Raw genomic sequence first — 57,671 nt, 5'->3', positions numbered from 1 at the left:
GTGTTTCTCTCGTTACCACATTCTAATGCGATAATTTGTGATTCACTGCGAATAGTAAATCCAATGCGTTTTAAACCAACGGCTAAAGACTTGGCTCTTTCAAACAGAATATCTCGCTTATCATCTGATTTTCTAATGACGTCCAGTGTTTTCTCTAGCCGAATGATCTCTTGCGGTAATACGGTAGAACTAAATATTGCAGGGTACGCCACAAATGGAAGCGTCTTCGCCAGTTTTTCTGGGCCTAAAATCGCGCCAGCACGATAAGCAAATGTCTTGGCAAGACTAACGGTAATAAAATCTACCTTATGAGTTAAGCCAAGACCCTGCAGTATCCCCGCACCTTGTGGACCGTGTGTACCTAAAGAGTGTGATTCATCTACAACCAGGCCGCAGTCAAACTCCTGTGCTATTTCGTAGATATCACGTAGAGGAGCGATGGTCCCGATAGTGCTGTAAACCGAATCCACAACAATGATCCCTGAACCGTGACGTGAAATCTGTTTTCTTAGGTGACTGGTGTTGTTATGCATGAACGGATGAATTTGTGCTCCGGCAATACGTGCGCCTTCCCACAAAGACATATGTGCAAAGAAATCAATGTACACAGGTATGTTCGGTGCACAAATAGTCTGCAATAAACCGACATTCGCAGCCCAACCAGATTGAGAAAGTAGACAACTAGGCATACCAACGAAACTGGCTAGTTGCGTTTCAAATACAGGTTTCGATTCATCGTCTTGTAAGAAAATCGCGGACATCACGACGTTGTCATCGTGCTGGGAAATCGCATCACGATGCGCGTTTTGAATCTCCTTATTATGAGACAGTGCAAGGTAATCATTGCTTTGCAGGACAACGGCATTACACGGTGGGCGTTTACCAAGAACAAGGTGTTTTTTGTTCTCATTCGGTTCGATTAGATCTTGAATATAAAAATCTAGGCGTTCCTCGATAAAGGAGGGAAGTGGTTTGCTTTGTATAGTTTCACTCATAATAAATCTCTTCTTCATATGGAAAAACGCCAGCGCTGACACTTATTCATATTGCGGATTTTGGGGAGAGTGTCACTAACCAGGTTGCATAAGTTTGCAGACCCTTGCAAACTCGACATTTGAGGGTTGGATGGTGGCTGTAACTCTATAGGGGCCCGGGGTCTAAACTAGTTTGTGCTTAAAGTTTATACGGCGATTTTGCGGTGTTTTTTCGTGCTTCATATCTGGATTTTGGATGAGGAATATAAAGTTTGAAAAGTGAAAAAAATGGGCGCATTAGATAACAAAAAAGGCGCGAAAATCGCGCCTTGAAACATGAGTAGATAAAAGACAAGCTTATCGCTTATTACGTAAATAGCGCTTACGACGCTCTTCTTTACGCTTCGCTTTTTCTTCTTCTTTACGGGCGGTCTCAATCTCGACTTCAATCAGCTCTTGAGTGATCATTTCTGGGCGTTCTAATGTAATTTGGCCCAAAGTGCCTTGACGAAGTTCGTGCAATAAGATCTCTGATACTTTGTGTAAGTCAACACGTCCACCTGCACGTAGTGCACCGCGGCGACGACCAATTTCTTCCATGATCTCGATATCTGATTCTGGAAGCTCTTCAATTTGATAACGCTCTTTAAGTTTGTCTGCATAATGAGCTGCTAGGTATTCAATGGTATAGAATGCGACTTCGTCATATTCCATCGCTGTATCTTTTACCGCGCCAGTAGCCGCAAGGCGGAAGCCACTGTGTGGATTTTCCACTTTTGGCCATAAAATCCCTGGAGTATCAGATAATACGATGCCATTTTGCAGGTTGATACGTTGTTGACGACGTGTAACCGCGGGTTGGTTACCTGTTACAGCGATTGTTCGGCCTGCGAGGGTGTTAATGATCGTCGACTTTCCAACGTTTGGGATACCCATGATCATGGTGCGAATGTTTTTACCAATTTCTTCTCGGTGTGGGGCAAGTTTGCGGCAAAGCTCCATGATTCGATGCACTTCTTGTGGTTCAGAAGTCGTGATCGCCATTGCTTTTACATGTTGCTCTTGCTCCAAGTGCTCAATCCACAGTTGAGTTAACTCTGGATCGGCCAAATCACGTTTGTTCAAAACTTTAACGACAGGTTTGTCACCACGGATTTGAGAAATCAAAGGGTTTTCACTACTGAAAGGAATACGAGCATCCAGTACTTCGATGATCACATCCACTTGAGGGATTGCTTCTTCGATCTCTTTACGTGCTTTGTGCATGTGGCCAGGAAACCACTGGATTGAGTTATTAACCATTTGAATTTAATACCTTAATTTTTCTAATGCTCCAGCGGTTGTAAAAGTAGCAATGTGAGTCTTGAGTAATACAATACTAGAACGCATTTTCTAAAACTGTGTTTACTTCAAGCTGCTCGAAACCGCGGAGTTGAGCTTTCTTTCATGTTAATACGCCAGTTTATCATGGAATGATGATGAATCATTCAAGATGAAAGTAAAAAGCTATGGCGTGCAAACCTAAAAGCACACATCCCTTATGTATACCGACTCGCAGTGAATATCCGTCTGGGTGAGAGACCGAACGCAAACGCTGTGTAGTCAAAGGTGGATTGTGTTGTCAGATTGTTCTGACGAATTTTGGTTTTTTACTTTTATATCAGAGTGTTATTTTTATTTCACTATTGAGCTAAGTTTGACTTTTATCTGACAAAAACTAGTCTGAGCTTCCATTCAGAGGAAGCAGTCATGCTCAGTATTCTTAGAAGTATTACGGTATCGTCCGTCGCCTTAATTTTTTTAGCGAGTTCTTTTTGCTCAACTGCCAAACAGAGTCCTAAACCGAAGGTCATCGTTGGTGTTATTGCGCAAGACGAAGCTAAAGACTCGTTTGACGGTAGCGTTGGTCCTTCGTACGGAATTAGTCTTGAGTATTTGTCTAACATTACTAAAGCTTTGGATTATGAGTTAGAACTTCGGACTTACAAGCATATTCCGTCTTTACTTGCGGATGTCGAAAGCAAGAAGATTGATGGTGCGGTTGGATTTAGTAAAACAGCAGCAAGAGAAAAGCGTTTCTTGTTTTCGATGCCTTTCTTTTCGAGCACTATCGCTGTTTGGTATCGGAATGCCACTTACCGAGATAGTGATGCGCGTGATCTTAAATGGGTGTGTGTTGAGGGCAGTGTGTATTGTGACAACCTCACTGAACGTGGTATCGATAAGATACATTATGTTAAAACACGTTTAGAGGCGTTTAATGAAGTTAAGCGAGGTAAAGCGAACGCGCTGATTTACACTTATGTTGGTATTACCCAATATTTGGATTTGAATGACATTGTAAAAGGGGTTGTCGATATTCCCAGTTGGTTGAAAAACGAAGAGGTGAGTTTTATCGCTTCGTTGGACAAACAGAGTCTGATCGATGACATCAACAAAATCCTTCAGTGGGAGCAAAATGGAAAAAACATTCGCTCCGTCGCCTCGAAAAATCCTTACCATATCAGTGATAAGTTATTGGTAGATTACCGACGTAATCATCAAAACAAACTAGTGATAACTTACAGCAGCAGTGACGAAGCTTATCCGTTTCTCTACCGAGATTCGCAAACGGGCGAGTTAGATGGCTTCTTTCCAGATTTTGTCGACTTATTGCAGTCTCGTACTGGCTTGAGCTTTAAGTATGTGAAGCCGACGTCGAGCCTTTCAAATGGATTAACGGCATTTGATGCCGATATAGTCCCCATCTCTTATGTGGGTGAGCTACCTAAGTCAGATTGGTTGTTCACTAAACCATTCATGCACAGTAATTACGTGGCTATCCAAGCGGAGCAGAGCAAGCGCGATAAACCTGCACTGAAAGAAGCGGGTATTCTGCTCACTTTGAAAAAGCAAGGGTTAGTTCATTTGGGCACTTGGCAGCAAGGCCAAGTTGATCATTATGATGATTTGAAAAAGCTGCTTACCGATTTGAAATCGGGCGTTTTGGATGTGGCTTACATTCCTGACGATATCGTTCACAACATGATTGCACAAGATCAAGTCGATGGCTTGGTGATCAATGCGGAGGACGTTTTGACGTTCTCTAATGCATTTGCGGTTGCAAACCACAATACACAACTTCAACACATGTTGAACAGCATCATCGAAACCATTGATTCTAACGAGATCGAAAAACTGCTGCGTTCTCACCGAAGCTTCAAACTGACTTATGGCTATGACGCGGAGCAGATCGCTACATTTGTTGTTGCTGGTTCATTCATATTCTGTCTCATGTTAATTGCGGCGTATTTCATCTTATCTCACATGCGACTTAAAGTGAGGTTAGCCGAATTTAATGCTGACAATGAGGAAGCGGAAAAGCAATGGCTGATGGACATCATCAAAGAGATCAATAGCTTGGTTTTTATCCATAGTGAAAATAACCATATGGAGATGAGCAATTGTGCCAACTACAACAGTAAACAGTGCCAACAATGTAAGTTGAAAAGTGATTCTGCGCACGCTCCTCTGGTGAATAATTTTGATGAACTGACCACTGTTATCGCTGGAAAGCGTATTTCAGAAGAGGTTGCCTCGTCGGGCTGTGAACTTGATATTAAACATGTATATCGAGAACGCAAAGTCATCGCTTCTCCTAGCGGTAAGAACAAGTTTGTACTGACTGTTATTCAAGATATTACCCAGCAAAAAGAACGTGAGCAGGCGTTAATCGATGCGCAAAAAGAAGCGCAAACCGCGGTACGTGCGCGCGAAAACTTTTTGGCAACCATGAGTCACGAATTAAGAACGCCATTGTCGGCAGCACACGGCATCCTCGATTTGCTAAATCGCCAAGTGACGGCAGATTCAAATCGCGAGTTAATTGCCCAAGCCATACGCTCGCTCAATCATTTGAATACGCTAGTAGACGAAGTACTGGATTATTCAAAATTAGAGGCAGGGCACTTAACCGTCGCCCCAGTTAAGACCGACTTGCTTAAAACCTTGTGCGATGTGTTTCGAAGCTTTGAACCACGAGCGCTTGCGAAAGGTTTGGATTACAAAGTGACAATCAAACCATTTTCGAATGCTTTCATTGAAATCGACGCGCTGCGATTGGTGCAAATTACCACCAATCTACTCTCCAATGCGATGAAGTTCACTGCCGAAGGAGAAGTTGGAATCAGTGTCATTCTTCATGAAAAGCAGCTTATTTTGAAAGTGGCGGATTCAGGTATCGGCATGACGGATGACCAACTCGAAGGCATTCTCAATCCTTTTGTTCAAGCGGATGACACTATTACGCGTAAATATGGCGGTACTGGATTGGGGCTAAGCATTGTTGACCGATTGATCGACTGCATGGGCGGCGTGCTCTGCATCGATTCACAATTTGGCTTGGGCACGACGATTACTGTCAGACTGCCAATTGAGCATTGCGACTCTGAGCCAGACGTTTGTTTGAACTGGACGTATAGCGAGAGCTTACCACTTAATATTCGCCAGTGGTGTGACGCGTGGAAAATGCGTCCAGCGACGTTAAAAACAATGGTGGCGAACCTTCACCCTATACACGACAGCGATGCCAGTTTTAATGGCCTAATGCTGCGTGATGAACAAAGGGTACTTGGCAGTCTTACGCTAAGAGAGATTCAATATCCAGATACATTGTTCAATTTGCTCAGCCAAACGCAGCAAGAAACCAAGCTTAGTGACGTAAATCAAGAAGTGGTTTCTTGGGTTCTCGGCACGGTACTGGTCGCAGAAGATAATCCCATTAACCAAAGTGTGATAGCAATGCAGCTTCATGAACTTGGAATCGAACCTGTCATTGTGAATAACGGCCGCGAAGCATGGGAATACATCAACCAAGATGAAAACGTTGTGTTGCTGCTGACCGATTTTCATATGCCAGAAATGGATGGCTATGAGCTTGTTAGGCACGTGAAAAACTCCGAATTTAAAGCAATTCCAATCATCGGTGTGACAGCAGAAGATGCTCGTCTTGCCATTGAACGTACACAGGATATCGGCATTGATGATGTGCTCTACAAGCCCTATGACCTTAATCAATTAAAAACCGTTTTGATTCCATTTATTGGCGAAAAAGAGAGGGGTAGGCTGCCCGGCTGGATTAAACGGTTCAAAGCTCAGGACGCAAAAGAGATTGCGCGCGTGTTTAGTCAATCAATGTCTACAGATATAAAAAACTTAAACGCCGCATCGACTGAGCGAGACAAAAAACGGGTCATTCATGGCATCAAAGGAGCGGTTGGGACGATAGGGGTAAGCATGCTGGCTGAGCTTTGTATTGAGGCAGAACGAGTTACTGCTGCGGAGTTTGACAGGCGAACAGCGGAGCTAATTTTACGAATCGAGCAGGAGATCGAAAACATAAACTATTGGGTAGAGACAAATGAATACACAATTTAATGTGATGGTGATTGATGACCATCCGCTACAAACCACAATACTTACGCAAATATTGGAACGCTATTGCGCGCAAGTCATCCCTTTTAACTGTGTGGATGCCGCTATTCAGAGTGTGCAGGAACAATATTTTGACGTGATTTTTTGTGATATCCAAATGCCCGGAAAAGACGGCATCGATATGATGGAAATGCTCGATAAAGTCCAGTACCAGGGGCAAGTTGTACTGGTCAGTGCAATGGAATTGACCATTATTTCTGCGGTAAGAGCCATGTGCGAGGGATTTAGTTTTGAAGTATTAGGGAAGCTGCCTAAGCCATACGATGAAAATGAAGTCGTTGATTTGTTGGGTAAAATAAAAGATGAAAAAGCGAAACAAGTCAGCTTTGCGCAACCTATTGAAGTGGAAGATCAAGAATTCCTGTTTGCTCTGGCTGAAGGGCGCGTGAAAAATTATTACCAGCCTTTAGTCGATGTGCAAAGTGGGGAAGTGCTTGGGTATGAAGCGCTCGCGCGTTGGAATCATCCTATTTATGGTGTGTTACCCCCTCATTATTTTTTGCCAATTGTAGAGCGTTGCCGCCTTTCTGGAGAGTTGTTTCAAGCTGTATTGAGTAATGTTATCTATGACATGAAACACCGCGGATTGACGCAAAACGTATCCATCAATGTAGACCATGAAAATTTAGAAGATACGGCGTTCTCTCATTACTTTTTACAGCAATGTTTAGAGAGCGAGATTGACCCATCACAAATCACCATTGAAATTACAGAGCGAGATACATTTCAGACTAGCGCGTCCCTGTACAAGAATTTACTCAAGTTGAGGATGAACGGTGTCACTGTCTCAATAGATGATTTTGGCACGGGGTCATCGACGTTTGAAAAACTGGCTCAACTGCCATTCAACGAGTTAAAAATCGATCGTTCGTTTGTACAAGGTGTCGAATGCGATATCAAAAAACGCAACATCGTTGTTGCTATTTGCGCGTTAGCGAAAAGTTTGAATATACGACTGGTCGCGGAAGGTATTGAAGACGAAGTCACACTGCAAGCGATACGTGAGTATGGCATTGATCTTTGCCAAGGCTTCTACATTGATAAACCCATGCCACTAGAAGCCATAACCATACTAAATGAAAGATATGAATAAATTGAATTACTTGATCTTTGACGATCATCCTCTCGTTTGTGTTGCAATCAAGTCGTTGCTGGAAGAGTTAGGTAAAACAAATGGGGTATTTACTGCAACATCAGCGAAGATGGCATTACAAATATTGAAAAAGGAAGAAATTCAACTGTTGATCTTAGATGTGAACTTGGCAGATTGCGATGGGTTTGATTTCTACAAACGTATCAAATCCCATGGTTATGAAGGCAAAGTCATTTTCTTCTCCGCTGAAACTAGCCAAATGTACAGCCAAATGGCTTTTCGTTCTGGCGCTGATGGCTATGTGTGTAAATCGGAAAATCACGACATTCTTAAAGACGCGATAGAAGCGGTAGAGAAGGGGTATACCTTCTTCAAATTTAAGCAAGTTGTTAACAGCGTTCGAGAAATGCCACAACTTTCAAGCAGAGAAAGTGCAGTAATGAAGTATTTACTACAAGGAAAGTCCAATAGAGAAATCGCTTCAGTGCTATCAATAAGTGACAAAACAGTCAGCACATACAAACGCCGTCTATTGGATAAATTTAACGTAAAGAACATTGTTGAGCTAACAAGAGTGGCGGGGGCGTAAGACCGCATCATGACACTTAAAAGTATCGCGTTGTCTCTTTTCATCGCAACATTACTATTCGTCACTTCTGTCACAATGATTGGTGCGGTGTTAATTTCTTATGAAGTAAAGCAGTTCAACACTTACGCGAATAATTTAGCCAAAATAAAACAAAAAGTAATTCTCATGGGGCTATTGACGGAAGCGCAGCTCGAGCAATACAAAGGCATGAGCGTGAGTGAAGTAGAAGCGCAAACAGAGCTGAGCTTTCAAGATGCGATTTACTCCCTGTCACCTTATGAAAAACTCAATTACGTTGAAGCTGTTGCACGGAAATCGCTTCATCAGGCTGAAGCGTATTTATCAAATGCGTTCAATCGACAAAATGCCGTTATGTATTTTCGTTCTTATACTGGAAACAAACTCATCTTAGAGAGACCGATTGAAGCGCTAGAGGGAGTGAAAGCCACATTTGATGTTGATTGGTGTAAAAGTAACTATTCTTGTGTGTTAGCCGCGTGGAAAGAGCAACTAACGGACCGGGTATTGTTTTCCCTACCATTTAAAACGACATACTCCGATGACATGGCGATAAGCATCATGAGTCCGGTTTACTTTCAAGGTGAGTTAGTGGGAGAGTTCTCGGAACAATTATACCTCTCGCCGCTTTATAATGATGGGAAAGCGGTGGATGTTCAAATAGCGAATGGGAACAAACAAATGGTGATTTATTTCGCTGGCTACCCCTTTCCATCATTCGCGTACACCCAATCATATGTCGCAGACAACAACAATCTTATCGTTTACATGTACCCATTCAGTAAAATTGTATTGGATTACGTGTTCTTGTTTATCATCTTCTTTTTCGTAACCTTAGCGTATTACAACAAAGCTTATGAATCTAAAGAGAGCAAACTTCGCCTCGCGAAAGCACTGACGAACGTGACGAAAGATGATTTAACGGGATTGTTTAACCGCAGAGTTTTTCAAGATAGCGAGTTCAAACGTCGTTTGGAAACCGCGCCATATTCCGTCATTGCAATAGATGGCGATAGGATCAAGCGAATCAATGACCATTACGGTCACCATGTAGGGGACGAAGTTATTGGAATTATTGCTGATGCTATGTCTAAAGTGTTTCGAAATAGTGATTATCTAGTTCGAACTGGTGGTGATGAGTTTGTTGCGATTCTGCCGGGTTGCAGTATCAGTCAATCTTCAATATTGGCGAAGAAGCTTCGTAGTGTCGTTAAAGATAACCGACTAAAGACCTTGGATATCGAGGTTAGTGTGAGTACTGGTATCGCGGCGAATGAATTACACGAAACGCTTCAGGACGTTATTGTACGTGCAGATGAAGATCTCTATGAGATGAAAAAACACAGACAAAAGTCCCATTAAGCAGGTCTGGTATTGACTCAATGTTAAGTTACGGAACATAACCATGACATAACTGTTTGATTAATTTGACCAAACAGAATGAGTGGTCTTTTATATTAGAGCAGTCAACAAATAGTGATTGCTCTATTTATTCTCGACCTTACATCTGGTGTCGCACGTGAACAAAGATCTCGACTTAAACTTACTTAAAATACTTGTCTTACTGGATAAGCACCGTCAGCTCAAGCCCGTTGCGAAAGCGATGGGGAAGAGCGAAGCGTCAATTAGCAAATACCTTGCCCGATTGCGACTCCAGCTAAACGATGAATTGTTTATTCGGCATCCTCACCACATGGAACCGACGGACTATTTAAAACGTCAATTACCTAAAATTTCCGATGCACTCGAGAAGCTTGAAACTTGTCTAATTAGAGATGAGTTTGAACCGGAAAATTACGAAAAAGACATCACCATTTGTTTGCCGCAAACCGCTCAATACTCATTTGGGCATTTACTTGCAATGGATTTAATGGCGCTGTTTCCCAAGGCGCACATTTCGATAGCAACGATTACAGAGTATACGATAGAAGAGATAATCCTAGGCAAAGTGGATGCGCAGTTACATTACTTCAACGAGGATGTTCCGAAATCTGTTTATCAGAAGTTCATCGGCTATGCGCCTGCTGTGGTAGTTGTCCCTGAAGAGCTGGGAATTACCACCCTGGAAGAAGCGGCCAAACTTCCCTTTATCATGTTAGAGATTATCGGTTGGAAAGAGAAAGAGCAGCTCGTTAAGCGTGCAATGGAAAGCCACGGTATGGTCATCAACCGTATTGCGGCTCTAGACAACGTAAGCAGCGTATTGAAGCTAATTAAGCAAAAAAGCGCCGCAACCGTATTACTTGAATATCAGGCGCCAATTGATGGATATAAATTTATAAGAGTGCCAGAGCATTTTTACCCAGATGGCTGGCCAAAAGTGGTTGTACAGGTGAAGCAAAGCTTAAGACATGATGCAATGCACCAGTTGTTAATCGGTGCTATTGCAAAATACATGAGCGCTTAGCGGCAAAACTCAATGTTTTCTGACTGAGGAATAGTATGCAGAAGTTCAATCAACGTGTCCGCATGGTACTTTTTCAGAATACGCGTTTTGTAGGTGCTGATTGTTTTAGCGCTGAGTGAAAGTTGTTCAGAAATCTTCTTATTTGAGTAGCCTTGTACAAGATAATGGAACACCATGGCTTCGCGATTTGAAAGTGTTACGTTACCCGACGATGGTGTGTGAGTCGACTTAAACATTGAGTAACCGCGTGAAACACTCACAATTGCGTCGATAATGGTCTCTCTTGTTTCATGTTTGCTTAAGAAGCCGTTGGCGCCCATTTCGTACGCTGCTTTAGAAAGACTCGAGTAGTCGCGTGAAGAAACAAATAACAGTCGGCCACGATATCCCGTCGCTAAAATGTTTTTGGCTAAACGCATACCATCGCGGTCGCCAAGCACTACGTCTAGAATAATCAAATCAATCTTTTGGCCTCGAACAAGATCCATCACTTCCGCACTGTCAGTGGTTTGAATCACTTCAGCTGCGTTGATTACGGATTCAACTAGAGAAGCAAGTGCTTCGCTATACAATGGTTGAGCGTCGATAATAAGAACATTATTCAAAGTTAACCTCACCTAATACATCAACTAGTGTGCTGTCAGGCGACAGCGCAATTGGATGAATAGGATTGTAGGAAAAACCTTGCTAAGAGGAAGAAAAATGACTCTTTCCAAAAGTGAAAATCAGTGTCTTGATTATGGGAATAGCGATGTCAGGTATTGAAATACCTAGTGATAGGATGATTACTTAAAACTTACGTTGACAGAAAACTAACAAACTGAAAGTGTTCTTTCAGTGTTCTATGCCTTCAGATTTTCTTGTGATGTTTCTAGCGCTTCGATTTAAACCCGTGTGTTAGCAAGCGCAGTTTTATACCAAGCCACTTGAAGAGAGCTTGTTCTACACCAGGCATGAGCACGCTAGCCAACTTTGTACTGATATCTGTTAGATAGGTTTGGCTATTGACGCTGAACATCACTTCAAATTATTTCTAAACTTTTCATTGACTCGGCCGCTAAAAGTGGAGGTGTTAATTCGCACTTTGGCCACTCATAATGTCGTGTTCAAAAATGAGACAATTTTACATGGTTTGGTATGGAAATGTGCGTTAGCCGTCCTTTTGATGGTTTACAAATTTTGTTGTAACGACTAAAAAGGACTTTTGGATTTTTAGCCAGAGAATGGCTTCTCATGGCGTTTGCATCAAACTTTTTCTGATGCGTATTTTTGGTTGGATAATTGGCTTTATGAGTAACGTAACCAGCACCATTTTGACAGAAAGTGGTACCAATGAGCTTGAAATCATCGAGTTTCATTTAGAAAAAACATTGCCAGATGGCAGCACAAAAACTTGTTATTACGGCATTAACGTTGCGAAAGTACGAGAAGTGATTCGCGTGCCAGAAACAACCGATTATCCAAACGCACAACCTCATATGATTGGTGTGTTCTCATCCAGAGATGTACTGACGCCTTTAGTAGATTTAGCTGGTTGGTTAGGTGTGCCAACACGACAAGATCTGGAGCGCAAGTTTGTAATCGTTACGGATTTCAACAAAATGACCAATGGCTTCTTAATTGACAGCATTTCGCGTATTCATCGTATCTCTTGGAATGATGTGGAATCACCAAGTCAGTTTTTGGAAGCGGGCGAACAAGATTGTGTAGTAGCCGTTGTCCGTAAAGAAGGCAACCTGATCATGATTCTCGACTTTGAAAAAATCATCGCAGACATCAACCCAGAATTGAGTATGGAAAAATACGATGTGAAAGGGGACAAGTCGGTGGATCTCAACCAGAGAATGGTCGGTAAGCGTAATGCGAAAACGATCATGGTGGTGGATGACTCAGCATTTATTCGCTCTTTGATCCAAGATACATTAGCTTCTTCAGGCTACAATGTGATCACATGTAAAGACGGTGGTGAGGCGCATGAGAAGTTGATGAGCTTGATCGAGGTTGCGAAAGAAGAAAACTTGCCAGTTAAAGAGCTATTAGATGCGGTGGTTACGGACGTAGAAATGCCTCGAATGGATGGTATGCACTTAGTGAAGAGACTACGCGATACCGAAGCGTTTCATGAAATGCCGATCATTATGTTCTCGTCATTGATGAGTGAGGATAACCGAGCGAAAGCACTATCTCTTGGCGCAAATGATACGATTACCAAGCCAGAGATTGGCCGCATGGTGAATATGATGGATAAATACGTGTTTAACTTTGCGTAAAAAACCGATCAGATGAAACAAATAAGGCTGCCGATTGGCAGCCTTATTTTTATTGAGGGCAGGGAAGAATATCTAAGGTGTAACTCTCGTTTGGAGTCTGCGGTGGCCCATATAAAATTCCGCATTGTGTAAGGCTAGCTCTTTTTTCGTCGGCTGCAGCAATGACCATTTCGCGAGTTGTTGAACCAGCCGGGTGATGAAATGTTTTCCAATCCGAGTCTTCTTCGTTCAGTCCTTGCACGAGTAACTTCATCGATTCGCTATCAGAATCAGGATATCCATATAAAAAAACACAGCGCTTTGAACCACCAATATTACAGCCGTCAAATGGTAAATCTGCCATTAAAGCACTGTCTACGAAGTTTGAAACGTAAGGCTTGCTTTCCAACCCCGCAATCGCCATTTTCCCATAACCGACGCCTAATGCTGACGCAATAGCGCCTTTCATTCCTTCCAAACGAGCTTCACGTGCATCACTTTGAAGGTTTAAAAAGCGTGGCGCGGCAGTGACAGCAAGAATACCGAGCACGACAATAACTACGACTAACTCTATTAGAGTAAATCCCGTTTGTTTTTTCATATTATTTTCACAGCAAGTTAAAGGTAGAAAAATACTGACCGTACACTTGTTTATTGTGTAAATAAGTACGGTAATGATAAATCGATCAGTAGTATAAAGAGGTGAGTTCTAAAGTGCTATACCGACGCCGCACTAATTGACTGAATCCATTAAATGCAACGGAGAATTCACGGGTCTAATTCTGCTAGATTTTAAGAGGTCATTAATTCCGCTGAAGAAATGCTGCGTGAACAGGCGAGCATGAATCCTCTTCGATGTAAGCAAACATGTACATCAGCGGAATGAAATACAAAATGCAAATGAGGGCGAACCGCACAAATGGATTGTCTTTTTATTCACTTTGATGAATGCTACGCGGAATTCATATCGCAGTATGCCTGAGGTATTCACCATGTGAATGTGCTTTGGTTTTGTGTTTATTTTTCAAATATAAGAATAATCTAAATGGAATTCGATTCGATAAACTTCCTTGCAATAGGTTTGATATTTCTTGGCTCTTATGTCCAGACCGCAATCGGTTTTGGCTTGGCTATTGTTGCCGCACCTTTACTGATTCTTTGGGCGCCAGAATATGTTCCTGCGCCAATCTGTTTAGTCGCGTTATTTATTTCGTTGATGAATGCGATGAAGCACCGCAGTAGTGTTGAAATCGGCGGCTTAAAGATGGCGTTGATTGGGCGAGTGCCGGGATCAATTGCTGGTGGCTTGCTACTCTTTTTTGTATCTACACAAACTCTCACGCTTTGGATTGGTTTGTTGGTGCTGTTTGCAGTCTTGGTGAGTGTTTTACCGTTTCGGGTTGAGCCTACGCCTTCGCGTATGACATGTGCTGGCTTCTTTTCTGGGTTGTTTGGTACCAGTTCTGCGATTGGAGGCCCTCCGATGGCGTTATTGTTGCAGCATCAAGAAGCAAATCAGTTACGCGGCAACTTATCGGCTTTTTTTGTTTTCAGTTCGATTATTTCACTAATAGTACAAATCCCAGTGGGCTTCTTCACATTGCATCATTTGGTCATTACTATTCCTCTATTACCTGCTGCGGCGCTTGGTTACTGGCTAGCAATGAAAACTACCCAGTCGTTACCAAAAGAAAAGATTCGGTTTGGGGCACTTATGTTGTGTTTTGTGAGTGGCTTTACCGCCGTCGTACAAGCGTTGAGCCAATAATGCCATCTGCATCATAAAGTCACTGCGGGATTGCATTCCTTTTTATGTATGGCGGACTTGTTTACTTACGCCAAATTGGTCGTTTAGATGGGCGATAGTTTTATGAATAACACTCGTTATGGCACTTTTATGGCAGCATTCTCCTTTGTGATCTGGGGATTGCTACCAATTTATTATCGTTATTTACCGAATGCTTCTATGGATGAGTTGCTAGCATGGCGAATCATTGGGTCTGTACCTGTCGGGTTTCTAATTGTACTTGGGATAACCCGTCGAGGGCTGAATTGGAAAGAAATCTGGCTTGATAAAAAATCCTTGTGGTACACGTTTGTGGCGAGCAGTTTGATGTGTATTTCTTGGAGTGCGTTCACTTGGGCTTTGACCCATCATCGGGTCATCGATGCCAGCTTAGGCTTCTTTATTGGACCATTAGTATCTGTTGCGCTGGGCGTATTTATTCTTGGGGATAGGCTCTCAAAAGGCAAACTTATTGCAATCGTGCTGGCAACAATTGGTGTTATGTATCAAGTGATTCACTATGGTCAGCTACCCGTTATCGCACTAACGATGGGGTTGTTCTTTGCTTTGTATGGGCTGTACAAGAAGAAGATAAATTATGACTGGAGTACAACCTTGTTTGTTGAGGCGTTGTTACTGACTCCAGTTGCACTCGCATATTTGCTCTATAAACAATGGGCAACTGGTGAACTGGCTTCGGGCACAGATACCACAACATTGCTTTTGTATTTTGGCAGTGCACCTATCACACTTTTACCACTCGTATTTTATTCTATCGCAATACGTATAACTAATTTATCAACCGTCGGTCTAATGCAATACATCGAGCCAAGCTTGCAGTTTGTGTTGGCAGTTATGTTTTTTGGCGAGTTGTTTGACGAAGTGAAAGCGGTGACCTTTGCATTTATTTGGGTAGGGCTGTTGTTCACAATTTTTGAAAGTATTATCAAAGGGCATCGGCGCAAAAAGCTGGTCAAACACCCCTTATAGTGGTTTCAATATTCTCACATATTAGCTTCTTTATTCTTATGCCCTCCATTCGAGGGCATTTTTAATGTCATGAAGCATTGGCTTTCGTTTTTTGCCCGAATAGAAATCATAACTTGAGATTATTTGACGCATTATCATAATGATACCGCTATAGTTATAGCCAAGTGACACGCTTATATAAGTGAAAACCAGATCAAGAAGGACGACATATGATCACAGCTCTGTATGCCAACATTCTCGCAATACTCATTATTTGGTTGGCTGTTCAAGTAATTAAGCAACGTCGCTTAAATCAAATTGCTTATGCAGATGGTGGGGTAGAGGCTCTACAAATTGCTCGTAGTGCCCAGAGTAATGCGACAGAATATATCCCCATCACCCTGATTTTAATGGCACTTTTAGAATTCAATAGTGCTTACCCAACATGGATACATCTCACCGGTATTATTTTTGTAATTGGTCGAGTTATTCATGCTAAAGGCATATTGAAAAAAGACTTGAAAAAGCGCATTAGAGGGATGCAGGTGACATTTCTGGTGATACTTTCATTGGTTGTGTTAAATATGATTTACCTGCCATACGATAAGTTATGGTAAGTCTGCGACGTTACATTCCACCACCTTGGGTACTCGTTCTGATTGGATTAGTACTGAATATTGGCGCGATCATCGTTACTAGCTTAGTCCTTGATAAGTTGGGTAAACAGCACTCGCAGCTCGCAGAGCAAACAGCAGAAAACTTGTATTCCATCCAACTCGCATGGAACAGTGTGGAAACCCTAGAAAGGAAAAGAGAAGCTTTACTGCTGCATGTGCACATAAGTCAGAGCGTAGCGATACCTTTAGAGCTAGAAGAGGTATTAGCAGGGCATTTATCTTCTTGGGTTCTCAACGAGTCGGATGAAATAAAAATTGATCAACTTCCTCAACTGATGTCAAAGATAAATCAGGCACAAGCTTCGTATAGAGACCGCATCGATAATTACTACATTGAGAATGTAGAGCTCAATGAGGTAATGGCAAAGCAGGATGAAAAGATCGCTTGGTACAAGAATATCGGACTCTTCTTGCAAGTATTCGGACTTGCGTTAATCCTTGCACGCGACTTAGCTAGGAAGCAATAAAAGCAAGAGCTAAAGATCAGGTTTATTGCGAAATGCCAATGGTAGTTTGCAAATTGCAATTTATTCGGTGAGCAAACAGTAGCTATTGGTTAAGTTTTAATGAAAGTGATTAAATAACAACCTGTTTTTGTGCACTGAAAAGTTGGCACGCCTCATGCTTTAGTATGAGTGACCCTTTCTAAGCCGAGGGTCACCTAGCCAACTGACGTTGTTAGTGAACCATCTTGTTCACAAATATATACAGCCAATCACGACTCCTTGTGGTTGGCTTTTTTTATGCAGTCTAGAACTGTGCTTTAATCCAGATCATGCGATGGTCGGAAGATACATCCTTACCATCACCATACTTACCGATACGTGCATCGTTAAATAGTTTACGGCCTTCTTCATAAGACGCTGACCAGTACACACCAGAGTCTATTACATTCAAATTTGCTGAAGGCAAGGCATAGTCTACCCCTAAGCCAAACGTTGAAGTGATGCGATTCGGATATGGGTGAGTTGAACTGCGGTCAACAGCGTGTTCAGCTGCACCAAAGCTTGTTGGGTAAAGCTCACCATTCATCACGGTTTGATTAACCAATGGATCGTTGTGCAGCTCTTGCATTACAGAGCTAATACCGTCACCAGCCACTGGATCAAGGTTTTGATCACCCATCATTACGAATTTAGTGCCGTTCGTTAAGCCACCTGTTTTACCCGCATCGTCGTAAAAATAGTCTTTACCTTGAATGTAATGATGCCAAAACTCCACTTCTGCTGCGTTTTGCGCTTTGTTTTTACCGGTGTCGAATACTGGTGGAGTAGGATGAGACATCAACAAGTGTACAACTTCTTCGCCATTGCGAGTTGGAATGATGATTGGCGCGTCGACGTGATTTTTCGAAGATAGACGCACTTGATCCCATTCTTCCGCTGAGTACCATTCATCACCACACTTCATGCCGTCTGGAATCTTTTGCGAACCGTCACAGATAGTAATGGTTGGAATTTTCGCACCTTCCATATCTTTCCATTTAAATGCTTGGAATGTACGTGTGTTTGCTGTGTCAATTTTATACTTAGACATAAGGGCAAATGCATATTGACCATGGTACATGCCAAAGCCCCATGCATCACCTGGCATTTGACCTGCGGTTCCGTTGTTGTCGAGATCAAACTCACTCAACAACCCTGTATTAGTTGAGTAAGATTCAGCATAAGGGTATTCAATAGGCTCAAGGTTTGCTTCACCGCCCGCGCCATTGATGCTTTGCGCGACAGACAGGTAGTTCTTCTGGAATCCTTCAATGGCTGCTTTGTTTTCGCCTGTTCCGTCGTTGTTGTATTCCGCCATCATAAGAACATCAGGACGATTCTTTTGAATGATTGCTGCAACGTTACGAATTTGAATGACTTTTTCCGCAGTGGTTTTGTCTTCGGCTGCGATTGAACCGTCTAAATAAGAGGTGACCAACGCAGTTTGCTGCGTTGGTTCAATTTGCATTTCACCTACCAAAGTTTCGAAGGTAGCGCGGTCAAAAGAGAGGTTGTAAGTCGCTATTTTTACTTCTTTAGGCTGAACATTGACGTATTCAGTGTCGTCATTACATCCAGATAGTAGAGCGGCGCCAACAAGGACAGCGATAGAGGTTTTGATTGCTTTCATGGGTACGTCATACCTTATAATTAATTCGGCTGAATATTAAAGTCATCAGTCATTGTTTTAAGCGATATTAGTCACACAAACGTTTTCATATTTACATGTTCAATTAGTTTTTGTGTGATTTGTGCAATAAATGCAACACTTTCAACACCATAAGGTTATATGTAAATTGTTAAAAAACGGTGTCGTTATTGATGCGAACATAGAGAGCCCGCCACCGTTAAAAAGAAAAGCGTAGAATTTAAGCGTGCATGAGATGTTTGAGTTGTATGCTTATCGCCGTGTTTTATTTTTTATGTTTAAATTTCTGTATATAATAAGCAGTAAATCAGAAGTGAGGACGACCTCACCGCTCTATCTTTTCTCGGGGACGACCCCATCTCGTTGGGAAATGTGACATGGCTTGGGGAATTCTCTTCATTGCGGGCCTGTGTGAAATCGCATGGGCTGTCGGTCTTAAATATTCACAAGGCTTTACCAAATTCGGCGCTTCGGCATTCACTATTGTCTTTATGTTATTGAGCTTTTGGTTGCTTGGCATTGCGTTAAGAACCTTGCCTTTAGGCATTGCTTATGGCGTATGGGTAGGGATTGGCGCAATAGGCACAGCAGTCGTGAGTATTTATCTGTTCAATGAGCCAGCAACACTTATCAAAGCCTTAAGCTTGCTAATGATTGTCGCTGGTATCGCAGGGTTAAAAATATCAGCTTAACGTTAGGCTAAACACAAAACAGCCAGAGTCACTCTGGCTGTTTTTCTAAATGTCGTGTTTACGGTTCTGGCGAGGTATATCAAGCGTTGCGCTTAATAAAAGGTAACCGTAAGTGATGACCAAACGCATTAATTAATGCGCCTGTAACAATCAGACCGCCACCGACGTACGTCCAAATGATCGGAACCTCGCCAAAGAAAATGATGCCCAACAACACAGAAAATACGATCTGGATATACGAATAAGCGGAGGCTTTACCCGCTTGTTGAGTTTGCATCGCTTTGGTTAACCCCAATTGTCCAATTTGGGTAAAGACACCAACTAGAACCAACATGAAAGTCAGATATAGATCGGGCATTATAAAATCGTCGCCAATCAGTAAGAGTGAAGCGGGGAGAGCAACCAACGGGAAATAGAAAATGATCACTGAGCTGTCTTCTGTCTGACTCAGTTTTCTGACAATGACGTAGGCAATTGAGCTACCAAATGCGCCTAAGATCGCAATCATGACGCTAAACATTGGTAAAGCGCTATCTGAGCCTTGCCCAGTTTCTGGGCTTACCATGATATAGATGCCGAGTAAGCACAACGCAATACAAAGGAAAGTTGACGGCTGGATGCGCTCTTTCAAGAAAAATACGGCGAGTAGTGCAGTAAATACCGGATGAATATACTGGAATATCGTCGCTTCTGCCAAAGGTAAGGTGGTCACTGAATAATATACACACATCAGAGCCATCGTACCCACAGCACCGCGTGCAAATAGTAATGGCTTATTATTGCCCCATACAGAAATTCGTTTTCGCTTTACATCGAAATAACTAATGATAAGTGAAACGAGCGCTCTTGCTGCAACGATTTCAAAAACGGGGATGCCGTAGTTGCCGACGTGCTTTACTGTAGCTGACATCAGAGCAAAGCCGAACGCGGAAAGCACCATAAAGCGCACACCGATGGGAATCATAGTGTTGAATGAATTGGACATTTTACTGCTCATTTGTTGCGACAGATCTCACTTTAGCATACTTAGTTAGTGATTAAATCCTCTCAACTCAAACACTTCTGTCGACAAGATGAATAAACAGTAGAATACGTAGCAATTAATCTGCCTCTCTTCAGCGTAACAATAAAAACTCGATATTTAAGGAGCTTACATGATCCCGATAAAAGCAACGCATGTTTCAGGCGTTGTCATTTCAAAAATTGATGGCATAGAAAAAATGCTGTTACTCAAACGCGTAAAAGGTGGCTATTGGTGCCATGTTGCAGGTGGTATCGAAGCGGGTGAAGCCGGGTGGCAAACCATTTTAAGAGAGTTAAAAGAAGAGACACTAATTGACCAAGTTGAGTTACATACAGCAGACTTTCTAGAGCAGTTCTACGAAGCAAAAAATAACCGTATCATGGTTATCCCATGTTTTGTGCTATTTTGTCCGCCTAACCAATCAGTTGTTCTTAACGAAGAGCATACAGAGTATCGCTGGTGTACGCTTGAAGAAGCTAAGCAGCTGGCTCCGTTTGCCAATCAGCATCACCTCTATGAACATGTATGGAAACATTATGTAGATGTGGCATCACTAACGCCATTTACGCTGATCGATCAAAAGGGCTAAATGAACGGCAACGGCTTTGATTAGTTTTTATAGAGAGGTTTGTTCTCATAAAATGAAGCGTTAGGATTTGCGCTGAGCGTTCACAATAAAAAGGAATAACATCTATGGATGAAGTCACATGCCAAGAGACGTATCAAGGAAATCACTTACAGAAGCGTTTTTCCGTCTCGCAAAGGGTCTCAATTGAGCCCCTCAACACGAAACACGCGTCCGCTTTACTAGAGGTTGTGAACACTCACCGAGAGAGCCTTGAGGGCTATCTACCTTGGACGGATTCTGTCACGAATCATAGAGAGGCCGTTAACTACATTTCCCAGCGAGTGAACAGTAACGCGCTGGATTCCCACTGGTGCGCAATTTATTTTGATGAGCAACTTACGGGTGTTATTGGCATTAAAGGTGTGGATTCACATACACGTGTTACTGAAATTGGCTACTGGCTTGCCAACAATGGGCGAGGCCATCGTGTGATTGATCAAGTACTCGCAGTATTGATCCCTTTCTTGAAGAAGAAAGGGCACGCACAATTCATTCAGTTCCATTGTATGGAAGATAACATCGCTAGCATCAATATTGCTGAGCGTGCAGGCGCCACATTAAAAGAATACGTTGATCATGAGTTCGATATGCTTGACCGCTCTCAACGACTAGGCATTTATGAACTACGTTTGACGTAGTATCCACCCTAGAGATATTTTAATCAGAGTTCGAACTCTAACTTCACGAGCGCTACAATAGTAACATTGTTGCGCTCGTGTTAACTTGGGGCGTCATTGGCAGAAACTAGGCTAGGAGAAGCATCATGAACGCAATCACAGAGGTTGAAGTAGATAACTTGTTACAGCAAAGCCTCGAACGCTTAAAAGCGGCATATGCAGCCGAGCCTTATCCTAGTTTGGATGAACGTAAACAGCGCCTCGTTTTGTTAAAAAAATCGCTGCTTGAGAACAAACAAGCTTTGGTTGAAGCGTTAAGTGACGATTTTGGCTATCGCTCAGAATTTGATACCGCCATGACCGACGTTTTGCCAACGGTCTCGCATATTAATTATACCCTCAAACGACTAAAAAAATGGTGCAAACCCAGCAAGCGCGAATCCGGCTTATTGCTCGCACCTTCTAAAGTCACCGTTCAGTATCAACCGTTAGGTGTCGTCGGGATCATTTCACCGTGGAACTTTCCTGTGATTTTGAGCCTTGCGCCTTTAGTGACAGCATTGGCTGCTGGCAACCGCGTGATGATGAAGCTCAGCGAATTTACGCCAAAAACCAATAAAGTCATCGTCGATATTTGCCGTGGGTTGTCTGAGTATGTCGAAGTTTTTGAGGGTGAAGCAGACGTCGCACAAGCATTCAGCCAACTGCCATTCGATCACCTTTTGTTCACGGGTTCTACGAGTGTTGGTCGCGCAGTGGCAAAAGCGGCAGCGGAAAACCTTACCCCGGTGACGTTAGAGTTGGGTGGAAAGTCCCCGGTGATCATTGCAAAAGATGCAGACATGAAGAAAGCCGTTGATGCTATCTTGTTTGGTAAATGCATTAATGCAGGCCAGATTTGTGTCGCGCCTGACTACGCATTTGTACCGCAAGAACGTGTCGAAGAGTTCATTTCGCTATTCTTAAAACGTTTTGAAAAGCTCTATTTAAAATCCAACAAGAATCAAAAGCTGACCCATATTGTCAACCAACGACAATATGATCGTTTGACTGCGCTACTTGAGGATGCAAAAGCGCAAGGTGCTAACCTTCACACTGTTGAAGCGTCGCCCCAAGAGGAACGACTTCTGTATCCTCATTTGGTCACGGATGTGTCGCCGAATATGCGAATCATGCAAGAGGAGATCTTCGGGCCATTTCTACCTGTTAAGCCCTACAATGCGGTTGATGAAGCGATTGATTACATTAATCAGCGCCAAAGACCACTTGCGCTGTATGTTATGTCGGACGACAAATCGACCATCAAACATATTGTACGCAACACCCACAGTGGTGGCGTCGGCGTTAATGATACGGTTTTACATGTTGGCGCTGAAGATGCGCCTTTTGGTGGCGTTGGTGAATCGGGTATTGGGCATTATCACGGAGAGGAAGGATTCAGAACTTTTAGTCATGCGAAAACCATTCTTCACACACCGAAATGGTTGCCAAGAACGAGCGTATTAATGCGCCGTAGGGCTATGGCGATAAAAGCGATCCAAAAGATCTTTGTTCGATAATAATTATGATTTGATTGATAAAAAACCGCCCGAATAGGCGGTTTTTTGTTTCTATGTGCTCTGAAACGCTGAGCACCAAAGTCCGAGAAACTTCCATCGCGTGCTACCAACAAAACAAAGAAAGGCTCTTGTTGAAAGAGCCTTGTTCAGGAAATGTCGAGAGATCTTGGCAAGTTTAATGCAGAACTTCACTGCTGAATCTTAGATATCTACAGTCGTTCATCAGTTCTTTAAACGCCTTTCGGTCCAGCTTAATCAGAGTTTCATGATCGCCAGCTTCAAGGTAGACATGTTCCAAGTTTGCTAGTCTTTCATCGCAAACTGTCGACATGTGGTAAGGACTACCAATCGGTGGAATAGCGCCGTGTTCACAATCGGTGAAGAGTCGGTAAACCATACGCTCTTTCACCAAGTGGAAGGTGGCATTAAATTCGTCGTTTAATCTCGACAAACTGATTTTGTTGTTGGCAGGTAAGACCGCCATCATATGACGCCCTTCATGATCCTCTAGAATCACACCTTTTGCGATATTCATTAAAGGCACACCTGCTGCAACACCACTTTGTAGCGAGCTATGACTGTGGCTGTGATTCACGGTTTGAAAGTGAATGTTATGCTCAGTCAAATATTCATCTAATCGGGTTGCAATCGTCATATAGCCTCCACGTGTATGAGACCCATAAAAAGTATAGGTTAGTTGGGCGACAATCGCGCATTTTACTCGGCTACACTGACGCTCTTTACGCTCCTGTTCTACGCTTATTGCAAGCCAGCGAGAAAGCATGGTTAACAATAATAAATAGGGGTCAACATGAGCAAGCCAATCATCGCTGATAACAAGCCGATCAAAGTAGAGTTGAAAGCTGGGCAAGAATATTACTTCTGCCGATGTGGGCGCTCTAAAAATCAACCTTACTGCGATGGGTCTCATTCAGGAACCGGCTTAAAGCCAATGAGCTTTAGTGCGGAAAAAGACGAAGATGCCTATCTCTGCCAATGTAAGCATACCGCCAATGCTCCTTTTTGTGATGGTACACACAAGCGATTTACCGCAGAGCAAGTCGGTAAAGAGGGACCGGAACAAAAGCGAGAGAAAAGAGACAAACCAACAGCGTCTGCTACACAAGAAGAACCAACCCTCGAGTTTATCCACCAATTAGCGAGAGAAGGACTCTCTAAACTCGGTCATCATGGTCCGATGGCTGCAATGGGGGTTCCTAGGCATTTGCTACCACATTGGGATGCTATACAAATCATGGTGGCGCAAATGGCGACACAACCGTTGTTGGAAGACGTTCCTGTGTCTACCGAGTTGATTGTGGGACCAAACGCGCGTAAGCCGCTCAGACTCGCCATTCCTTTGTTGGTGTCGGACATGAGTTTTGGCGCACTTTCTGAAGAGGCGAAAATTGCACTAGCAAAAGGTGCAGAGTTGGCAGGGACTGGGATTTGCTCTGGTGAGGGTGGCATGTTACCGGAAGAGCAAGCCGCCAATTCACGGTATTTCTATGAGCTTGCTAGCGCTCAATTTGGCTACGACGAATCTAAGCTTCTTAATGTTCAGGCGTTTCACTTTAAAGGTGGGCAAGGAGCAAAAACGGGCACGGGTGGTCATCTGCCTGCAAATAAAAATGTAGGTAAGATCTCTCAGGTGAGAGGCATCCCCGAAGGACAACCAGCGATATCACCACCAACGTTCAAAGATCTTCACACTACTCACGATTTCAGAAAGTTTGCTGACAGAGTTCGTGGCATCACAGGCGGTATTCCAATTGGATTTAAACTCAGTGCCAACCATATTGAGCAAGACATTCAGTTTGCGCTTGATGCTGGGGCTGATTACATCATCTTAGATGGTCGCGGTGGTGGCACGGGTGCGGCGCCAACTATGTTCCGTGATCATATTAGTGTGCCCACCATTCCTGCATTAGCTCGTGCACGTAAGTACTTAGATGAAAAAGGTGCAAGTGACCGCGTCACATTAATCATCACCGGTGGGTTGCGAGTTCCTACGGATTTTGTCAAAGCGTTGGCACTTGGAGCAGACGGAGTAGCGATAGCAAACAGTGCGATGCAATCGATCGGTTGTGTCGCGGCTCGCATCTGCAACACCAATAATTGCCCGGCAGGCATTGCGACACAAAATGCCGATTTGAGGCAGCGTCTCGACGTTGAAAAGTCATCCCTGCAACTGAAAAATTTCTTCGAATCCTCGGTCGAGCTCATGAAAGTCATGGCGAGGGCGTGTGGTCATCACGCTCTGAATGAATTTAGTCATCATGATTTAGCGACCTGGGATCACAACATGGCGAGGCTGTCTGGGATTAAGTATTCAGGTATGGACTTAAACTGATCTCTATCCATATTTTCTGCATATAGGTACATGTTTGATAACAATTATTTATTCGCTGAAATGTTTGAAATTTTGACTTGGCGTTAACTAAAAAAACAGTGTATGAACTACGCTGTTTGAGGTGGATATTCGATTTATTGAATAACAAAGAGTGGTTACCACAACCACGACACGAAGGAGCATTATATGAGCAAAGCAAACGGCGGTTCGGTAGGTAAATGTCCAGTTATGCATGGTGGGCAAACATCTACAGATAAGTCGGTGATGGATTGGTGGCCGAATGCCTTGAACTTAGACATCCTGCATCAACACGACTCCAAAACCAACCCATTTGGTCAGGACTTTAATTACAAAGAAGAACTGAAAAAGCTAGATGTCGAAGCACTTAAAAAAGATTTAAAAGATTTAATGACTGATAGCCAAGACTGGTGGCCTGCCGACTGGGGACACTACGGTGGTTTAATGATCCGAATGGCATGGCATGCAGCGGGCAGTTATCGTATTGCGGATGGCCGTGGCGGTGCTGCTACAGGCAACCAACGCTTTGCTCCTCTCAACTCTTGGCCAGATAACGCCAACCTGGATAAGGCTCGACGCCTTTTATGGCCAATCAAGAAAAAATATGGCAACAAACTAAGTTGGGCAGACCTGATTGTCCTTGCCGGTAACATGGCGTACGAATCCATGGGCTTTAAGACCTTTGGCTTTGCGTTTGGACGAGAGGACATCTGGCACCCAGAAAAAGACACTTACTGGGGGTCTGAGCAAGAATGGTTAGCCACAAGTGACGCTGATAACAGCCGATACTCTGGTGAGCGAGATTTAGAAAACCCGCTTGCTGCGGTAATGATGGGTCTTATCTATGTGAACCCTGAAGGGGTAGACGGTAACCCAGATCCTCTCAAAACAGCACATGACATGCGAGTGACCTTTGCGCGAATGGCAATGAACGATGAAGAAACCGTCGCGCTCACAGCTGGTGGTCACACGGTGGGTAAGTGTCATGGTAATGGTGATGCCGCAAACCTTGGCCCAGAGCCCGAAGCAGCAGACGTTCATGAGCAAGGTCTTGGCTGGATTAACCACAAAACACGTGGCATTGGCCGTGACGCGGTAACGAGTGGCATTGAAGGTGCTTGGACAACACACCCTACACAATGGGACTACGGATACTTCCACCTACTATTTAAGTATGACTGGGAACTGAAAAAGAGCCCAGCAGGTGCATGGCAATGGGAGCCAATCGACATTGAAGAAGAAGACAAGCCTGTCGATGTTGAAGACGGTTCTAAGCGCTACAATCCAATCATGACCGACGCCGATATGGCGCTCAAAATGGACCCTGAATATCGTAAGATTGCAGAAAAGTTCCAAAATGACCCTGCGTACTTTGATGACGTTTTTGCTCGTGCCTGGTTTAAGTTGACACACCGCGATCTAGGACCAAAATCATGTTATTTCGGCCCTGATGTGCCAAGCGAAGATCTTATTTGGCAAGACCCAACGCCCGCAGGTAAGACAGACTACGATGTCGATTTAGTGAAAACAAAAATTGAAGCAAGTGGCCTATCCATTAGTGAGTTAGTAAGTACGGCGTGGGATAGTGCGCGTACCTACCGTGGCTCTGACCGCCGAGGCGGTGCAAATGGCGCGAGAATTCGCTTGGCTCCACAAAAAGATTGGCAAGGGAACGAACCTGAACGTCTAAGCCGTGTTCTTGCGGTGTTAGAAAAAATAGCAGCAGAAGAGGGCTGTAGTGTTGCAGACGCTATCGTGCTTGCTGGGAACGTAGGTATTGAACTGGCTGCGCGTGCCGCAGGTCATGATGTATGTGTGCCATTCGCGCCAGGCCGAGGTGATGCCGCCCAAGAGATGACGGATGTTGAATCATTCGAAGTTCTTGAGCCTGTCGCTGACGGTTTCCGAAATTGGTTGAAGAAAGACTACGCGGTTAAGCCAGAAGAGCTTTTATTAGATCGTGCTCAGCTTATGGGGCTAACGGCGCCAGAAATGACGGTACTTATCGGTGGTATGCGCGTTCTAGGCAGTAACTACGGCGGTGGAAAAGAGGGCGTATTTACTGAGCGAGTCGGCACTTTGTCGAATGATTTCTTCGTGAACCTTACTGACATGGCATATACGTGGAAACCAGTGAGTGCTAATCAATATGAAATCCGTGATCGTAAAACCGACGCTGTGAAGTGGACGGCTACTCGAGTGGATCTTGTCTTTGGTTCAAACTCGATCCTGCGTTCGTATGCGGAAGTGTATGCGCAAGATGATAATCAGGAAAAATTCATCCATGACTTCATCGCCGCATGGACGAAAGTCATGAACGCGGATCGTTTTGACTTGCAATAAGTGAAACGATGCCTGTCGGTAGATGGGTTGATGAATAAGTAAGAGAGGCGGGCGAAAAGCTCGCCTTTTTCTTTACCTATCTTTTTACTTTGATTGTTACTTTGATTGAAAATTAAGCTCATTTGAACCATAATAACTGGACCATATGAACCATAGGAGCTTGATATGGCAACTGCAGCATTAAAAAGCTTCAAACCGAAACAACCTCATAAAGCCAATTTCTGGTTTATGTTGGGTATTGAAGACGCTGAAACAGGTCGCACTGATGCGGTTCACAAAGGCTTTGAGCCAAAGGTGTATCGCAATATTGTTGAGCGTGTGAAGCTTTCTCAGAGTGAGTTTCAAAACGTCACATTGATACCTGTCAGCACGGTCAAGCGTCGTCTAAAAAACGATGAGCGCTTCAATACGCAAGAAAGTGATGCAATCTATCGATTAGCGATGTTATTGAAACTCGCGACAGAACTGTTTGACGACGAAGAGCGCGCGTTAAAATGGATGAGAGAGAATGTGTATGGCTTAGGTGGAAAACGTCCACTTGATATGGTCTCGACCACGGTGGATTTTGAAATCGTAAAAGATTTGATCGGCCGTTTAGAGCACGGGGTATTCTCGTAATATGAAGCTCTATCGTCTCACACAAAAGAAATTTGCTGACACGCCATTCAGCCCCGTTGGCGCAAAGTTATTTGGAGGGCGATGGAACTCAAAAGGAACCGAAGCCCTCTACTTCTCTGAATCGGAATCCCTTTGTTCGTTGGAAGTGTTTGTTCACGTAAACAACGATCCTGCTATCACCAAACTTTACGATTTATATCGTATTGAAATGCCAGAATACCTCATCGCCACCTTAGATGAAGAAGATCTCCCTGTGACGTGGCGAGCAATACCGGCGAGCGAGTCTACGCAGTACATTGGTGATCAGTTTCTCAATGATCCTCATCCAGAGTTTGCCGCGCTGCAAGTGCCTTCAACGATTTCACCTCGTGATAAAAACTACGTGGTGAATCCAAATCATCCCAAAATGAAAGAGATCATCAAGAAAGCCGAAAAGCTCGATTTCGCGTTTGATCCGCGCATTTTCAAATAGACGCCTAGCTTTGTCTTGCTTTAAAGCATTCAGCGCTTACCTGAGATAAGCGCTGAAGCATAAAAGTTTATTTCCTTGGTTATTGTCGATCGTAAGTGAACTGTTGCGCTTCATTTGTAGTGTTGAGGTAATGCCCAAGCACCAACTCAGCACCTTTGTAAGATAAATGGCTGTCATCCGTATACATCGCATTGTTTGCTCCAACTCTCATTCGACATACGCCATTTCTGCAAATGGCATCGGTCAAGTCGACAAACTCAACGTGCTCAAATTGCTCAAAGTAGTTCACTAACTTCGCCACGTTTTGAGGGTGATGTTGTTTGGGAGAAAAGTCGCAGGCAGACTCTTCTGTCTCGCCAAACAAACGCGCTTTCCAAAGGCATTCTCCTACCGCAAACGGTGCAGAAGGGGTTGGACCGAAAACGACCACTTCCTTTCCTTTCAGTTCATTCAATAATTTGGTTAATGATGCTTCATAATCGGCTTGTGAAAGCTCTTTATTGAAATTAGAAGAGATAACAACGCGACGAATGGAAGGGGTACTTAGAATTGTATCGACAGCCTCATTGAAGAACTGTCGGCAAGGAACTGAGCCAGCACCTTTGATGGTGTCGACATAACCGACCGCACAGGAATCTTGAGTAAGTTGCACCACGCCAGTTGGTGTTACTTCGGATAGACGCTTCACGTAAACCATGCTGTGACTATTGCCTAACACAGCGATGTCGGGCTGCGGCGCAGACGAGCACACATCGTTAACGTTGGTGTTGCCGTTGCAATCTAAACCATAACCGTTGTTAACGCGCATGGCCTCGAAAAATGCGCTTCTTTCTGGAAAACCATCGTTTTTATGACCGATAACGCCGAACGTTAGCAAGGGCAACGTCAACAACACAATAACCACGGACGCAGTGCGCATACTCATGGCTTTTCGGCTACGGAACGGCTTTTCAATAAAGCGCCAAGTGAAGTAAGAAAGTACAAAAAGAGTGACAACGTAAAGTGGGATATTGATGTCTTGTGTTGCATCCAACACGTAGCGGTAAAAGACAAATAATGGAATGTGCCACAAGTATAAGCTGTAGCTGATTAAGCCGACGAACACGACCCACTTTAGGCTCAGTAATCTACCGCAGACATTGTCTTTAGAGGCAAACAAAATCACCAACGCGCTACCGATGACCGGCACCAGCAGCGTAATGCCCGCACCATCTTGCGATTTTTCAAACAAAAGCGCGGAAGCCAATATCAAAACGATGCCAATGGTTGCCAGCGTATCGTTAGATTGAACTTGGACTTTTCTCATCACTAATGCGAGTAATGAACCGGTTGCCAGTTCCCAAGCACGAGAGAAGATCATGTAAAAAGCGAAATCAGGATCGTTGCTCGCGTAGACAATAGTCATCAAACTCAGCGCAAATATCGCGATGAAAAAAGTCAGGTAAAACGCGTTTTTGCCACGAGCGAGTAGCATGAGTAGCAAAGGAATGACAATGTAGTATTGTTCTTCAACGCCCAAGCTCCAAGTGTGAAACAGCGGGTTGGCTTGATCTTCTAAACCGAAGTAATTGTGGCCTTTTAAATACAGAAGAATGTTGGATGAGGAAAGAATGGAAGATACTGCAAACTGACCAACGTCTTTGTGTGCTTGCGGCAAAAATAGCCACCAAGACATCAAATAGCTGACGGCGATCACCACCAGTAAGAGGGGGAGTATGCGACGAATGCGTCGCTCATAAAAATCACCAAGGCTGAACTTCTGGTTTTCTAAGTCGTTAATCACGATGGTGGTGATCAAATAGCCGCTGATCACAAAAAACACGTCGACGCCAATAAAGCCACCAGCGAATTGCTCAACTCCTGCATGAAACAAAATCACCAACGTGACAGCAATCGCCCTTAATCCGTCTACTTCTGCTCTGTAAGTCATATCGTGTTGCTCCAACATTCCGTTTAATGAAGTAGAGCAAAATATGAACCAGAAATAATATTTATTTAAATCAGTACCTTAAATTGATTGTCAAAATGAAAATTCTAGGTGGGTTAACGAATTCCCAAATTGAATTTCAATATGGAAACCCCATAAAGAATGATCTTAAGAAGCGCTAAATCAAAGAACGTAAAGCGCGAGGCACTTAGACTTCATTGAAAATGATTACGCTAAAGAAACGATGACAGAGAATACGATTCAGGAAAAAATTGCCAGCTTTACTTGTATCGAAGAGGCTTTGAATTACTTCGACATCGAGTTTGATAGCCGATTTATCGAAAACAATCGAACCGAGTTGGTTAAGAGGTTTCACGGCTACTTAATCCTCACTAAACCGGATGATTGGTTTTCAGGTCGTCGTGCTTTAAAGAATGCTTACTGTAAAGTACAACGCAGTTTGCTCAGTAAAACGACGCGCTCTGCGTGCCGAGGTTGTACATCTTGTCAAAGACGTTAATTCTGGTGGCTTGCCTAAAAAGAACCCTGCATCTTGGTGTCACAGGGGGAAGAGCAAGGTTCTTTTGGTTTCGCTATTGGTTTGTCGCGAGTTACGAATCAGCTTTACGTAGATGAATTAACCCGCGTGATACGCAGGGTAGTCCACCAAGCCTTTTTCACCGCCGCCGAACAATGTGGCAGGGTCATGTTCTGCCAGCGGATAGCCATGCTTGATGCGGCTTGGTAAGTCTGGGTTTGCAACAAACGGACGGCCAAAGCCAATCATGTCGGCTAAACCACTTTCAATCGCGTGTTGCGCCTTTTCTGCGTTGTAACGACCGGCATAGATCAGTGTGCCTTTATACGCCTCACGAACTGCGGTTTTAAAGTCGTGCGGAGTGTCTGGCGCGTCGTCCCAATCTACTTCTGCAATGTGAATGTAAACCACATTGAGTTTATCAAGCAGCGCTGCAGCGGCGGTGTAGGTTTCGACTGGCGTACTATCAACGGTGCCATTTAACGAAGTGAATGGCGCAAGACGAACACCAACACGCTCAGCTCCAATGGCTTGCGTCATCGCTTCTATCACTTCACCAAGAAAACGCAGACGGTTTTCAATAGAGCCACCGTATTCATCGGTGCGGTTATTCGCTTCAGAATCGATAAACTGGTTAACCAAGTAGCCATTCGCTGCATGAAGCTCGATACCATCGAATCCGGCTTCTATCGCGTTTAGTGCGGCTTGGCGGTACTCTTCAATAACGTTCTTGATGTCTTGTTTGGTCATTTCACGTGGCTCAACCACGTCGACAAAGCCCGGTTCGTCTGTGCCGTTATCGACAAATACTTTCACGTTTTCTGCTTTTAGCGCAGAAGAAGAAATAGGTTGCTCACCGCCAATGTTATCAGGGTGAGTCACACGACCAACGTGCCACAATTGCGCGAAGATAGTGCCGCCTTTCTCGTGCACTGCATCAGTTACTTTTTTCCAGCCAGCAATTTGCTCTGGGCTGTAAATGCCTGGTGTCCATGCATAGCCTTGACCCATTGGCGAAATTTGTGTGCCTTCAGCAACGATTAGGCCCGCTTCAGCACGTTGAGCATAGTAGGTCGCCATCATGTCGTTAGCGATATTACCTGGTTGAGAAGCACGAGAACGCGTCATCGGAGGCATAACGATACGGTTTTTTAATGAGAGAGAGCCAAGTTGAATGGGTTGAAATAATGCGTCTGTCATAGGAAACCTCGTTATTTTTGAGTTTGGATGAGCTCGATTTGGTAACCATCGGGATCTTTAATGAACGCGATGTGAGTTTCTCCGCCTTTCATTGGACCTGGCTCGCGAGTAACGTTGCCACCAAGCGCTTTAATTTTTTCGCAAGCGGCGTAAATATCTTCAGACCCCAGTGCCATGTGTCCGAATGCGTTACCCAAGTCGTAACTGTCGGTGTCCCAGTTATAAGTTAGCTCGATGGTCGCGCCATCTGGTTGATCAGGGTTACCAACAAACACCAGTGAGTAACGGTATTCTTGGTTTTCAAAACGATCCAAAACACTCATTCCCAGAACTTTTGTATAAAATTCGATAGATTTGTCTAGGTCAGCTACACGGATCATCGTGTGGAGAAACTTCATAAGTCGCCTTTTCATAACGTTGCGTAATCACTATGCAAACCATATCGCCACTCTAAATAAACTGGAAATTATCGTTAATTATTAAAATGATTATTTAGTGTTATGAAAAGCGAGGTTGCTGGCCCTGCAACATGCAAACAAAGATTACTCGCCGTTTCTTTTTAATTGTTGGCATATGCTAATTACTCTTTTGAGAAACCGAGTAACTATCATGTCCACAAACAGCTACTGTCATTACACTCACGAATATCATCATCAATGTGCGGTTTGTTCTTCAATTAATGTGAATCCGAACTCTTTGGCCGTGAACTACCAATACCTAGCCGATGGTTCTGTTGTCGGAGAGTTTCACGTTTTACCGCGTCATCAAGGTTACACAGACCTGTTGCATGGTGGTATTGCCAGTTCGCTTCTCGATGGTGCAATGACGCATTGTTTGTTATCTAGAGACATTCAAGCCCTTACGGCGCAGTTGGATGTGCGCTACCATGCACCTATTCAGTTAGATGATCGAGTCACGATTACTGCACACTGTGAAGGTGAACGACGCGGTATATATCAACTGGTGGCTCAATTGCGGGTCAATAGCGAAGTTAGAGTGACGGCTAAAGGGAAGTTTATTCGTCCTAAAAAGGCATAAATAAAAACGTGTTCTACGGAGAGGCAATGAAGAAATTTGATGAGCTGTATGCAATTGCGACGAGAAAATCTCAATATGACCAAACCAACACTTGGTTTAAAGGCGTAGAGACTTATCTGGAGGCCATTGGCAAAGAAGTTGATGAAGTCCGCGAAGAGATTCGTGAGGATCGCCTTTGTCATTTGGAAGACGAGTTAGGCGATGTGTTGTGGAACTATCTTAACGTATTAAAAGCGCTGGAAAGAGAAAAGGGTATAGATCCTGAGAAAGTACTCGAAAGAGCCTGCAACAAATACGATCAGCGTGTATCTGCGATTGAGTCGGGACGCAGTTGGGATGAGATAAAACAGCAGCAGAAACAAGCCTTGAACGCAGAGCATGAAGCCGCGCAGTTAGAAGATGTAAAGAGCCAATAACTGCGCTTGGTATTGAAAGGATAGGTTAATAGAGAATACCTAGTCAGCCCTTGGAGCTGTTGACCAACAGTAGGTCACAAGGTGGTTGATCAAGTAACGTGTCTACAGTGCTGCCAGACCAAAATTGAGATGACATGCTTCGTTTACATGCCCCCATAATCAAAATCGCTGCTTGTGATTGCTTAACTGCTTTTGGTAACGCCGTTTCAGGGTTTCCTTCCGGTAATAGTAATGGAACTCGCGTTAACTTTTGCGCAGTAATAAAATCTGTAATGCCTGCTTTTTGATTGCTTAATATCTCTGCACGATAGCGAGAGAGGTATGGCGCGACGTATCGGCAGTAAACGAGCGTCATTTTCCCGCTTAAGGTTTGTTCTAATTTTGAGCCTCGCGAGACGATGGCTTTATCTACTATCGACTTTTCATCCCCTCGATGAAGTGGGTCGATTGCACAAAGCATGTTGGCGTGAGAAGGCCATGAACGCTCACTCAGTAGCAACAAGTCGCAATCTTGTTGTGCTAGTTCTGTGAGCATCGTTTGAATCTCGTGTTTGTTAAAGTGTCCCACGAGCAGTAAGTCAGTGTGGTCAACAAGTCGTTTCGCAACTTGCTCAACCCAATGACTCCCTTTGAAATGCTCGTAAGAGAGCGTTGGCGTTTCAAGCTCTTCTTCTTCACAAAGTTCGACAATTAATGCGTTGAACTTTAAGGTCCAAGCTTCAAACTCAGCTTGTCTTTTTTCTATATGGTCAGAGTTGAAACTGAGAAAATGAGCGAATGCGTGATCTTCACTTCGGCGATGGTCTTCCACTAAAACCACAATAGGCTGAGCCAACGCTGTCGAAAATTGAATCACTTTACGAAGCACCTTACGACTTGGTAAGGCGGCCTGCTGAGTCAGAAAAAATACAGGTGCCATTGATTACTCCATTATCAAACAAGGCGAATGAGCCTGACACACATTCAAGTCTATACCATGAACTGATGCAGAGGCGTTTTGTTTCTGCGAGCGAAATATAAATTCCGCAATTAAGTCAACTATCGCCTAGAATTTTAACATCAAGAATTCATGCCTTCGGATAGCACATATCGTCAATGCGGCGAATGTGGTACTGAAAGCTATAGGTAAAAGTAATGATAGATTCCAACCAATTGCAAATTAACCGCAAAGTGCCACATTTGCTTGCTGAGATCATTAAAGCGATAGAATCGACCGAAGACTTGAGCTTTTTGAAAGACTATCAAGAAGCACAGATTGCGAACATTTTGGAATCGGTCAACATTGCTTACCGTAAGCGTGTCATAGAAGCAGTGCCGCCTGAGAAGTATTGGACGGTATTAAATTTGCTCCGATACGACACCGCCAAGCACATTCATCAATCACTCAATAAAGACTTACAACATGAACGCTTGGCGTACATAACGGATTCAGAACTGATCATCTTTGCGGACTTTCTACCGACCGAATTTGTAGATGAATACCTTATTGATCAAAGTGAAGAGTCTGTCGCGCATATCCAACAAGCATTGTCGTATGAAGACAACAAAGTTGGACGTTATGCCGAGCCTCACTTTCTGGTCGCAAACCCTAAAAACAGCGTAGGAGGCATCAAAACCGAGCTGCTAAAACGTGGGCAAAGTCCAGTGCGGTTGATTATTGTGCGTGATGCAAGTGGTGTGATTGGTACGATAGAGCCGCAAACCCTGTGGCTGCATGAGAACCATACCAAACTCACAGACTTGACCGTAGTCACGCCAATTCTGGAAGATATCCAAACGATTCAAAGCGTCAGTAAACAGGTCTCGATTGATGGTGGAGCGCATTGGTTTCCTATCATGGCTGGTGGCAAAATTATGGGCGTTTTGTCGATGGCGACCATCGCGATTACCTTGCGTGAACTCAGCCTACAAGCTGTAGTGGCAGAAAACGTACGAAGTGAAGAAGATTTGTTCACACCATTAACTGTGGCGACAAGGCTAAGAGCACTTTGGTTGGTGATTAACTTGCTGACCGCTTTTGTTGCCTCTGCCATCATTGGTATTTTTGATAATGTGGTCGAGCAAGTTGTAGCGCTTGCTATCTTAATGCCCGTTGTGGCGAGTATGGGCGGCATCGCAGGTAGCCAAACCTTAGCGGTGGCCATTCGGGGTATCGCACTAAACCACTTGCACCAAAGTAACTTGAAGCTATTGGTGAATAAGGAATTAAAAATCGCCACCATTAATGGTTTAATTATGGGATTGGTGATCGCGGGTGTCGTTTACATGGTGTTTGACTCTTTGCCATTGGCGCTTATTATTTGCTGTGCCATTTTCCTCAATAGTTTGGCGGCCGCGGCATCGGGTACGTTGATACCATTCACGTTGAAGAAGTTTAACATTGACCCCGCCGTGGCTGGCTCGGTAGTATTGACGACCGTTACCGATGTCGTTGGTTTCTTTGCGTTCTTAGGCTTAGGTGCCATTTTCTTGATATAGATATCCAATTGACGCGTTAACTAGCAGAACCAATCGCACCATTTCCCAACCCAGTATTTTGGGCGAGCTTGCTTCACTCAGCATTCCTCCGTTTTCCATAACCGATGAACACGTCGTTTCGGTTCTTACTTTGTATATCTCTTTACTGCCCAGTTCTATTCCCCAAATTTCCCACTACCGATCTCGCTTAACGCTGGCGTGCCAAATGCCAATTTCAAACGCCAGATGATGCCCATTTTCTTGGCTGTACACGCATTACTTCACTCAAACAAAAAATAAGGAAACAATTTTGAATAAACTCATCGTATTCACTGGTGGTCCCGGTGCAGGGAAAACTTCGGTAATCGAACAGCTAAAAACACAAGGCTTTATCTGCGCGCCAGAAACCGGTCGTCACGTGATACAAACGCAGGTTGCCAATCACGGTTCAGCATTACCTTGGAATGACAAACAAGCTTTTCGAGACGAAATTATGAAGGCAGAAGTGAGCAATTACCGAGCTTTCAATGTCCACCAAGGGAATGTGTTTTTTGATCGCAGTATTGTGGACGTATATGGCTACAGTAAGTTGGAACAACTGCCAATCTCGCATGAGCTCATCACGCATTGCCAGACGCTTCGTTATCATTCTCAAGTGTTCATTTTTCCACCTTGGGCATCGATATTCAGCAATGACGAAGAGCGAAAGCAAGATTTTTCTGAAGCGGTGGCTACGTATCAACAGATGGTCAACGCTTATCACAAATTTGGTTATCAATTGATCGAAGTGCCCAAAATGTCAGTCGAAGACAGAGTAGCGTTTATTCTCGGCTCAGTCATCGAACAAGGCTGAAAGATGATTGATGCAAACAAATGAGTAAGGCTATTGTGAGCACGACAACAATATGCGTAAAGGGAGTTATTTATACTGGATAAAATTCAATAACTTAATTGAGTGTTATGTCTTTTAAATATCTTACCTTATTGCTCGCAACGACGAGCATGAGCAGCTTTGCTGATGTAGGCCTGCCTTCGGGGGATGATTGGTTAAACCATGTGACGAATGGCCTAGCCCCATATTGGATGATGGAAAGCGCGCATGGACAACCTGCGGGGAATTTTCCGACTTTTCGTTGTGATAACGGTGTCATTCTCGACCCACAAAAGCCGTGTGAAGAATTAAACAAAGGGTGGATTAGCCCGCACTTCGATCGCGAATACACCCGCATGAAATCGCGCCAAACTTACGCTTATGGCGTACTTTTTCATCTTACGGGTGACAAGCAAGCATTAGAGCTGGCAAAGAAAGGGGCTTATTACCTGATTGATCATCTACAAGATGAGAAAAACGGCGGCTTCGTGAGCTTTACGCGTAGTGGAAAACCGGGGATGGAGTGGCAACAGCGAACTTCTCAAGACCAAGCTTACGCCTTGGTGGGGTTGGCGATGTACTACTACTTAACGCAAGATCCAAAGGTTGAACAAGCACTTATCGACCAGCAAGCGTTTATATTTAAACAATACCGACGAAGCGATGATCGCGGTCTGGCGTGGGTTTTGAAAGATGGTGATGGGGAAAGTGAGAAGCAACAAGAGTTAGTCGCTCAACTTGACCAAATTAATGGCTACCTGTTGTTAACGGCGCCACTTTTACCAGAACCAGCGCAAGCCAAGTGGAAGCAAGATCTGCAATGGCTGATGCAAGTGATGCTAGATAACTACCATTCCGTCAAAGAGCAGCGTTTTTATGGCGCGATACACCACAAAGCGGTAATGATGCCAGATGCGAAACACAATGATTTTGGACACACCATCAAAGCGTATTGGATGACGTATCTCACTGGTCAGTTGTTGGAGAATTCCAATTGGACAGAGTTTGGCTTCAAAGGAATGAAACACACACTTAAACAAGCGCAATACCAGCAAAACTTTGAGCAAGTCAAAGCGCGCTTCTCACCAGAAAGGCAGAGCTATGCTTCTCTTTGATATTATCCGACAAAACGTTAGAGTACTAGCTAATCGAGTACACAATGCAAATCTAGAATCATCTGGCTGCATTTTGATTGTTAATGTGAAGTATTTGAAAGTCGAAAGGGAATATGGGAAAGCTCCTCAACTATCTAGAGTTTCATTAGCAAGTATAATTCCTCAAGAAGACAAGTATAACTTTGATTCGAGTGCTTATGTTCGTGGTCAAATTGCCAATATGTGTGAAGCTAGTGCTAAAGCTCCGATCAATACAAAGTTTCAAATTGTAAGCGGTCAGTATGACGATTCATACTCGACAGCAGTCTTGTTTATCAAATGCACATGGGAATAACATGAGAATTGTTAACGTTTTATTAGTAGTGCTCCTTGTTACGGCATGTAACGATACTACGTCAAAGTTTGAGGCAACTAAAACGACAGAAAGCCTCCTAACTAAGAACCGAGAAGCTCCAGAGCAGTTGTACAGCGAAGCAAATAAATTTTATGAACAAGGTGATGTGCAAGGAGCAAAGTCTTTATTGATCAAAGCTATCGAAGTGGATGATGTTCATAGTAAAGAGCTTTTAGGGATAATCCTTCTGAAAGAGCCAAAAGTCATGGATGTTAAGCGGGGCTTTTCTTTAATCTCAGAGGCTGCTGATGATGGGTTGGCGAGTGCACAATTTTATTTAGGATCATGTTTGTATGATGATGGCTGTGGTTTACCTGAAAATAAGGTGCTTTCAGCCTATTACTTGACGCAAGCGTTAAATAATGGTGAAGGTGGTGCACAAATGCTACTTGGATTTCTAGATGAAGAAATAGGTGACACTGCGATTGATCAAAAAACATATGCGGTAGAGCTGAATCGCTATATAGAACAGCTCAATTAATATTGCGGCTTAATGTTTTATAGGGTTTTAATCGAACCTCAAACAGAGAGTGCTGGACTTCTACAAAGCAGTAGAAGCCACAGCGAAGCTGCAACAATAATCGAGTGTGTAATAGAAAATAAAAAGCCGTCAGAACCACTGGTTTTGACGGCTTTTTATTCTATGACAGGTAGAGACTTCAATTTTCAGCGTGATAGGTCCATGAAAACTTAAGTGAGATTCCAATCACGTCGCATGATCTCACTAGTGTCATTGGAAATAAATGAATTGTTTCTGATACATAGAACGTATTAACATGGTTGCACTGGGCCCTTATGAGTAAATTCATTGAATATACCATTTGAGAGAGAGGGTTTAATTTTAAAAATAACAGTTAGTTGGAATCTAGGTTAAATGAAAATAAAACTATTTAAAAAGCTACAAGTTGTATTTCTTGTGGTGTTGTTTCTCTAGGTTGTCCAAGCGGAAGCATGATCTAAAACGCTTATTTTATTCAAATAAATGGAAAGAAATGAAAGTGGAATTAAAAAATAACTATTCAGAATCAGAAATAAACCAGCCACCATCGGTACTTCTTGTTACGTCTCTGTTGTGTCTGGCGTCCGTTTGTTGGGCTGCATTGCTGTTGGCCATTGAATATATTGTTGGGATAGAAATGAGTGGTACAGGCTTTCTTAGCACGTTAATCCCAGCCATGAGTGTTGGTTATTACTTCGGCTACAAGACTGGAGATGTAATGCCATCAAAAACAAGATGGTATGCTGTTTTACTGTGGACTTTAGCAAGTTTGGTAGTGTTCTCTCTTATCTTAATGTCGTTAGATATTTCTCCGTTTTATTTATTATCTGAGCTCGGTGGGGTAAGTATTTTTATTGCTATCATAATGCTAATAACGATTGGCATCGCCTACTTAATTTTAAAAAGTGGTGAGAAAATGGCGATTAGAGTATTACTCAAAGCCAAGGAAAGTCAGTAGATAAAATACAACAAACGATTCAATTAGGATCATGACAAGACGCCAGCCATAATGTGCTGGCGTTTTAGTTTCCTGTTTGTAGGATTTTTTGTCTAAAAGGCAAACCCATTGATTGTGTTGTAGTTTGAGTTAATGGTTTATGCCTTGTGCGCAAGATAGCTTAGCAGGTTTATGTATCGAGAAACGTGTGTATAATTCGCCACGAATTACGATTTATAGATATGAAAGGTAAGTATGGCAGTCCTCGAAATTCTCTCCATTCCAGACCCAAGGCTTAAAGTAAAAGCAGAAAAAGTCACTGATGTATCGACACTACAAACGCTGATAGACGATATGCTAGAAACACTTTACGCAACGGGCAATGGTATCGGTTTAGCTTCAACCCAAGTAGGCAGAAAAGAGGCGGTTGTTGTCATCGATATCTCTGACGAACGCAATGACCCTTTAATCTTGGTTAACCCAGAAGTGGTGAGCGGAGAAAACAAAGCACTTGGTCAAGAGGGATGTCTCTCTGTTCCTGAGTACTACGCAGATGTAGAGCGTTACACGTCAGTTGTTGTTTCTGCACTAGACCGTGATGGCAACCCGATTACAATCGAGAGCGATGAGTTCTTGGCGATTGTGATGCAGCACGAAATTGATCACCTATCTGGTAACTTGTTCATTGATTACCTTTCACCGCTGAAGCAAAAAATGGCGATGAAAAAAGTGAAGAAGTACGTAAAAGCGAAAGCTAAGTAATATGAGAGGAAGTAACCCTCCATGTCGAGTTACTTCCTTTTAAATCAAGAATAGGAAGGTAGTGAGAGCGGTTTATCTCTGTTTTTGGGGGACATAACGCTTTACGACCTTCATAAGCCTTTGAAATGAAGAACAGTCCATATGTGACTCATGAGGGCAGGTGGCAACATGGTTTAGGCTGTCTCGCACCGCTTTCAAACGTTTTATTTGCTCATCAATCTCAAGTGCCTTTTTCGTTAGTAAGTCACGATCGATATATGGCTTTGAAACTTCTGATTGATTCAACATTTCTGCCATTTCGTTAAGCGATATTCCAGCGATACGCCCCAAACTAATTAAATTGAGTGTATTGAGTACCTCTGGTGAATATTGGCGTCTCAATCCATTCCTTCCTATCGAGCGAATTAACCCCAGCTGTTCGTAATACCTGAGCGTTGAAGTCGGCAATCCTGATTTTCTAACCACTTCTGCAATATCCATATTATTCCCCATTGACTTCAAGTTGGCTTTAAGTTGTAGCATGCAACTAAGACCTTAACAAATCAAAAACTTGAGGAGAGAAAAATGCTGCTTTTAATGGGATTGCAAGCGGTGCTAATAGGGATTGGTGCCACTTTGATAATGGATTTATGGGCATGGTTACAAAGGAGAGTGTTTGGTATTCCTTCATTAAACTATGCGTTGGTTGCGCGCTGGGTTTTGTACATGCCCCAAGGAAAGTTTATGCATGCGCCAATTATGGCGTCAGAGGCGATGCCGGGAGAAAAGTCACTTGGCTGGTTTTTGCATTATGCCATCGGCGTTACTTTCGCTTTGGCTCACGTTACTGTTTTTGGTCATCATTGGTTGGTAGAGCCCAGTCTAATGCCCAGCTTAATTACAGGCGTGGTAACGTTGATCTTCCCATTTTTGGTCATTCAACCTTGTCTAGGATTTGGTTTTGCTGCGAGTAAAACCCCAACACCTTGGAAAGCCCGTTTTCTTAGCACATTGGCGCATTTGGGTTTTGGTTTGGGTTTATTCATAGCCGGGTTTGCAATCAAAGTTACGAGCCAGTATTTTGCATAGAGAACATGAGCATCATGCAAACGAGTGGTTTTTATCTATGATGCTCAACTCTTGGTTGTTTTTTGCGCTTTGATCATAGTTGACCGATATGTCTAAAGTCTGTTGCATTTATCCAAGACGTAAAGTCGGCGGACATTTAACATTGCCTTAACGTCAGAATGGCAAGCGGTTTACCAAGAAAAACTAAAATTATCTGGTTTGACATAAAGAATATTAAGGGTTTCAGATGGCTTCAAAAGTGGCAGGGATATCAATACTGAGTTTATTGGCAGCGCCAGTTGCGATGGGAGAAACAGCCAGTGCTTATGATTTATGTTTGCTAGACAAAATAAAGCAAATCAAAGGTGAAGAAACCATAAAGAGCATTCGCGCGCAGTGTGAGCTTGACACAGTAACCAGCACAGTGCCCGCTGATCCAGAAATTGAAGAGCCTGAAGAACTTCAGGAAAGTTTGGTCGACAAGCGTTTGGAATCAGAACGAGAAAACGCGTTCGAACCGTTTAGTCTGGTCGCGCATCGCGTTAACTATATTCTTCCGTTTACATACAGTGATCGTGTAAATAAACGCGCGTATGCCGACACCAAATACGGCGATGAACTGCGTAAGGAAGAGGCGGAGTTCCAAATCAGTTTTAAAGTACCAATGAACTATGATGACTTGTTGTTTGATGGCGATGGTCTGTTTTTTGGAATGACTCTTAAATCATTTTGGCAGGTATATACGGGTGCAGCATCTCGTCCATTCCGTGAAACCAATTATCGTCCAGAGCTTTTTTACTACACCCCAACTGACTGGAAACCACTTGATGGTTCGACTTGGTTAGGTTTTGGTATTGAACATGAGTCTAACGGTCAGAGACAGGAGCTATCGCGCAGTTGGAACCGTGTCTATGCCAACGTAACCTTTGCAAAAGACAATTTTGCGGTTTCTATCCAGCCTTGGTGGCGTATACCTGAAGATGAAAAGACATCGCCTAATGATCCCAAAGGTGATGATAACCCGGATATCGAAGACTATATGGGACACTTTGAGCTATCGAGTGCTTACAAGTGGAATGGTTACGAGTTTACCTTTTTAGGTCGCCAGAACTTTCAAACACATAAGGGTTTTGCAGAACTGGGAGTGTCATTTCCGATTTGGGGCAAAGTTCAGGGGTACGCACAATACTCAGCGGGTTATGGTAAGAGCTTGATCGACTATGATCATAATCAGCAGCGGATTGGTGTTGGTATTGCAATCAACGGTGTTTTGTAGTTTTTCGTAGATGGATAGAAATTAACACTGGCAATTGAAATTTCAATATTTAGAATGCGAGGCTGAAATTGATTTCTAACCTAGAGTGATTTTATGCTTCGTGATTACACCTTCGATTGTCTTGTAACTATGCCTCGCCATGAGCTGGAAGAGTTTAGTGCTCGTATGATCAGTAAAATGGTGCCAGAAGACGTGATGAATGATCTGTTCACCTTTGATCAAGAAGAAGTGGATAGTGAAGACCGCATGTTGTCTGCACGTCTTGATGCAATGCTACGCATGACAGCAATCGCACTGAGTGAAATTCAACAAGCGTTTGATGACTCAGACAACGCAAAGCAAAATAGCGAGCGAATGACGCGATTGGTGCTTTGGCATTTCTACGCGATCTCATTCCGTTTGGAAGAGGCCATCACGCTAGAAACACACTGTGCTCTAGTGGAAAAACTAATCGAAAATGCACCTTCGGATGTTTTTGCGTGGGTAAAAACATTGACGGATCTGCTGCACACTTACGCTGAAATCAACGCGAAAGAGAATCCTCAAGACTAAACACCTGTCGTTTATCGTTCAGTAAATTAGAAACAAGGCGAGCCATTTGGATCGCCTTGTTTTTTCGCGTCAGATAAACCTTCGGGTTTGAAATACCAAACAAGCCTAGACTCAGATTTGTTCGTTCACTAGCGAACGGCGTGATTCCTTCTTACACTAAATCAAGGTGTTTGTTGCTAAACAAGCAAATGCATGACTAAGTCGTGTATTGTTTTCCACTTAAATGCGGATAATTTATGTCGAAGAACCTTCTGGTTTTTAAATTGGAACCGACTATTGAGCGTGTACGCTTTCCAGCTGAGCTTCATCTATCTAAAGGAAGTGAACGATGGATCCGTTAACGCAAGGTTTATTGGGTGCAGCTTTGCCACTGGCCGTGAGCAACAAGCGAAACCTTGCAGTTGTTGGCGTGTTGGGCGTGGTCTCTGGGATGGCTCCGGATTTAGATGTGCTCATCCGTTCTTCAACTGATCCTTTGCTGTATTTGGAATACCATCGCCAATTTACTCACTCGCTCTTGTTTATCCCGTTTGGTAGTTTCATTTGTGCTTTGTTGTTGTATCCGTTGTTCGTAAAGAAGCGAGGACTATGCTTCCGGCAGAGTTGGTTTTACTGCGCGCTTGGTTATAGTACCCATGCGTTATTAGACGCATGCACCAGTTATGGAACACAGCTTCTATGGCCGATAAGCAACACGCGTTATGCTTGGAACACTATTTCGGTAATCGACCCCGCGTTCACACTCCCTATTTTAATATTGCTTTTGTTTGTTGCACTGAAGCGAAGCCCAAACTATGCCCGCATTGCATTTTTATGGTGCCTGGCTTACCTAAGTCTTGGAACGATACAACGAGATAGAGCAGAAGTAGCTGGTTGGGAAATCGTCAAAGAGCGACAACACAACGCTATACAATTAAAAGCCAAACCAAGTTTCAGCAATCTTTTGGTTTGGAAACTAATTTATGAAACGGAAGAGAGCTACTATGTAGATGCCGTAAGGGTGGGGCGTTCAATAAAAATTTACCCTGGCGAATCAACTCCAAAGTTAAATATAAAAGAGCAATTTCCGTGGCTAAACCCGCAATCGCAACAAGCAAAAGACATCGAACGTTTCCGTTGGTTTTCAAACGGTTTTGTAGCGACGGATCCGAATAATGAAATGCGAATTGTTGATATGCGTTATTCCATCGTACCAAACCAAATTAATGCGTTATGGGGCATCAATCTATCCCCAAAAGCCAGTGCAGACGCGCACGTTGAATACACTGCTCATCGAGGAAGTACTGCAGAAGATCGCCAAGTTTTTTTCAACATGCTTACGGATTTTGAGTGATGGTTTTACTTTGGATGTCGATGCGGTTTCGTAATAACTATTACGCAGACTGAAAGTCCTTTACTAGGGTCGGCTTGCTAGCGAAGAAAATCTTGCCAAACAGGGACTTGTACTTCCAGCCAAGAGACAAAAGCCGTTTAGCTAAGTTCTTGTTTTCAATGATTGCAACCTCAACACCTTGGTAGTGGTAAGGATTGCTTTTGATGTAGTCGATAAATGCAGTAAGCACGCCTTGCCCGCGAACGGAGGGTGCAAAGTTGACTGCTACAATAGAAAAGCGTTGGCTACCTGCTGGGCAACGGACTAAACAGTGCCCAAGAGGATGAGTAATAGTCTCAGAAAATTCAGGAAAAGGGCGAGACTCAAGCTCTTGAGAAAGCGCATCGTATCGCTGACATAGATAAGAAAATAGTTGTTTCGCTTCGCTGTTCATATCGGTGCCGCTTTTGTGTTGCTTGGTTTAAAGGCATTGATGTCTCGAATATTGTAACCATAGATAGCAACACAAAACGCGGTAAACTTTTTCAGTAATGATTTCCTATTTTTGAAACCTGAATTGTTACAAATGAAGTTGATTGGGTTTTATATGGTGGTTGTGAACGAGTGTTTCTAGTTGAAGGGAGAATACGCTGGTTACTGGAATTCCTTTGTTAAAAGGCGAGCTGCTTGGTTTAATGCCGCTCGTTTAACTGCGAGTGGCATCTTTTGTATTTCGTCACCTTGTACAGCGACGATGGGACATGATGTGGGATCTTCTATCCTAGCTCTTCATGGTCTAAAATATCTCATTAACCACTCAGAGCGCAGCTATTAGATTCCTAGTCTCGCAAGGGCTCGCTGGACTGACACAAAAACATCGTTAAACTCCTGTTATTAAATTATTTGGTCCGCCTTTGCTTATTTTTGAGCGCTTAACTAGGCGTTACTCCAAGTGCTTAAATTGCAATGCCACAAGTCGCTGATACAACTCACAGCTTTGCATTAATGATTGGTGGTTACCAGCATCGACTAATTCGCCATTGTCGAGCACCGCAATTTTATCCGCATGTTGGATAGTCGAAAGACGATGAGCAATAATCAGCGTTGTGCGTCCTTTCATTAGAGCTTCAAGTGCTTGCTGAACGTGATGTTCACTTTCACTATCAAGGGCGCTGGTAGCTTCGTCTAGCAGTAAGATTTTTGGATCTTTTAGAATCGCGCGAGCAATCGCAATGCGCTGCTTTTGTCCGCCCGATAGCCTAACGCCGCGCTCCCCTAAAAAGCTGTGATAGCCTTCGGGAAGCTTCTCAATAAACTCATGGGCATGGGCTTTTTTCGCGGCTTCGATAACTTGTTCATCCGTCGCTTCAGGATTACCGTAGCGAATATTATGGAAAACATCATGGCTAAACAGCGCTGGTTGTTGTGGTACGAGCGCCATTTGACGTCGAAGCTCGTTTGGATCGAACTGTCGAATATCTTCACCACCAAACAACACTTGCCCTTTTTGCGGATCATAAAAGCGTTGCAGCAGTTCGAATAGTGTTGTTTTACCGGCACCAGAAGGGCCGACCAACGCCAACACTTTTCCTTGTTCAGCAGTTAGATTTAACTCTTTGATAGCTGGTTGATTTGGGCGAGAAGGGTAGTTGAAACTCACCGAATTAAAGTTAACCTCAGCAGGCATGTCGGCACGGACAGGCAAATGGTTGCTTGGCGCTTTAATATCACTGGCTACTTGAAGGATCTCAATCAGCCGTTCGGTAGCACCTGCGGCTCTTTGCAATTCACCCATGACTTCGGAAATGGTTGCAGTCGATGAGGCAACCATAATGGCATAAAACACAAATGCGGCTAGGTCACCCGCAGACATTTTTCCGTGAATCACATCGCTGCCGCCTATCCAAAGCATGCCTGAAATCGCGCTGAACACAATCACAATAACGCCTGATATCAGGATCGCTCGCTGCTTTACTCTCTGTCTGCCTACTTCATAAGCTTTTTCCACCTCGACAGCGAAAGCCGCTCGTTCATGCGACTCTGAGCTAAAACTTTGCACGGTTTTAATATGTTCTATCGCTTCTCCAGCGTAGCTTCCGACATCGGCCATTGAGTCCTGACTTTGGCGAGAGAGAGCACGCACGCGTCGTCCATAAAACAAAATTGGCACCAAAACCAAAGGCACAGAAGCAAGCACAATCAGCGTGAGCTTAACGTTGGTAGCGAATAACATAATGATGGCACCAAAACACATCAAAGCGCTACGCATCGCCATCGAGAACGATGAACCAATAATGCTTTGCAGCAATGTGGTATCGGTAGTCAGGCGCGACATTATGTCGCCGCTACTGTTGGTCTCAAAATAGCTCGGATGCAGCGTAATCACATGATTAAACACCGCAAGGCGAATATCCGCACTAACGCGCTCACCTACGGCAGAGACAAGGTAAAAGCGAAAGAAAGTCCCAATGGCAATACACAATGTGACACCGACAATAAACTGAATCGCATTGGTGAGCTCTTGCAATGATTGCTGAGCAAAGCCTTGGTCGATAAGAATGCGCACTCCATAGCCAACGGATAACGTCAAACTTGCTGTCGCGACAAGGGCAACCAAGGCTGCCGCAACCCGCCATTTATAAGGTGCAATAAAGGTGCTGAGTTTAAGAAGAATGCTGAGATTTTTGTTATTTTTTCTGCTCATGAGTGACTCACAAAGCGTTTTAGGTACCTGGCATAGTAAGCCAGTTTGGTTGGTGAGACCAGCGAACTACCGCTTTCGGATTAGGAAGTTGAGGAGTTTGATAGAGTAAACATTACTCTATCTGTTTACTTTTAAGTAATCACTTAAGTCACATTGACTACTTACGGAATCCCCATGGGATTGAAATTCAAACTTTCTGATGGGGTTGGTGGCTTCGCAGTTTAAATTAGACATATTTACTCTTTCCTTCATACCGATGACATGATGCCTGAAAACTCCTTTCCAAATAACAACCTTTTGATTGGCAACGGTTGTGGTCACTTCTACACTGCATATTGTTTGAAATAGACCGTCGAAAATACTTAGAACTTTATTCCTTTTTCTGAAAACAGGATCAAACTTGAATTCCCCATTTGTATTCGTGGTGAAGCTACGTTCGAAAGAACGATTTTCTGACCGAATGGTAAGTACTACATTTGCATTCTTTATGGGGGTATCGTTCTTCGTAATACGTCCTTTTATGCTTGGTGTAAACTCTTGAGCTTCCTTACCAAAAAATAAAAAGCCAACAGCAAAAACAGAAATCAGTACGAGTATGAGTAAAGCTGCAAACTGTTCTAAGAACAGAAAAACATTGTTGATCATCGCTTACAAATCAGTAGTCAGTGAATACACCTCGAATTGTTGCGTATTGTCTCGAGTGACTATAGCGAGTATCTAAATCGGTGAGACATAATTCACGATTTTTTTAGAAGTTTTGGAGGATAGAGTGACCCAGGCGATCTTTGTTTTGAATAAGAAGCACTGCGATATTGACAGATATAGCCAATATCGCATGTATATCGAAAATCACTTAAACGTCGAAGAGACTAGAATCAGCTTTTAGTTCGGAGGGGGTTACGCACGGCTTTTGGCGAGTAGCAGGTCGACTTTTCCTTTGGCTGTTTTACTGACCGTTTGCATCAACTGAAAACTTGGTTTTTCGACGCCTGAGTTTTCTATCCCTTCGACCATTAAGAGCCAAAGCTTGGCTGTCATTTGCGCATCGGCTAGTGCTCGGTGGAAAACACCGTCGTTGTCGATATTTTTATAGCGAACAAGTTCACCTAGCTTATGTGATGGGGCTTCTTGAATGAGCCGTCTTGCCACTAGTAAGGAGCAAGCAAACTCACCCGAATAACCACAGTTGATTCGTTCAAGCTCCGCATCTAAAAATCGTTTATCGAAGGACGCGTTGTGAGCGATAAGGTTTTCGCCTGCAATGAACTCACTAAATGACGCCATTACCTCTTCGCAGCTTGGTGCCGATCGCAACATATTGTTGGTAATGCCGGTGTAGTTCTCAATGAAAGAACTCACTCTGAAACCGGGATTCATGAGTTGCTGAAAACTATCGACAACCTCGCCATTGACTAACTTTACTGCACCAATTTCTATTGCGCGATCACCTAAAGTAGGAGAGAGACCTGTGGTTTCAAAGTCGAGTACGACCACAGAGTTTGCTTGAGGCATAAAATTTTCCAGCTGAGTAATATTGCGCAAGAGTATTATCGAAAGCGACAGAAAAAGAAAGGCGAACACAATGGTGAATATCTGTCTATCTTTACTCCACAAAGTCAGTGTTCGTCGTCCACTGTTTATGGACAGGTACGTTCTGGCTTACCCATCGCGGCTTGTGCGGTAGCCTTATATTTCAAATGTTTTTCGGCTTTTCGATTCATTTCAATTAAGCATTAACTTTCGATACAACATACTGATTATAAATTGATTTTATAAATCAACTTCGGCATCATTCACGGCTTGATTTTGAGTATGAATATCATCACGGCAAAAAATTAGAACAACTTATAATGAGAGGCTAGGGAACGATGGAACCAATGAAGAATCATTATTTAGAGATACCTGAAGAAAGAAAATTGCGTATTTTTCGTGAAGAAGATGAAGATTTCTACAGCTTCTGGGAAAGAATGCTTGATGAAAAACAATCTTTTTATAAGCAACCTCTTAAAAGAATGAAAGGCGATGCTTGGGATTCGCTTGAGGCATTCTTCACCGCTTCCGAATTCGGACAACATCAGGCCTCGCCGCTTACATAAAAAGGGCGCTTGAGTTACTGAATAACGTGTACTTGCTGGCCAATCATTCAGACCAAGTGGTTGAATTTTCCGTTGGGCACCGACACTTTTCGGAAGTGGGTAACCGTTCTGTTGCAGAAGGAACAATGGATGCTTGGTTGGATGAAATCTGTTTAGCAATGGCAGCGAGAGATTGGCGCTGCGTAGAGCTGATGACCATCATGGATGAGTCGTTAGTTTCTATAAAGACGCCGTTTAATGTTGCGCTAGTCGAGTTCGTTAACGGTGTATTTAGCAATTCATCAGCGTTACCTGAGTTATTGCAAACTGTGATGGAGAAATCTTCTCCGCAATACTTAGAATCAACCAGAGTGCCATATGTACACTCTTTGTTTATTCCATTTGTGAATGTGTTTGTTGCCATTATCGATGGCGATGAGGCACATTATCAAGAGGCACTGAGGGATGCGTTAGAGGCGCATTACCAGTTCTACATGAATGAAGATGTTCGCTATTCGCCAAAAGGAAATGTTTCTCTGAAACTGACTGGTCTTGCTGCATTAGCATACGATAAGTATGGCTGGACGATTCCAGAAGCCGCATATTTACCTAAATGGCTTGTTTACGGTGAGCATGATCTTTGTTCTGCGTAAATCACTCTTAAGTTAAATCTATGTCCAACCGGAGGTTCAGCACGGAGGCATACGCAGAAAATACATCGCGAAAATGCAGTTTACGCCTCCGTTTTAACAAGTTACATTGTTGAAGCTTTGATTCAAAGGACAGAACAATGAGTGCCCACCTAAAACAGCTTTGTCATATCCATCTCTCTGGTAATAAAGAAGATTCTCCAGCCGAACACTTTGCGAAAATGACAAAGTGGTGCGAAGAGAACAACGTAAATCACGATGTCTACGGTGAGGGAGAAACGATTCAAGCGTTCGAGCAAAAGGTTGCCGATCTGCTGGGTTACGAGGCAGGGCTTTTTGTTGTAACAGGGACGATGACGCAGCCAACGGTGCTTGAAATTGTCACAAGACAAAAGCGTAATCCTATTGTCGCCATGCACGCATCTAGCCATATTCCGGTGCATGAAAAACAAGGCTATCAGCTTCAACATCGCTTTAGTATTTTGCCAGTAGGGAACCCTTATCAAACATGGAAGCTTGAGGATCTCACTGCTTGGCCGGATGAAATCGCAGCCGTTCTTTATGAACTCCCGATGCGAGAAATTGGTGGTCAGCTACCTTCATGGCAAGAACTGGAAGAAATCAAAGCGTACTGCGCCGAAAACAAAATTCATCTCCATATGGATGGCGCAAGACTTTGGGAAACCGCAGCTTACTATCAGAAAGAATACCGCGAGATCGCCGCTGGTTTTGATACGACCTATGTTTCACTTTACAAAGGCATCAACGGCATGGGCGGATCTATGTTGCTTGGCTCAAAGTCGTTCATTGAACTGGCTTCAATGTGGATGAAGCGGCAAGGTGGCAACCTCTATCACAGAACACCTTATGTGGTGTCTGCGGCAATGCAGTTTGATGAAAGGTTGTCACAAATGCCGGCTCTGTTTGAGCGAACAAAACAGATCTACAAGATCATTGAAGAGTTCCCATCTTTGGCGGTGAGACCAACCCAGCCTCAAGCAAACATGTTGCACCTTATCCTGCCATTTAGCTGCGAAGAGTTGAAAGAACTCCAACACACGTTTGCCACGGAAAAGGGCATTTGGTTTGGTAACCCGCAAGTCACGGCACATCCAAATCAATCGATTGTTGAATGGTATATTGGTGACTACCTGCTCAATCTTGGTGATGACGAATTAAGGTCGTTTTTCAATCAGTTACTCGGTAAGAAGGCATAAACTTATCAATATGCGAGCTTACTAACACGCCATACGCGACACTTCATGTATTCTTAATTGAAGCGAAGAAGAGGATTTATCAATGTCAAAAAGCTCCAAACTTCACAATGAAGACAAACTGGTTAAGAAGGCACTAGAGATTGGTGGGAAGATGGCGAAGCTACAAGGCTTTGACCTTCCTCAGTCACCACAACCTCTAAGAGTAAAAGCGATTTACCTATTCTTGGTTGATGCCAAACAGATCACCCCATTACCGGAAAGCAAGCTAGACGGCGCAAGCATCAAACACCGACTGGCAGTCTGGATACACAGTGCATTGCCAGACAACGACCCTCTAAAGTAGAAAACCTCATAAGTCATATAGGTCATTAATTAACAAGGCGAGCCAAATGGTTCGCCTTGTTTGATCTTGGCGAGTGCACCGAGGTCTTCTAATGTTTCGTTATCATTGATTTACAAAACAGTATCAAAAGGGCTAAAGATAAAGCCAGAGAAGCGCTACAATGCTCGCGTTGCAAGAGTGCAACCAAGAATACTCATTTACAGAAGCCTTGAAGTAACCATACATGTCTAAAGATTTCGAATTCACTACAGAATACACGCTCGACAAGCCATTTTTTGCTGAGTGTTATGATCAAACTAGCCAGCCAGTTAAGTTCCCGCAAGCGTATTTGAAAGGGATCCTCTTTCTAATTTTTGGTGTGGTTTTATTGGAGTTTGAACTGCTACCTAACGGTTACGTCGGTTGGTTCTTTATCGTATTGAGTGTGATTGAAGCGTGCAGCGTTTACTTCAAAAGAACTTGGTGGCTGTGGCGTCAAACCATCAGCTCAAGTCGCGGCAGTAAAGTGGTGTTTGAAGTGAATGCAGATGGCGTACGCTACAAAAGCGGTAAAGTTGACCGCAGCCTCGCTTGGAATGATATCGACCAACTCGAACAAACTGATTTGGGCTTTATCCTTCACCTTGGTAAACAACGCCAATACATCAGCAAATCTTGCTTAAACGAAGAAGTGATCGCGTTTATGGTAGAGCAGCACGCGGCATCAAAAGCGAGCTAACAAAAAAGCGAGTCCGTGGGTTTGCTTTTTTGATCTTAGAGTTTGATGCTTATGGGGTAGCTCTGATTCAGGCTCAAAATCTGAACCACTACACTCGGTGTTTCTGGTTGCGTCTTTCCAGTATATGGACTCCTTAAGTGTGCTGCGGAGTTAGTGTGTAAACTGAACCAAAAAAGTGACAATGAGATAGTTTATTGTGAGCCTACAGTGATGACGCCAACTTCTAGAGCATTTTTGCTCGATTACTATGTTCGGCAAAGGTTTGACATTCGTTAGTTTGTTGGGTTTTCCCTAATAAAGTTCATGTGGCCAGTGTTGGACTTATGCGTCTAAAGGTAACTTCTATGCGGAAGAAACTTATTCGATTTGAGGGGGCTATCCATGGAATTGCGATTCGAGCCCCATGGGAGGCGTTCGAAGCTTTAGGTAAAGTAGCCTATGAGAATGGAGTGTACAGCGAGAATCGAACCTACATCATCATCAGCTTGGAAGGGGGCGCAGTTCGGGTTTTGTAAGAGCCATTTCCCATTAAATCTATTTAATGTCAATTGTTTAAGTTACTTTTCCAACAGAAATCCAAAAACAGTTGAAACTGTAAACCTACATTTTGGCTCCTAATCACGAATTTGAAAATAGTGAAAAATTCATTATTTTCAAATTCGTTTTGATAAATCGCGACCCGATTTGGTTAGAAAGTTTCATCTAAAAAGTGCTTAATAAGAATCCCATTTAGCGGCGTTATGTCAATGTCACCAGTTAACTTATGAGGTGACGAGTTCACCTCTAACTAAGCATTCACGTTACTATGCCATTGCAATGGTTAGGTTAACTTAGCAACGATATCGCTTGTTTAGATACTCTGACTAGTCGTCCAATGGTTCTTTCGAAAACCCATCTAATGAATCGGGCGGATAGATCCTCAACGATGGTCCCATAGTGACCGGCAAAAACAAGCATATGGCCTAATAAGCCTTTTAGTTGCTCTTCATTGCGCTTAGATGATTTAGCAACGGCTTCTAGCTTTCTTGAAAGCCAATCATAAAAGGTCAAGCCAGCAATCACGCCTGCTTGAATCGTTACCGTTGACAAAAGAGCCACATCTTTCAAATAGGTGATAAGTGCGCCCTGTATTCTATCGGCCCAATACTCCGAAAAAGAAGCTTGATTTCGTTGCTCATACTTTAGACGGATAGGGGTAAATAAGTGGTCATTCGATTTCCTCTTCAACGCTCCCCAAGAATCCGAGGAAGCAGTGTTTAAGTAACCCGGATTTTTGTTTCTTGCCATCAAATGGGCTGATATGCTTAACCCAGTGCCAGAGTCCAAGCGGTACTCGCCTGTTGAGATTGGAGCATGAATAAATGGCCAAAGCGGTATTTTGGGTACAGGATCAGCACCATGCGTACATCGATAAACACCATCGTTTAGCTTTTCCGATGAGCGTGCGTATGCTTCCAGACCAACTCTAGGAGCGCCAAAGGTGTATAAGGTGGTTCTGACCTTCATCTCATTACGCACCCAATCAGCGCAAAGTGATGCGAGTGCTCCACCTAAGCTGTGCCCAACGCAATGTATACGTTTTGGTTTAGGATTCATCTGCATAATATACTGCTTCAACTTGGGGCTAAGACTTTGAAAACAATTGTTGAAACCAGCATGAGCGGGCGAACCGTTTGGTGATCCTTTCACCCCTATATTCGCATTTGTGATCCAGTCATTAGCATTTTGTGTTCCTCGAATTGAAATGACAATTTCATTCTCAAATGTAGAACCTTTACCAGTGCCAACCACTGCAAACGCCTCTGAAGTTCTCATCAAGCCAGGGATAACTTTACGCAATACCGGTACATTGGATAAACCCGCTACACCGCCTGTAAAACCATCAAATACATCATCTTCAGAAAAAGAAAAGTGATTTGAAAAACTGTTTTTGCCCGGCATGATAAAACGGCCATTATTTTCATAAGCTTTGTAAGGAATATCCGCTATTTCTGAAGCCATTTTTGGTGTTAACTTTGCCATTACGTGTCCTTATTTAGTAATATTTTTTCAGAAAATCCTTTCAAATCACACCTACTAATAATTTCAAGATCGAGGCCATTCTCAACAAATTTATTTTTAAAAAAGTAACGATATTCGTCCGAATTAATCTCACAACTTAAATCAAGAAGATTATCTGAAATAAATTCATAGGGTTTCACGTCAGAAAAGCGAGCCTCTAGTAAGTAGTATTTTTTGCCATCTACAAAAATGTAAATACCAATGTAGCTAGAGGATTCATGAAGGGCAGGTTCTTTAAACGTCTGATAGTGATATGTAGGTTGGAAATGAAAATAACCATTTTCTGACGTAATTGTCTCGGTGATATAACGGTTTTTAGAAAAAGCCGTGTGTAGATAAACTACCTCGCTAGTAAACGCTTTCCCGTCTAAGTATAAGCGACCAGTGATCTCTGAGCTAAGTATGTATTGAAACTTTTTTAATTTGAAGAAATTAAACATATCTGCGTTACAACCTGTTGAGAGCAATAATATTGTGGCACTCATAAGGGAAACCAGTATTTTAGTCATTTGTTTACCAATATTGTACATAGGTCAACCCATATCCACGCGTGAGACGATACTATGTCCTAATGCTCTCAAGTGCTAGCCTAGGACCGCCCCAATTCTCAAAAATAAGTCATGTCAAAGCTTATATCTAGGCATACTTTAAAAAATAATGTAAATGACATGTCTATTACTTTCATGGGGTAAACATAAGTAGACTCCCTCTGGCAAAAAAATACCGAGCTATTCGTTAAAGTACCTATCCACGTCCATTTCGTAAGCTTGCATACTCATTGTCTCATTCTGAATTCTTATCATGAAGACCAGTTAACAATAGCTACCGCGAAAATGGTTGTTTTTTTATAACCGATAAAACATGGCGCCATCTCAACTTTTTCAGCACCATTGCTATATCACAGCGAAAATACCTCGAGTTCACTATAAAGCTCATCGATGTGCCTGGGCAGGTTGGAGTGGTGTCAAAGATGAGCTTCCGAAAGCGAATGTTACTCTCGACTGGTTCCATATTGTGCAGTTATTACACTGGCTGTTGATGACGCTCGAAAAACAATGACATGCAAAAAGCTCTTCGTTGGGCGGTGTTAAAGGATGCTGAGAGTCCGATGACAGATAGGCAAGTACAAGCTTTAGTTGACTAGAGCCAGTAAGAAAAGTCCTAACAACCTTAGAAAAGCACCCAGAGAGAATACTTCAACGTTGGAGCTCGACCTATGCTAATACCGAGAATTTGACTGACCGAGGCACTGAATACTGTGGCCGTGTTGAACAGCATGATTACCAACTCTACCTAGCTATCAATGATATCGACCAATTCGAACAAACTGATTTGGGCTTTATCCTTCACCTTGGTAAACAACGCCAATACATCAGCAAATCTTGCTTAAATGAAGAAGCGATCGCGTTTATGGTAGAGCGGCACGCGGCATCAAAAGCGAGCTAACCAACTCACATCAAGCTGGAATGAGCGATCGAAAAAGTAGGTGATATATGATCGAACATTGTAACAAGTATATGGTCGATTCTGAATCAATTGGGTTTGATGTAGAAAGCTAATAAGGTTTAGAGGTTTCTCTTTCGGACATACTGCTTCGGTGTCATGCGCGCAATCTGCTTACACTCTCTAGTCATGTGTGCTTGATCGGAAAAACCTTGCTCTAGCGCCAACTCCGATAAAGTAAGATCGGGTTGCGCTCGGAGTTGCTCTAAAGTGTGCTTAACTCGTTTAATGCGTTGGTAATGTTTAGGAGTAATCCCCAACCATTTCTGAAAATTGCGCTCTCTCTGGCGCTGACTGATGGTCCCTGTAGGTTGGTCAATAATGTGGCCGACATACCGCGGTTCATATTCGTCAATCAGTGTTTGAACCCAGCGATATAACGTAGAAATCCTTGCATATGGCGAACGCGCTGTTTGCAGAGACTCAAATGTTGCTAGCGCAGAAGAAGCCAAAGGGTGGTCGTCTTGAATCCGCAATAGCTGTTCTAGACGTTTACCAAATAGTTGATAACTAACAGCAGGATGAAAGCGTACGCCAGTCATCACCGCACCTGGCGGTAGGCAGACCTGATGTGCCAGAATGCTTATAGGTAGTAGGACAACCCCTGGCGTTTGCCACTCACCATCCATTTGTACTTCATTCTGTAAAATGAATACCACACCTGTACCAGCATCACTGAGTAATTGTTTACGTACGGTTTGCGTCGTATCAGGTTTGACGGATGCTGACCAAATGGCTTGAACAGGCTTTGTTGCGTAATTCAGACGAGAAACCAAACCTCCTAAAGTTGACCGACTTTTATACAATATACTGAGTTTCAGGCATACCAAGCCCTGTAAGTTTGTTCAGTGCTTTGATCATGGCGTAAGTCTCGCCAACCTGAGCGTTGTAGTTTCTCAGGCTTAATTTTCCACCTAACAACTGTTTCACCCGATACATTGCTGTCTCTGATAGCGAGCGCTTATGATAGCCATACCGCTTTTTCCATTTCTTGTTGGAGCCGTAGAGCTTCTGACAACCTACTGCTAAATTGCGAGGGTGTCCTTGTTCCCAGAAGGTAGCCCCTTCTCGTGGCGGGATAAGCGGAACCGCTCGCTTGAACCGTATAGCATCATGGCAATTCCTTGTGTCATAAGCGCCATCACCTGATATCTCAACGATTTTACGACGTGTCTGCTTGAGTAAGTTGGGGAGCACTTCGGCATCGGTTACGTTAGATAAGCTCAGCTCTGCTGCGATTATTTCGTGGGTGCGTGTATCTACTGCGATATGCAGCTTACGCCAGACTCTGCGCTTCCCATCAGTTCCATGCTTCTTGACCTTCCATTCACCTTCGCCATAAACCTTGAGGCCAGTGGCATCAATGGC

The 57,671-nt window shown here is 43.4% G+C and carries 56 protein-coding genes and 3 pseudogenes (1 of these 59 running past the window's edge); 39 read left to right on the top strand and 20 right to left on the bottom strand.

The window, feature by feature from the left end:
• Positions 1–995, bottom strand: partial view of an alpha-hydroxyketone-type quorum-sensing autoinducer synthase gene (gene cqsA / locus R7Z77_RS07835; RefSeq protein WP_017635350.1) — the 5' portion only. The gene continues 187 nt to the left of window position 1, outside the view; 995 of the gene's 1,182 nt are visible here — the first part of the coding sequence; the start codon lies at positions 993–995; its stop codon lies off the left edge, out of view.
• 336 nt (positions 996–1,331) lie between these two features.
• Positions 1,332–2,276, bottom strand: a complete 945-nt coding sequence (gene ylqF, locus R7Z77_RS07830) for a ribosome biogenesis GTPase YlqF (protein WP_005376521.1) — start codon at positions 2,274–2,276, stop codon at positions 1,332–1,334.
• Positions 2,277–2,723: 447 nt separating this feature from the next.
• Between ylqF and R7Z77_RS07825 the strand changes: the two genes are divergently transcribed.
• The 5 genes from R7Z77_RS07825 to R7Z77_RS07805 all read left to right on the top strand — a co-directional run bounded on the left by R7Z77_RS07825 (position 2,724) and on the right by R7Z77_RS07805 (position 10,553).
• Positions 2,724–6,389, top strand: coding sequence for an ATP-binding protein (locus R7Z77_RS07825; protein ID WP_213874254.1), 3,666 nt, complete (start codon positions 2,724–2,726; stop codon positions 6,387–6,389).
• Positions 6,373–7,539, top strand: a complete 1,167-nt coding sequence (locus tag R7Z77_RS07820; protein WP_054576033.1) for an EAL domain-containing response regulator — start codon at positions 6,373–6,375, stop codon at positions 7,537–7,539. Before R7Z77_RS07825 ends, R7Z77_RS07820 begins: the two co-directional genes overlap by 17 nt.
• Positions 7,532–8,128, top strand: coding sequence for a response regulator transcription factor (locus R7Z77_RS07815; RefSeq protein WP_017635347.1), 597 nt, complete (start codon positions 7,532–7,534; stop codon positions 8,126–8,128). The genes R7Z77_RS07820 and R7Z77_RS07815 overlap by 8 nt, the downstream gene beginning before the upstream one ends.
• Before the next feature lie 9 nt (positions 8,129–8,137).
• Positions 8,138–9,508 (top strand): GGDEF domain-containing protein, encoded by a 1,371-nt coding sequence (locus R7Z77_RS07810; RefSeq protein ID WP_005376517.1) that lies wholly within the window; start codon positions 8,138–8,140, stop codon positions 9,506–9,508.
• A 157-nt stretch (positions 9,509–9,665) separates the two neighbouring features.
• Positions 9,666–10,553, top strand: coding sequence for a LysR family transcriptional regulator (locus tag R7Z77_RS07805; RefSeq protein ID WP_017635345.1), 888 nt, complete (start codon positions 9,666–9,668; stop codon positions 10,551–10,553).
• Here the strand turns inward: R7Z77_RS07805 and R7Z77_RS07800 are convergent.
• Positions 10,550–11,158 (bottom strand): response regulator transcription factor, encoded by a 609-nt coding sequence (locus R7Z77_RS07800; protein ID WP_017821556.1) that lies wholly within the window; start codon positions 11,156–11,158, stop codon positions 10,550–10,552. The genes R7Z77_RS07805 and R7Z77_RS07800 overlap by 4 nt on opposite strands.
• Before the next feature lie 684 nt (positions 11,159–11,842).
• Here R7Z77_RS07800 and R7Z77_RS07795 point away from each other — a divergent pair.
• Entirely contained in the window at positions 11,843–12,823 is a 981-nt protein-coding gene (locus R7Z77_RS07795) for a chemotaxis protein (RefSeq protein WP_025998672.1), read from the top strand.
• Between the two features lie 49 nt (positions 12,824–12,872).
• Here R7Z77_RS07795 and R7Z77_RS07790 read toward each other — a convergent pair whose 3' ends face one another.
• Positions 12,873–13,403: a prepilin-type N-terminal cleavage/methylation domain-containing protein gene (locus R7Z77_RS07790; protein ID WP_005376513.1), complete on the bottom strand. Its 531-nt coding sequence runs from the start codon at positions 13,401–13,403 to the stop codon at positions 12,873–12,875.
• Between the two features lie 444 nt (positions 13,404–13,847).
• On the opposite strand from R7Z77_RS07790, the gene R7Z77_RS07785 reads away from it, so the two are divergent.
• From R7Z77_RS07785 to R7Z77_RS07770, 4 genes are all read left to right on the top strand, one after another.
• Positions 13,848–14,570, top strand: coding sequence for a sulfite exporter TauE/SafE family protein (locus tag R7Z77_RS07785; RefSeq protein ID WP_005390054.1), 723 nt, complete (start codon positions 13,848–13,850; stop codon positions 14,568–14,570).
• A gap of 102 nt (positions 14,571–14,672) precedes the next feature.
• A complete protein-coding gene (gene rarD, locus R7Z77_RS07780; protein WP_031778926.1) occupies positions 14,673–15,578 on the top strand; it encodes an EamA family transporter RarD in 906 nt (301 codons plus the stop codon).
• 209 nt (positions 15,579–15,787) lie between these two features.
• Complete coding sequence (locus R7Z77_RS07775) at positions 15,788–16,174, top strand: MAPEG family protein (RefSeq protein ID WP_005376510.1); 387 nt, start codon at positions 15,788–15,790, stop codon at positions 16,172–16,174.
• A complete protein-coding gene (locus R7Z77_RS07770; protein WP_033906497.1) occupies positions 16,168–16,701 on the top strand; it encodes a hypothetical protein in 534 nt (177 codons plus the stop codon). The genes R7Z77_RS07775 and R7Z77_RS07770 overlap by 7 nt, the downstream gene beginning before the upstream one ends.
• 283 nt (positions 16,702–16,984) lie before the next feature.
• Here the strand turns inward: R7Z77_RS07770 and R7Z77_RS07765 are convergent, their stop codons facing one another.
• Entirely contained in the window at positions 16,985–18,349 is a 1,365-nt protein-coding gene (locus tag R7Z77_RS07765; protein WP_115386610.1) for an endonuclease/exonuclease/phosphatase family protein, read from the bottom strand.
• A gap of 395 nt (positions 18,350–18,744) precedes the next feature.
• On the opposite strand from R7Z77_RS07765, the gene R7Z77_RS07760 reads away from it, so the two are divergent.
• On the top strand, positions 18,745–19,059 hold the full coding sequence (locus R7Z77_RS07760; RefSeq protein WP_005376506.1) for a DMT family transporter: 315 nt from the start codon (positions 18,745–18,747) through the stop codon (positions 19,057–19,059).
• Positions 19,060–19,138: 79 nt separating this feature from the next.
• On the opposite strand, the gene R7Z77_RS07755 is transcribed toward R7Z77_RS07760, so the two are convergent.
• Complete coding sequence (locus tag R7Z77_RS07755) at positions 19,139–20,044, bottom strand: DMT family transporter (RefSeq protein ID WP_171342914.1); 906 nt, start codon at positions 20,042–20,044, stop codon at positions 19,139–19,141.
• A 169-nt stretch (positions 20,045–20,213) separates the two neighbouring features.
• Between R7Z77_RS07755 and R7Z77_RS07750 the strand changes: the two genes are divergently transcribed.
• The 3 genes from R7Z77_RS07750 (at position 20,214) to R7Z77_RS07740 (ending at position 22,887) form a co-directional block, all read left to right on the top strand.
• Entirely contained in the window at positions 20,214–20,672 is a 459-nt protein-coding gene (locus R7Z77_RS07750) for an NUDIX hydrolase (protein ID WP_005376504.1), read from the top strand.
• Between the two features lie 104 nt (positions 20,673–20,776).
• On the top strand, positions 20,777–21,349 hold the full coding sequence (locus R7Z77_RS07745) for a GNAT family N-acetyltransferase (protein WP_025767834.1): 573 nt from the start codon (positions 20,777–20,779) through the stop codon (positions 21,347–21,349).
• 125 nt (positions 21,350–21,474) lie between these two features.
• Positions 21,475–22,887 (top strand): coniferyl aldehyde dehydrogenase, encoded by a 1,413-nt coding sequence (locus tag R7Z77_RS07740; RefSeq protein WP_033906502.1) that lies wholly within the window; start codon positions 21,475–21,477, stop codon positions 22,885–22,887.
• A 175-nt stretch (positions 22,888–23,062) separates the two neighbouring features.
• On the opposite strand, the gene R7Z77_RS07735 is transcribed toward R7Z77_RS07740, so the two are convergent.
• Positions 23,063–23,542, bottom strand: coding sequence for an aminoacyl-tRNA deacylase (locus R7Z77_RS07735; RefSeq protein WP_005376501.1), 480 nt, complete (start codon positions 23,540–23,542; stop codon positions 23,063–23,065).
• A gap of 156 nt (positions 23,543–23,698) precedes the next feature.
• Here R7Z77_RS07735 and R7Z77_RS07730 point away from each other — a divergent pair, with 156 nt between their 5' ends.
• The 4 genes from R7Z77_RS07730 to R7Z77_RS07715 all read left to right on the top strand — a co-directional run bounded on the left by R7Z77_RS07730 (position 23,699) and on the right by R7Z77_RS07715 (position 28,691).
• Positions 23,699–25,240 carry a glutamate synthase-related protein gene (locus R7Z77_RS07730; RefSeq protein ID WP_213967539.1) on the top strand — a complete coding sequence of 514 codons (1,542 nt, stop codon included), beginning with the start codon at positions 23,699–23,701 and terminating at the stop codon, positions 25,238–25,240.
• A gap of 186 nt (positions 25,241–25,426) precedes the next feature.
• Positions 25,427–27,601, top strand: coding sequence for a catalase/peroxidase HPI (gene katG, locus R7Z77_RS07725; protein WP_213967538.1), 2,175 nt, complete (start codon positions 25,427–25,429; stop codon positions 27,599–27,601).
• A gap of 165 nt (positions 27,602–27,766) precedes the next feature.
• On the top strand, positions 27,767–28,219 hold the full coding sequence (locus tag R7Z77_RS07720; RefSeq protein ID WP_005376498.1) for an antitoxin Xre/MbcA/ParS toxin-binding domain-containing protein: 453 nt from the start codon (positions 27,767–27,769) through the stop codon (positions 28,217–28,219).
• Position 28,220: 1 nt separating this feature from the next.
• The gene (locus R7Z77_RS07715; RefSeq protein WP_005376497.1) at positions 28,221–28,691 is read left to right on the top strand and encodes an RES family NAD+ phosphorylase; all 471 of its coding nucleotides are present in this window, start codon (positions 28,221–28,223) and stop codon (positions 28,689–28,691) included.
• 79 nt (positions 28,692–28,770) lie between these two features.
• Here R7Z77_RS07715 and R7Z77_RS07710 read toward each other — a convergent pair whose 3' ends face one another.
• Positions 28,771–30,621, bottom strand: a complete 1,851-nt coding sequence (locus R7Z77_RS07710) for an acyltransferase family protein (RefSeq protein WP_318136636.1) — start codon at positions 30,619–30,621, stop codon at positions 28,771–28,773.
• A gap of 241 nt (positions 30,622–30,862) precedes the next feature.
• Here R7Z77_RS07710 and R7Z77_RS07705 point away from each other — a divergent pair, with 241 nt between their 5' ends.
• Entirely contained in the window at positions 30,863–31,138 is a 276-nt protein-coding gene (locus R7Z77_RS07705; protein ID WP_017820985.1) for a nitrogenase-stabilizing/protective protein NifW, read from the top strand.
• A 117-nt stretch (positions 31,139–31,255) separates the two neighbouring features.
• Here R7Z77_RS07705 and R7Z77_RS07700 read toward each other — a convergent pair whose 3' ends face one another.
• Positions 31,256–32,356: an alkene reductase gene (locus tag R7Z77_RS07700; RefSeq protein ID WP_213967537.1), complete on the bottom strand. Its 1,101-nt coding sequence runs from the start codon at positions 32,354–32,356 to the stop codon at positions 31,256–31,258.
• An 11-nt stretch (positions 32,357–32,367) separates the two neighbouring features.
• On the bottom strand, positions 32,368–32,754 hold the full coding sequence (gloA, locus tag R7Z77_RS07695) for a lactoylglutathione lyase (protein ID WP_005376490.1): 387 nt from the start codon (positions 32,752–32,754) through the stop codon (positions 32,368–32,370).
• 211 nt (positions 32,755–32,965) lie between these two features.
• Between gloA and R7Z77_RS07690 the strand changes: the two genes are divergently transcribed.
• Together R7Z77_RS07690 and R7Z77_RS07685 are read left to right on the top strand one after the other, a co-directional pair.
• Entirely contained in the window at positions 32,966–33,394 is a 429-nt protein-coding gene (locus R7Z77_RS07690; RefSeq protein ID WP_005376488.1) for a PaaI family thioesterase, read from the top strand.
• A 26-nt stretch (positions 33,395–33,420) separates the two neighbouring features.
• On the top strand, positions 33,421–33,810 hold the full coding sequence (locus R7Z77_RS07685) for a MazG nucleotide pyrophosphohydrolase domain-containing protein (protein ID WP_005376487.1): 390 nt from the start codon (positions 33,421–33,423) through the stop codon (positions 33,808–33,810).
• A gap of 43 nt (positions 33,811–33,853) precedes the next feature.
• Here R7Z77_RS07685 and R7Z77_RS07680 read toward each other — a convergent pair whose 3' ends face one another.
• Positions 33,854–34,729 carry a universal stress protein gene (locus R7Z77_RS07680; protein ID WP_005376485.1) on the bottom strand — a complete coding sequence of 292 codons (876 nt, stop codon included), beginning with the start codon at positions 34,727–34,729 and terminating at the stop codon, positions 33,854–33,856.
• 215 nt (positions 34,730–34,944) lie between these two features.
• Between R7Z77_RS07680 and R7Z77_RS07675 the strand changes: the two genes are divergently transcribed.
• From R7Z77_RS07675 to def, 7 genes and pseudogenes are all read left to right on the top strand, one after another.
• Complete coding sequence (locus tag R7Z77_RS07675; protein WP_213967536.1) at positions 34,945–36,288, top strand: magnesium transporter; 1,344 nt, start codon at positions 34,945–34,947, stop codon at positions 36,286–36,288.
• A 289-nt stretch (positions 36,289–36,577) separates the two neighbouring features.
• Positions 36,578–37,120: an AAA family ATPase gene (locus R7Z77_RS07670; protein ID WP_047101468.1), complete on the top strand. Its 543-nt coding sequence runs from the start codon at positions 36,578–36,580 to the stop codon at positions 37,118–37,120.
• 107 nt (positions 37,121–37,227) lie between these two features.
• A pseudogene (locus tag R7Z77_RS07665) lies at positions 37,228–38,238 on the top strand (AGE family epimerase/isomerase); the annotation flags it as partial.
• A gap of 1 nt (position 38,239) precedes the next feature.
• On the top strand, positions 38,240–38,587 hold the full coding sequence (locus R7Z77_RS07660) for a hypothetical protein (RefSeq protein WP_318136635.1): 348 nt from the start codon (positions 38,240–38,242) through the stop codon (positions 38,585–38,587).
• Between the two features lies 1 nt (position 38,588).
• Positions 38,589–39,128 carry a tetratricopeptide repeat protein gene (locus R7Z77_RS07655; RefSeq protein WP_033906511.1) on the top strand — a complete coding sequence of 180 codons (540 nt, stop codon included), beginning with the start codon at positions 38,589–38,591 and terminating at the stop codon, positions 39,126–39,128.
• Between the two features lie 511 nt (positions 39,129–39,639).
• Positions 39,640–40,104: an ABZJ_00895 family protein gene (locus tag R7Z77_RS07650; RefSeq protein WP_017635325.1), complete on the top strand. Its 465-nt coding sequence runs from the start codon at positions 39,640–39,642 to the stop codon at positions 40,102–40,104.
• A 234-nt stretch (positions 40,105–40,338) separates the two neighbouring features.
• On the top strand, positions 40,339–40,845 hold the full coding sequence (gene def / locus R7Z77_RS07645; RefSeq protein ID WP_033906512.1) for a peptide deformylase: 507 nt from the start codon (positions 40,339–40,341) through the stop codon (positions 40,843–40,845).
• Positions 40,846–40,917: 72 nt separating this feature from the next.
• On the opposite strand, the gene R7Z77_RS07640 is transcribed toward def, so the two are convergent.
• Entirely contained in the window at positions 40,918–41,325 is a 408-nt protein-coding gene (locus R7Z77_RS07640; protein ID WP_021707542.1) for a helix-turn-helix domain-containing protein, read from the bottom strand.
• 84 nt (positions 41,326–41,409) lie between these two features.
• Here R7Z77_RS07640 and R7Z77_RS07635 point away from each other — a divergent pair, with 84 nt between their 5' ends.
• From R7Z77_RS07635 to R7Z77_RS07620, 4 genes are all read left to right on the top strand, one after another.
• Positions 41,410–41,913: a DUF2938 domain-containing protein gene (locus R7Z77_RS07635; RefSeq protein ID WP_033906514.1), complete on the top strand. Its 504-nt coding sequence runs from the start codon at positions 41,410–41,412 to the stop codon at positions 41,911–41,913.
• A 226-nt stretch (positions 41,914–42,139) separates the two neighbouring features.
• Complete coding sequence (locus R7Z77_RS07630) at positions 42,140–43,168, top strand: phospholipase A (RefSeq protein WP_213967535.1); 1,029 nt, start codon at positions 42,140–42,142, stop codon at positions 43,166–43,168.
• Between the two features lie 93 nt (positions 43,169–43,261).
• Positions 43,262–43,720 carry a hypothetical protein gene (locus tag R7Z77_RS07625; protein WP_033906515.1) on the top strand — a complete coding sequence of 153 codons (459 nt, stop codon included), beginning with the start codon at positions 43,262–43,264 and terminating at the stop codon, positions 43,718–43,720.
• Positions 43,721–44,048: 328 nt separating this feature from the next.
• On the top strand, positions 44,049–45,053 hold the full coding sequence (locus R7Z77_RS07620) for a metal-dependent hydrolase (protein WP_033906516.1): 1,005 nt from the start codon (positions 44,049–44,051) through the stop codon (positions 45,051–45,053).
• Positions 45,054–45,093: 40 nt separating this feature from the next.
• Here R7Z77_RS07620 and R7Z77_RS07615 read toward each other — a convergent pair whose 3' ends face one another.
• The 4 genes from R7Z77_RS07615 to R7Z77_RS07600 form a co-directional block, all read right to left on the bottom strand.
• Entirely contained in the window at positions 45,094–45,486 is a 393-nt protein-coding gene (locus R7Z77_RS07615; protein ID WP_005376463.1) for a hypothetical protein, read from the bottom strand.
• A 489-nt stretch (positions 45,487–45,975) separates the two neighbouring features.
• A complete protein-coding gene (locus R7Z77_RS07610) occupies positions 45,976–47,736 on the bottom strand; it encodes an ABC transporter ATP-binding protein/permease (RefSeq protein ID WP_033906517.1) in 1,761 nt (586 codons plus the stop codon).
• A 117-nt stretch (positions 47,737–47,853) separates the two neighbouring features.
• Positions 47,854–48,381 (bottom strand): DUF6795 domain-containing protein, encoded by a 528-nt coding sequence (locus R7Z77_RS07605; protein WP_033906518.1) that lies wholly within the window; start codon positions 48,379–48,381, stop codon positions 47,854–47,856.
• A gap of 252 nt (positions 48,382–48,633) precedes the next feature.
• Positions 48,634–49,248 carry a PolC-type DNA polymerase III gene (locus tag R7Z77_RS07600; protein ID WP_005376459.1) on the bottom strand — a complete coding sequence of 205 codons (615 nt, stop codon included), beginning with the start codon at positions 49,246–49,248 and terminating at the stop codon, positions 48,634–48,636.
• Between the two features lie 356 nt (positions 49,249–49,604).
• Between R7Z77_RS07600 and R7Z77_RS07595 the strand changes: the two are divergent.
• From R7Z77_RS07595 to R7Z77_RS07575, 5 genes and pseudogenes are all read left to right on the top strand, one after another.
• A pseudogene (locus tag R7Z77_RS07595) lies at positions 49,605–50,464 on the top strand (immunity 49 family protein).
• A gap of 137 nt (positions 50,465–50,601) precedes the next feature.
• Entirely contained in the window at positions 50,602–51,678 is a 1,077-nt protein-coding gene (locus tag R7Z77_RS07590) for a threonine aldolase family protein (protein WP_033906520.1), read from the top strand.
• An 82-nt stretch (positions 51,679–51,760) separates the two neighbouring features.
• Entirely contained in the window at positions 51,761–52,021 is a 261-nt protein-coding gene (locus R7Z77_RS07585) for a DUF5062 family protein (RefSeq protein WP_005376453.1), read from the top strand.
• A 223-nt stretch (positions 52,022–52,244) separates the two neighbouring features.
• Positions 52,245–52,739 (top strand): YcxB family protein, encoded by a 495-nt coding sequence (locus R7Z77_RS07580; RefSeq protein ID WP_033906521.1) that lies wholly within the window; start codon positions 52,245–52,247, stop codon positions 52,737–52,739.
• 344 nt (positions 52,740–53,083) lie between these two features.
• Positions 53,084–53,254 (top strand): hypothetical protein, encoded by a 171-nt coding sequence (locus R7Z77_RS07575; RefSeq protein ID WP_162564176.1) that lies wholly within the window; start codon positions 53,084–53,086, stop codon positions 53,252–53,254.
• A gap of 310 nt (positions 53,255–53,564) precedes the next feature.
• Here the strand turns inward: R7Z77_RS07575 and R7Z77_RS07570 are convergent, their stop codons facing one another.
• Positions 53,565–54,761: a lipase family protein gene (locus R7Z77_RS07570; protein ID WP_033906522.1), complete on the bottom strand. Its 1,197-nt coding sequence runs from the start codon at positions 54,759–54,761 to the stop codon at positions 53,565–53,567.
• Entirely contained in the window at positions 54,761–55,309 is a 549-nt protein-coding gene (locus R7Z77_RS07565) for a DUF6795 domain-containing protein (protein WP_033906564.1), read from the bottom strand. The genes R7Z77_RS07570 and R7Z77_RS07565 overlap by 1 nt, the downstream gene beginning before the upstream one ends.
• A 352-nt stretch (positions 55,310–55,661) precedes the next feature.
• Between R7Z77_RS07565 and R7Z77_RS28890 the strand changes: the two genes are divergently transcribed.
• On the top strand, positions 55,662–55,859 hold the full coding sequence (locus R7Z77_RS28890) for a transposase (protein ID WP_033906523.1): 198 nt from the start codon (positions 55,662–55,664) through the stop codon (positions 55,857–55,859).
• A gap of 234 nt (positions 55,860–56,093) precedes the next feature.
• A pseudogene (locus R7Z77_RS07560) lies at positions 56,094–56,246 on the top strand (YcxB family protein); the annotation flags it as partial.
• A 119-nt stretch (positions 56,247–56,365) separates the two neighbouring features.
• Here the strand turns inward: R7Z77_RS07560 and R7Z77_RS07555 are convergent.
• Together R7Z77_RS07555 and R7Z77_RS07550 are read right to left on the bottom strand one after the other, a co-directional pair.
• Entirely contained in the window at positions 56,366–57,079 is a 714-nt protein-coding gene (locus R7Z77_RS07555; protein ID WP_318136634.1) for a helix-turn-helix domain-containing protein, read from the bottom strand.
• A gap of 22 nt (positions 57,080–57,101) precedes the next feature.
• A partial coding sequence (locus R7Z77_RS07550) for an IS5 family transposase (protein ID WP_318136633.1) occupies positions 57,102–57,671 on the bottom strand: 570 nt, incomplete at its 5' end.

The sequence above is a fragment of the Vibrio sp. 1401 genome (assembly GCF_033340295.1).
The sequence above is the reverse complement of the archived record's forward strand: the minus strand, read 5'-3'. Positions and strand labels throughout refer to the sequence as shown.

What these genes read in the sequence shown, in the direction of transcription:
- R7Z77_RS07795 (WP_025998672.1), top strand. Translation starts at nt 11,843, where the DNA reads ATGAGTAACGTAACCAGCACCATTTTGACAGAAAGTGGTACCAATGAG.
- R7Z77_RS07600 (WP_005376459.1), bottom strand. Translation starts at nt 49,248, where the DNA reads ATGCCTCAAGCAAACTCTGTGGTCGTACTCGACTTTGAAACCACAGGT.
- R7Z77_RS07735 (WP_005376501.1), bottom strand. Translation starts at nt 23,542, where the DNA reads ATGACGATTGCAACCCGATTAGATGAATATTTGACTGAGCATAACATT.
- R7Z77_RS07710 (WP_318136636.1), bottom strand. Translation starts at nt 30,621, where the DNA reads ATGACTTACAGAGCAGAAGTAGACGGATTAAGGGCGATTGCTGTCACG.
- R7Z77_RS07720 (WP_005376498.1), top strand. Translation starts at nt 27,767, where the DNA reads ATGGCAACTGCAGCATTAAAAAGCTTCAAACCGAAACAACCTCATAAA.
- R7Z77_RS28890 (WP_033906523.1), top strand. Translation starts at nt 55,662, where the DNA reads ATGGCGCCATCTCAACTTTTTCAGCACCATTGCTATATCACAGCGAAA.
- R7Z77_RS07565 (WP_033906564.1), bottom strand. Translation starts at nt 55,309, where the DNA reads ATGACTAAAATACTGGTTTCCCTTATGAGTGCCACAATATTATTGCTC.
- R7Z77_RS07810 (WP_005376517.1), top strand. Translation starts at nt 8,138, where the DNA reads ATGACACTTAAAAGTATCGCGTTGTCTCTTTTCATCGCAACATTACTA.
- R7Z77_RS07640 (WP_021707542.1), bottom strand. Translation starts at nt 41,325, where the DNA reads ATGGATATTGCAGAAGTGGTTAGAAAATCAGGATTGCCGACTTCAACG.
- R7Z77_RS07570 (WP_033906522.1), bottom strand. Translation starts at nt 54,761, where the DNA reads ATGGCAAAGTTAACACCAAAAATGGCTTCAGAAATAGCGGATATTCCT.
- R7Z77_RS07820 (WP_054576033.1), top strand. Translation starts at nt 6,373, where the DNA reads ATGAATACACAATTTAATGTGATGGTGATTGATGACCATCCGCTACAA.
- R7Z77_RS07700 (WP_213967537.1), bottom strand. Translation starts at nt 32,356, where the DNA reads ATGACAGACGCATTATTTCAACCCATTCAACTTGGCTCTCTCTCATTA.
- R7Z77_RS07740 (WP_033906502.1), top strand. Translation starts at nt 21,475, where the DNA reads ATGAACGCAATCACAGAGGTTGAAGTAGATAACTTGTTACAGCAAAGC.
- R7Z77_RS07585 (WP_005376453.1), top strand. Translation starts at nt 51,761, where the DNA reads ATGTCAAAAAGCTCCAAACTTCACAATGAAGACAAACTGGTTAAGAAG.
- R7Z77_RS07765 (WP_115386610.1), bottom strand. Translation starts at nt 18,349, where the DNA reads ATGAAAGCAATCAAAACCTCTATCGCTGTCCTTGTTGGCGCCGCTCTA.
- R7Z77_RS07650 (WP_017635325.1), top strand. Translation starts at nt 39,640, where the DNA reads ATGAAAGTGGAATTAAAAAATAACTATTCAGAATCAGAAATAAACCAG.
- R7Z77_RS07785 (WP_005390054.1), top strand. Translation starts at nt 13,848, where the DNA reads ATGGAATTCGATTCGATAAACTTCCTTGCAATAGGTTTGATATTTCTT.
- R7Z77_RS07615 (WP_005376463.1), bottom strand. Translation starts at nt 45,486, where the DNA reads ATGAACAGCGAAGCGAAACAACTATTTTCTTATCTATGTCAGCGATAC.
- R7Z77_RS07625 (WP_033906515.1), top strand. Translation starts at nt 43,262, where the DNA reads ATGCTTCGTGATTACACCTTCGATTGTCTTGTAACTATGCCTCGCCAT.
- R7Z77_RS07690 (WP_005376488.1), top strand. Translation starts at nt 32,966, where the DNA reads ATGTCCACAAACAGCTACTGTCATTACACTCACGAATATCATCATCAA.
- R7Z77_RS07675 (WP_213967536.1), top strand. Translation starts at nt 34,945, where the DNA reads ATGATAGATTCCAACCAATTGCAAATTAACCGCAAAGTGCCACATTTG.
- ylqF (WP_005376521.1), bottom strand. Translation starts at nt 2,276, where the DNA reads ATGGTTAATAACTCAATCCAGTGGTTTCCTGGCCACATGCACAAAGCA.
- R7Z77_RS07580 (WP_033906521.1), top strand. Translation starts at nt 52,245, where the DNA reads ATGTCTAAAGATTTCGAATTCACTACAGAATACACGCTCGACAAGCCA.
- rarD (WP_031778926.1), top strand. Translation starts at nt 14,673, where the DNA reads ATGAATAACACTCGTTATGGCACTTTTATGGCAGCATTCTCCTTTGTG.
- R7Z77_RS07635 (WP_033906514.1), top strand. Translation starts at nt 41,410, where the DNA reads ATGCTGCTTTTAATGGGATTGCAAGCGGTGCTAATAGGGATTGGTGCC.
- gloA (WP_005376490.1), bottom strand. Translation starts at nt 32,754, where the DNA reads ATGAAGTTTCTCCACACGATGATCCGTGTAGCTGACCTAGACAAATCT.
- R7Z77_RS07770 (WP_033906497.1), top strand. Translation starts at nt 16,168, where the DNA reads ATGGTAAGTCTGCGACGTTACATTCCACCACCTTGGGTACTCGTTCTG.
- R7Z77_RS07590 (WP_033906520.1), top strand. Translation starts at nt 50,602, where the DNA reads ATGAGTGCCCACCTAAAACAGCTTTGTCATATCCATCTCTCTGGTAAT.
- R7Z77_RS07755 (WP_171342914.1), bottom strand. Translation starts at nt 20,044, where the DNA reads ATGTCCAATTCATTCAACACTATGATTCCCATCGGTGTGCGCTTTATG.
- R7Z77_RS07655 (WP_033906511.1), top strand. Translation starts at nt 38,589, where the DNA reads ATGAGAATTGTTAACGTTTTATTAGTAGTGCTCCTTGTTACGGCATGT.
- R7Z77_RS07705 (WP_017820985.1), top strand. Translation starts at nt 30,863, where the DNA reads ATGACAGAGAATACGATTCAGGAAAAAATTGCCAGCTTTACTTGTATC.
- R7Z77_RS07715 (WP_005376497.1), top strand. Translation starts at nt 28,221, where the DNA reads ATGAAGCTCTATCGTCTCACACAAAAGAAATTTGCTGACACGCCATTC.
- R7Z77_RS07775 (WP_005376510.1), top strand. Translation starts at nt 15,788, where the DNA reads ATGATCACAGCTCTGTATGCCAACATTCTCGCAATACTCATTATTTGG.
- katG (WP_213967538.1), top strand. Translation starts at nt 25,427, where the DNA reads ATGAGCAAAGCAAACGGCGGTTCGGTAGGTAAATGTCCAGTTATGCAT.
- R7Z77_RS07750 (WP_005376504.1), top strand. Translation starts at nt 20,214, where the DNA reads ATGATCCCGATAAAAGCAACGCATGTTTCAGGCGTTGTCATTTCAAAA.
- R7Z77_RS07760 (WP_005376506.1), top strand. Translation starts at nt 18,745, where the DNA reads ATGGCTTGGGGAATTCTCTTCATTGCGGGCCTGTGTGAAATCGCATGG.
- R7Z77_RS07730 (WP_213967539.1), top strand. Translation starts at nt 23,699, where the DNA reads ATGAGCAAGCCAATCATCGCTGATAACAAGCCGATCAAAGTAGAGTTG.
- def (WP_033906512.1), top strand. Translation starts at nt 40,339, where the DNA reads ATGGCAGTCCTCGAAATTCTCTCCATTCCAGACCCAAGGCTTAAAGTA.
- R7Z77_RS07825 (WP_213874254.1), top strand. Translation starts at nt 2,724, where the DNA reads ATGCTCAGTATTCTTAGAAGTATTACGGTATCGTCCGTCGCCTTAATT.
- R7Z77_RS07790 (WP_005376513.1), bottom strand. Translation starts at nt 13,403, where the DNA reads ATGAAAAAACAAACGGGATTTACTCTAATAGAGTTAGTCGTAGTTATT.
- R7Z77_RS07575 (WP_162564176.1), top strand. Translation starts at nt 53,084, where the DNA reads ATGCGGAAGAAACTTATTCGATTTGAGGGGGCTATCCATGGAATTGCG.
- R7Z77_RS07745 (WP_025767834.1), top strand. Translation starts at nt 20,777, where the DNA reads ATGGATGAAGTCACATGCCAAGAGACGTATCAAGGAAATCACTTACAG.
- R7Z77_RS07630 (WP_213967535.1), top strand. Translation starts at nt 42,140, where the DNA reads ATGGCTTCAAAAGTGGCAGGGATATCAATACTGAGTTTATTGGCAGCG.
- R7Z77_RS07815 (WP_017635347.1), top strand. Translation starts at nt 7,532, where the DNA reads ATGAATAAATTGAATTACTTGATCTTTGACGATCATCCTCTCGTTTGT.
- R7Z77_RS07685 (WP_005376487.1), top strand. Translation starts at nt 33,421, where the DNA reads ATGAAGAAATTTGATGAGCTGTATGCAATTGCGACGAGAAAATCTCAA.
- R7Z77_RS07680 (WP_005376485.1), bottom strand. Translation starts at nt 34,729, where the DNA reads ATGGCACCTGTATTTTTTCTGACTCAGCAGGCCGCCTTACCAAGTCGT.
- R7Z77_RS07620 (WP_033906516.1), top strand. Translation starts at nt 44,049, where the DNA reads ATGGATCCGTTAACGCAAGGTTTATTGGGTGCAGCTTTGCCACTGGCC.
- R7Z77_RS07610 (WP_033906517.1), bottom strand. Translation starts at nt 47,736, where the DNA reads ATGAGCAGAAAAAATAACAAAAATCTCAGCATTCTTCTTAAACTCAGC.
- R7Z77_RS07605 (WP_033906518.1), bottom strand. Translation starts at nt 48,381, where the DNA reads ATGATCAACAATGTTTTTCTGTTCTTAGAACAGTTTGCAGCTTTACTC.
- R7Z77_RS07660 (WP_318136635.1), top strand. Translation starts at nt 38,240, where the DNA reads ATGCTTCTCTTTGATATTATCCGACAAAACGTTAGAGTACTAGCTAAT.